Below are 55,127 nucleotides of genomic sequence, written 5' to 3' on the forward strand. Positions count from 1 at the left end.
CAGGTCGAACTGCTGCTGGGTCGGGCTCAGGGTCACCAGGTCGCTGACGCCATCCTCGCTGGTGGAGTACTGGCCGTACAGGCTCAGTTGCTCATTCACCGCGAACACCAGGCCGGCGCGCCAGTTACCGCCATTGAGGCTGCGGTCGCTGCGGGTGTCGTTGACCAGGTTGTTGCGGTCAATGTGGTTCTGGTCGCGACGAATGCCGGTGACCAGCGACCAGCGCTCCGACAACTGGGTGCGGTTCTCGGCGAACAGGGCGAAGGTGCGGGTGGTGCTGTCGGTTTGCGCGCGGGTCGGGCTGGCGCTGTGGAAGTAGCCCGGCGCCGGCTGCCACGGGTCGATGAAATCGCCGCCGATATCGTTGTACGGCGAGTTGCTGTCGATGCCGAAACGAATGCGGTTGTACTCGGCGCCGACCACGGTCTTGCTGGCCAGGCCAAACAGCGAGTGGTCGAAGGTGAAGCTCTGGCGATCGCCGAGCTGTTCCTGGTCGTGCTTGATCTCCAGGTAGCTGCCACGCTCAAGCTGGCCAACGCCGCTGTTCCAGCTGTAGTCCTCGGCGTTGCGCCAGTGCCGGCGGCTTTTGAGGTAGTAGAGCTGGTTGCTGGCGCTGATCGAGTCGCTGATGGTCCAGTCGGTGTTAAAGCGCGTCCACTCGTCGTGGTAGTGCTGGGCCGAATCCTTGAGGTTGTAGTTCTTCTTGCTCAGGCTGTCGCGGTAGTGGCCGTCGATCAGCGGCGTGCCGAAGTAGTTCATCGGCTCGGCGTCGCCGCGCTCGTGGGCCAGGGTGAAGCTCAGGTCGTCGCTGGCGTCGAAGCGCAGGGCGGCGCTCATGGCCAGGTTCTTCGAGTCGCCACGGTCGATCCAGCCGTTGCTTTGCTGGCGGTTGAGGGTCATCCGGTAGCTCAGCCGCTCGCTCAGCGAACCGCCGCTGTCCAGGCCCAGTTGCTGGCGGTCGTACGAGCCGTAGCCCAGGCGCAGGTGGTTGCGGATCTCGCCGGCAAAGGGCTTTTTCGGGATCACGTTGATCACCGCACCCGTGGCGCCTTCGCCATACAGCACCGAGGCCGGGCCGCGGATCACGTCGATGCGCTCGATCATCCACGGGTCGACCGGAAAGCTCTGGGTGCCGGCGCCGGTGTACATCCGCGCGCCGTCGAACAGGGTCATCACCGAACCGTGGCCACTGAAGCCACGGGCCGACAGCGCCGTGTTGCCGTTGCCCGGGGTGGCCACCGAGGTGATGCCCGGCGAGCGCGTCACGGCATCCTGCACGGTGAGGTTGTTGCGCCCGTCGATGGCCTCGCTGCCCAGGCTGCTGGTGCTGGCCGGGGTGTCCATGGCGCTGAGGTTCAGGCGCGAGCCGGCGGGCAGCGGGGTGGCCAGGCTGACGGATTGGTTGTCGCTGCTGCTGGTGATGGCCGTCGAGGGCAGGGCCAGCGCAGAGGGGCTGGGGTCATCGGCGAAAGCTGGCGCAGAGAAGGCCAGGCAGGGGGCCAGGGCATTGGCCGCCAGGGTGTGAAGCTTGGAAGTACGGGACATGTCGTTCCACAGTCAACAGGAAGAATGAATCCCGGAGGGAACAACGCATGGAGGCATGGCGCACGCGCAGGCGGACGCCAACCGGCCTGCGCCCGCCCACCGCGGGGTTGCCAAACAGAAGCTTCAGGCCGGTCTCCGGGCTTGCGAGGGTCATGAAGGCCTTCACCTTCCCATGCCAAGGCACAGTGGTGTTTCGAAGGCTTCGCTCGCTTACCGTTGCGGGGGCAGCGCCGGACTAGTCATTTGCATGACGCACCGGCTTCCCGTTTCACCCTGCGCACGGCGGCGCAGGACACCTGAAACTGGCGCGCATCTGAACACCGAAAACCTTTGCAGTCAACGGCTTGCGTATCTGAACAGATCAGTTTTTGGGTGGCGCTTCTAGGTCAACAGCATCGCCGGCAAGCCGGCTGCCACAGGGTTCGGTGTGCACCGTAGCTGTGGGAGCTGGCTTGCCAGCGATGAGTCCAGCTCAGACAGCGACGTCTCAACGCCCGCGCTTGCGCGACACCACCGCCTCGATGTTCTTGCGCCCGATCAGCATTGGCTGCTTCGGCTCCTCAAGCCACTTGTACATCACCAGGCTGTCCACCAGCCCCAGGCGCGCATGCCGGTAGGCGTTGGGCAAGCGCCCGACGATGGCAAAGCCGAGCTTCTGCCACAAGGCCACCGCCACCTCGTTGCTGGACACCACCGAGTTGAACTGCATGGCCAGGAAACCCAGTTGCCGCGCCAGGCGCTGCGAGTGTTCGCACATCAAGCGCGCCACGCCGCGGCCACGGGCGGCGTCGCAGACCATGTAGCCGCAATTGCTGACATGGTTGCCGGGGCCGGCGGCATTGGCCTTGAGAAAGTAGGAACCGAGCAGCACGCCATCTTCTTCGGCCACCAGGGTCTGCAACGGTGCGTCGAGCCACAGCTGGCGGGCTTGCTCCTGGCTCATGGCCGGGTCGAAGGCGTAGGTTTCGCGGGCGCTGACAATGGCCTGGAAGGTCGGCCAGAAGAGCTCGAAGTCAGCGGCGGTCATGGGGCGGATGTGAATCATGGGGGTGTCCTGGAAACGGTTCGCCCGCTAGCTTATGCGAAAACGCCAGGAAGTGGGTGAGGCGCGGCGCAGGCCGCGCACTCAGGGTCGGCCTTACTGCCCGGCCTTGCCCACGGCATCCAGTGCCCGCGCCGAGTACACCAGCGCCGCCCCGGCGTTCATGGCCACGGCCACGCCCAGGGCTTCGGCGATTTCCTCGCGGCTCGCGCCGTGCTTGACCGCCTGGGCCGAATGCACGGCGATGCAGCCGTCGCAGCGGGTGGTGACCGCCACGGCCAGCGAGATCAGCTCGCGGGTCTTGGCATCCAGGTGGTTGGTCTTGGCCCCGGCGCCACTGGCGGTCATGTAGCCGTTGACCGTGTCGGGAGAGAGTTGCTTGAGATCGCCGATGCCGGCCATCAACTGCTTACGGTAGGCATCCCAGTCCATCATGCTCATTGTCTTCACCTTGGTGTGGTTGGCAACTAGAACAGTGAAGCTAGTTTTTTTGCCGGCGGGGCGCCGTTGGTCGATGGTCGGGGAAAGGCAGGACTTTGGCAGGGGTGCCATCGCTGGCAAGCCCGCTCCTACAAGGAGCTGGCTTGCCAGCGACAGCGGTCTGAATCAGATGTAGATGAACACCAGCACCAAGGCCGCCACCACTGCCCATTTCTCCAGGTAGTAGCGGGTGCGGTTGCGTTTTTTCAGGGCCTTGCCGCGTTCGCGGATCTTGTAGATGCGGGTGAACAGGCGGTTGATGCCGCCGGTTTTGTCGCCGGCATCGTTCGGCGCCGCGGCGGCTGCCATCACGTTCTTGCTGAACCAGCGGTTGAACGCCGTGGCCCAGCGGTACTTGAGCGGGCGCTCGACGTCGCAGAAGAGGATGATGCGGTTGTGCTCGGTCTGGTTCGAGGCGTAGTGGATGTAGGTCTCGTCGAAAATCACCCCTTCACCATCGCGCCAGGCGTAGTTCTGGCCATCGACGCAGATGTAGCAGCCGTCGTCATTGGGCGTATCCAGGCCCAGGTGATAGCGATACGAGCCGGCATAGGGGTCGCGGTGGCGCACCAGCTTGGAGCCCGGCGGCAGGGTGGCGAACATCGCCGCCTTGACCGTGCCGATGCCCTGCAGCAGCTCGGTGGTGCGCGGGCACAGCTTCATTGCCGAAGGGTGGCTCTCGCCGTACCACTTCAGGTAGAAGCGCTTCCAGCCGCTTTTAAAGAACGAGTTGAAGCCGACGTCGTCGTAGTTCTGCGAACTCTTGATTTCGCCGACGTGCAGCAGCTGCTGGGCTTCGGCGCGAATTTCCTGCCAGTTGTCCTGCAGCGGCTTGAGCTCGGGGAATGACTCGACCGGCAGGTACGGTTTGGCCGGCAGCTTGGAGAACAGGTACAGAAAGACGTTGACCGGGGCCAGGAAGCTTGAGTGATCACCCAACTGGCGGGTGACTTTGTGCCTGACTTTGCCTCTGAAATGAACGTAGGCAATCGAGAAAACAAACAGTAAAACGAAGAAGATTTTCATGGGCGGATACTTGTCGATGTGGCGATGCGCCATGGCATAAGCCGGCCAGCATAAACAATCGTGATCACGGTTTGTAGTAATTGTTACCGGTTATGTGTCCGACCATAGTGCTAGGCGCAAGTGTTTGCGTGAACGATTCAGCGGGTGGCTAACGCAGATAAGTTCGTGAGAATTCCAGTCCTCGCCGCCATGGCGTAACTGGCGGTAGAGTCTCAACAGTCCCAAAACGCACAGGATGACGAGGCATGGACCCAGGCAATGGCGATACCGGTGAGCCGTTCAAGCGGCTGTTTTTTGCCCTCGATTGCGCACCGCAACAGCGCCGGGCGATTGCCCGCTGGCGCAGCGAGCTGGAACTGAAAAGCGCACGACCGGTGCCGTCGGCGAACTTTCACCTGACGTTGATGTTCGTCGGTGCGGCGGGCACTGCGCAGTTACCGGCGATTCTGGCCGGCGCAGCGGGCGTGAAGGTGGCGGGCGAACCCCTGACAGTGGTGCTCGACCGTTTGCAGGTGTGGCGCCCGGCCAAGGCGCTGGTGCTGGTGCCCAGCCAGACGCCGGCGGCGTTGCGCCAGCTGGCGTATGCCCTGCAGCAGGCGATGCTGGCGCTGGGTTTTACCGAGGACCCACGGGACTACCGCCCGCACCTGACACTGGCCCGCGACTACCGTGGCAGTGAGCCCGAAGCGCTGGTGCCGGCAGAATTTATCCTGCGCGCGCGGCACTTCAGCTTGTTCGAATCGCGCAAGGGGCAGTACTGGCCGCTGGCGCAGTGGCCGTTGTAGCGCTGTTGCCTGATTGATGCCCGCTCCCACAGAGATCACCTCAAACCTGTAGGAGCGGGCTTGACCCGCGATAGGGCCAGCACTGACAACCTAGAACTGCGGCGTGTACTTCACGCTGAAGGTGAAGTTGCGCGGGTCGCCGAAGTTGTTGTTGCCGTTGAGCTGGTTGTAGGCAGCGATGTAGTAGTGCTTGTCGAACAGGTTGTTGGCGTTCAGCGCCAGGCCCACTTCCGGCGTCAGCTGGTACGCCAGACGCGCGTTCCACACGGCGTAGCCGGGCACGTCGTAGGTGTGCTCGTAGCCCAGGGTATGGGTTTGCGCGGTAAAGCCCAGACCGGCGCTGGCCTTGCTCCAGTCACCCGGCAGCTGGTAGTTACCCCACATGCGCAACATGTGCTTGGGCGTCCAGGTGCTGAACACCTTGCCCTTGTTGTCCGGGTCGTCGAGGTAGGTGGTGGTGTTGTAGGTGTAGCCGGCAAACAGCTGCAGGCCGCTGAGCACTTCGCCACTGACTTCGGCCTCGATACCCTGGCTGCGCACTTTGCCGGCGGCGGTGGAGCAATACCAGTCATCGCAGGCAAAGCCTGAGGCAACGTCGGTGATCGCGCGGTTTTCCTGGTCGTAGCGGAACACCGCCAGCGAGGTGTTGACGCGGCCATCGAGCAGTTCGCCCTTGATGCCCATTTCATAGTTGCTGCCAATGATCGGCTTGAGCGCCGCGCCGCCGACTGCACGTTCGGTCTGGGGTACGAAGACGTCGGTGTAGCTGGCATACAGCGACCATTCGCGGCTCAGGTCGTAGATGATGCCGGCGTACGGGGTAACCTCGCCGCTTTCGGTCATGGTGCTGGTCGGGTTGACAGAGACGACACCGGTGCCGCCAAAGTAGTCGCTCGCATCATAGCGGTAGTCGAACCAGCTGACCCGCGAACCGAGTACCAGGGTCAACGGCTCTGCCAGCTTGACCCGCCAGGCGCCATACAGGCCTTTCTGGCGAATGTCGTAGGCGCCGGTCAGGCCCCGCCCGGTGCGTTGTGCCAGCAGGCTTTCGGTGCTGATTTCCGGGCGATGATGGTCGATACCGAAGATGCTGTCGCTGGTGGGATTGAAGGCGCGGGCAAAGCGGTCATCGGTGGTCAGTTTCGAGTAGTTGCCGCCCAGGGTCAGTTCCTGCTCGAAGTTGAAGGCGTCGAACTTGCCCACCAGGTTCATGTCGACACCGACCTTGGTGGAGTCGAAATCGGTGATCCAGTCGGCATAGGTGAGGCCGCTGCCGTCAAGGTTGATGCCGTCGCCGGTGCTTTGTACCCGCTGGTGGGTCGATTTGTTGGTCTCGCTCATGCGAATGGCGCCAACGTGGAATTTCCAGTCGTCGTTGAAGCGGTGCTCGAGGTCGGCGTACAGGGTGGTGACGTCGATCTCCAGGTGGTTCCAGCGCGAGCCGGTGAAGGTCGAGCGCGATACATCCAGACCGCTGCCATCGACATAGCGCGGCAGGCCGCGCAGCATCGGCCGCGACTCGGCATTGGACTGGCTGATCGCCAGGCCCAGGGTGGTGGCCTCGTTCAGGTCAAAGTCCAGCGCGCCGTACAGCGAGTGGGTCTTGCTCCATTCGTAGTCGACGAACGAATCGCTCTGGTCCTCGTCGGCAACGAAGCGCCCGCGCACGGTGCCGGCATCGTTCAACGGGCCGCCGGCGTCCAGTTGCAGGCCGTAGTGGTCCCAGCTGCCGGCCTTGCCGGTGACGGTCACGGTGGGCGCAGCCTGGCCGCGCTTGCGCACCAGGTTGACGGCGCCGCCCGGGCTGCCGGTGCCTTGCAGCAGGCCGGAGGAGCCGCGCAGTACTTCCATGCGGTCGAAGAAGATCAGGTCCTGGGTCGCCCAGTTGCCCAGCGAATAGTTGTTGCGCGGGATCGCCACGCCGTCGTATTGCCAGTCGTCGATCTGAAAACCGCGCGAGGTAATGATCAGGCCCGGGCCCACGCCCTGCAGGCCGACCAGGCCGGTGGTCTGGTTGACCGCGTCCTTGAGGTCGACGATGTTCTGGTCGTCCATCTGCTGGCGGGTCATGACCGTGACCGACTGCGGAATTTCCCGCAGGGTATGGCTGCCCTTGCCAATGGTCGTGGCCCGCGCCGCATAGGAGCCGGTGCCCTCGGTGGTGGCCGGGTCCAGACCGCTGCCGATACCGTTGATATTGGTCGCACCCAGCTCCAGGGCGTTGCCGGCGTCGATGCTCGGCAGCACGCTGAAGTTGCCCTGTTCGGTGACCAGCAACTGCAGGCCGCTGCCGGCCAGGGCCTTTTGCATGGCCTGCACGGCGCTCATCCGGCCGACGATCGCCGGTGCCTGCTTGCCTTGTACCAGCGCCGGGTCCAGGGACACGATGCGCCCGCTCTGGCTGGCGATGGCATTGACGGTGCTGGCCAGGGCGGCGGCGGGCAGGTTGAAGCTCAGGGCCTGTTCCTGGGCCTGGGCGGCGCTGGCCAGCGTGGCCAGGGCCACGGCGACAGGAAGGGCGTGGGACCAAGGGTTGAGCACGGAATTCTCCTGATTATGTTGGCGTGTCAGGAGATAGGTGCAATGAGAAATGAAAACCGGACACAAATACGAGTGATTTGCATAAATTATTTTTGCGCCGGGGTTTTCGCCCCAATCAACGTCAGCCACGGGCTGTAGTGATCGACCGTGAGCGGCAGGGTTTCAGCCAGTGCGGCGAAGGCCCGTTGCGGTTCATCCAGCGGGAACACCCCTTGCACGCGCAGCCCGCGCACCTCGGGTTCGACCCGGACAAAGCCGCGGTAGTAAGGGCGCAGCGCCTCGACCACCGACTCGAGGGAGTCATCCAGCACGTTCAGGCGCCCACTGAGCCAGTCGGCGCGCTGGCGCTCGCCGTTGCCCAGGGCTTCGATGCGTTCGCCGCCGAGCAGCGCGGCCTGGCCTTCCTGCACGTCCAGCTCGCTGCCGTTGAACAGCCGCGCGCGCACTGAGTGCTCAAGCACCACCAGGCGCGTGGCCTGGGCTTGCTGGCTGACCAGAAAGCGCGTGCCCAGGGCGCGCATTTCGCCCTGAGCGCTGCGCACCCGTAACGGCCGTAGCGGGTCGGCGGCGACCTGGATGATCAGCTCGCCACGGCGCAATATCACCAAGCGCTGCTGGCCATCGAACTGCAAGTCGACGGCGCTGCCGGCGTTCAGGCTCAGGCGGCTGCCATCGGCGAGGGTAAAGTCGCGGCGCTCGCCCTTGGCGGTGCGCAAATCGGCCAGCAGCTCTTGGCCGACCTCGCTGCGCGCGCCCAGCCACAGGCCGCCGCCGAGCACACCGATACCGACGAAGGCACGCAGCAGCTCGCGCCGCGAGCCGTTGGTTTGCAGCAGCAATTGGCGCGCCTCACCGGCCTGGCCTGGGGCACGCCGCTCGAAGTTGCGCACGGTCTGGCAGGCGCCACCCAGACGCTCCTGCAAGCGCGCCCAGGCCTGGGCGTGGGCCGGGTCGCTGCCCAGCCACTGGCTGAACTCACTGTGCACCTGGGCGTCGGTGTTGCCCGAACTCAGGCGCACCATCCAGTCGATAGCGGCTTCGGCGCTGGGCTCGAGGCGGCGCTGGCTCATGGCGCCAGCTCGCTGAGGTAGCACTGGCTCAGGGCTTGCTTCATGTAGCGGCTGACCGTGCGCTCGGAGATGTCGAGCTTGCGCGCGATATCGACGTAGCTCATGCCGTCGAGCTGGCTGTAGAGGAAGGTGGCCTTGACGATCATCGGCAGGCCGTCGAGCACCTGGTCGATGCTCACCAGCGCCTCGATCAGCAGCAGTTGCTCTTCGGGGGAGGGCGCCAGGGGCTCGGGCAGCGCCGACAAGCGTTCCAGGTAGGCCAGCTCCAGCTGGCGCCGACGATGGCGGTCGAAGATCAGCCGGCGGGCGATGGTCGACAGGTAGGCGCGCGGCTGCTGGATGCTGGCCGGGTCGACCTGGGCGGCGAGCATCTGGCAGAAGGTCTCGGCGGCGGTGTCTTCGGCGTCGGCGCGGTTGCGCAGGCGCTTATGGATATGCTGCAGGAGCCACCGGTGATGGTCGCTGAAAAAAAAGCCCAGCTTGCGGGTGGAAGAGGTTGGCACCGGTTGGCGTTCCCGAAGGTGTGAGTGTGAATCGTTCTCAATCTTACCTGTGCGGAGAGGCAAGGTGCAATCACCCGCGTCCGGCCCGCTTTACAATTTACCTACAGATTGTTCCTGGCCGCAGTAATAGGGTGGCGGCCAGACAAAAACCAAGAGAAATGCGCATGGACCTGTCGATCGCAGGCCAGCAGTTCAGCCTGCTGGAAAACTTCAAGGACGATACCCGGCTGCGCGCCAGCTTCAACGCCTTGACCCACCAGACCTTCGAATTTGATTTCGAACAGTGGTACCAGGACGGCTATTGGGGCGAAGGCTACCAGCCGTGGGCGTTGGCCCATGACGGGCGCATCGTGGCCAACATCTCGGTCAACCTGATGCATTTTGATGTGCTCGGCGAACCCAGGCGTGGCATCCAGTTGGGCACGGTGATGGTCGCACCGGAGTATCGCGGCCAGGGCCTGAGCCGCGTGTTGCTGGAGCGGGTGCTGGACAGATGGCAGGGCCAGTGCGAACTGGTCTACCTGTTTGCCAACGACACGGTGCTGGATTACTACCCGAAATTCGGTTTTGCGCGGGTGCTCGAACATGAATACAGCGCGGCGCTAACCCCAGCGGACAGGCCTTGCAGCTTCCACCGGGTCGACATGGACGACCTGCTCGAGCGCCAGCGCTTCATCAGCGCGGTTGACAGTGCCGTGCCCGTTGCACGCCTGGCGATGCGCAGCAACCCTGACCAGACGATGTTCTATTGCACGTCGTTTTTCAAAGACTGCGTTCACTACTCGCCAGCGCTGCAGGCCTATGTGGTGATGGAAATCGTCGACGGGGTGATGACGCTCTATGAGGTGTTCGCAAGGCGTGCGCTCGACCTGCAGGCACTGATTGCAGAACTGAGCACACCCCAGACCACCCGGGTGGTGCTGGGGTTTGCGCCGCTGGATAGCAGCGGCTTCGAGGCGCAGCCGCTGGTGTCGGATGACAGCCTGTTCGTGCTCGGCCGGGCCGGCCAATTCATCGAAGACGCCCAACTGATGTTCCCGTTGCTGTCACACGCCTGAGCCGTTCAGGCCACAACCGGAATCAGCGGATCGGCCGCCGCCAGGGCAACCGCCCGATCGGCCGCCGGCGGGTAGATCCACACCGAGTTGATCTGCTGCTTGAGGGCTTTGGCTTCCTCCTTGATCAGCTTCACCTCACGCTCCCAGCCCTCGGTGTACACCGCGCCCCAGGCCCCCAGGTCCAGGCAGGTGACGTACTTGGGCTGGCGGTATGGCGTCGGCTCGACGCCAAGCAGGTCGGCGGCGACGTTGTTGCCCGAGTGGCGGCCCAGGGCGATGGCGTGCTGGCAGGTCATCAAGGCGTGGTTGCCCAGGTCGTCGGTGGCGGCGTAGGCGACGTCACCGGTGGCGAATACATGCGCTTGGCCAATGACCTTGAGGTTGTCATCGACATGCAGGCGGCCATGGCCATCGCGTTGCCCCGGGACTTGTGCGGTGAGGGCGCTGGCGCGCACGCCGACGGTCCAGACCACGGTGGCGGCCTCGATGCGCTGGCCATCGGCGAGGGTCACGCCATCGGCATCGACGCCAGCCACCGAGGCATTCAGGCGCCACTCCACCCCCAGCGCCGTGCAGGCTTCGATGATTGCCGGGCTGATGCCTTCGCCCAGGGCGGCGCCGATCTTGTTGCCGCGATCGACGATGATCACCTGCACCTGGGCATCTTCGCCGAGCACCGCACGCAGGCGGGCGGGCATTTCGGTGGCGGTCTCGATGCCGGTGAAGCCGCCGCCGGCCACTACCACGGTATTGCGCGCCTTTGATGCAGGCCGCAGGGCTAGGGCTTCGATGTGCTGCTCCAGGCGGCTGGCCGATTCGATCTGGTCGACGTCGAAGGCGTACTGCTCAAGCCCGGCCAGCGCTGGGCGGACCACACCGCTGCCGCTGGCCATGACCAACCGATCGTAGCCCAGCACCTGCGGGCGGCCCTGGCCGTCGCGGTAGCCGACGCGCTTTTCGGCCACATCGATCTGGTCCACAGCGCCCTGGATGAAGTTCACCCCCACCGCGGCAAACAGCTCGGCCAGCGGCGCTTTCAACTGCTGCACAGCGGTTTCGTAGAAGCGCGGGCGGATGCGCAGTTCGGCTTGCGGTGCGAGCACGCTGACAGTGACATCGTTGCGCCCGTGCTGGTCCAGCAGGCGGCTGGCGCTGAGGGCGCTCCACATACCGCCGAAGCCGGCGCCGATGATCAGGATGTGCTGTTTCATGTTCTGCTCCGAGAAAAAAGGGCTGTTGTTTGCCGGACGCAGGGTGTTGTTGCCCGCACCGGATAACTACGACTGTATTGGTCGTAGTTAAATGACGCAAGCATTTTCTTAACGCCTATGCGTTAAGCCTTGGATTTGCTGGTGGTCAGGATGAACTGCTAGTATTGGCGACAAATCAAGTCGGAGATGGTCATGTCCCTGTATAGCGCCGGCGTCGAGTACGGCTTGCACTGCCTGCTGTTTCTGGTCGACGACCTGGGCGAAAGCCGGGAAGCCAGTGTGCGTGACCTGGCCGAGCTGCAGGGGGTGCCCCATGAATACCTGGCCAAGGTCTTTACCAAGCTGGCCAAGGCCAGGCTGGTGGTGGCCACCGAGGGTGTGCGGGGTGGCTTCCGGCTGGCCCGGCCGGCGGATGAAATCACCGTGCTGGATATCGTCACGGCCATCGACGGGCACAAGGCGATCTTTGATTGTCGCGACGTGCGTGACCGCTGCACCTTGTTCGACGGCGCGCCGCCGGCCTGGGCCATCGATGGCACCTGCGCCATTCACGCGGTGATGCTCACCGCACAAAAACGCATGGAAGAAGCCCTGGCCCAGCAGACTATCCTCGACCTGTCGCGGCGCCTGGGGCGCAAGGCACCGGCGGAGTTTTCCACCCAGGTGGTGAAGTGGATCAACGAGCGCCGCGACAGCAAGTAAGGCGCTTCAGGCGGGTTCGGCGACCTCGGCGAACAATCTGCGGCCGTGCTCGAACATGCGCTGCAGGTGGGCGCCGGGGTCGGCGCTTTCCGATTCCAGCAGCAGGGTCGAGCTCACCACGCGGGCGCCGCAATAATCGAAGATGCCGTGATCGATCTGGGTCTTCATCGCCTGCCCGTAGCCATGCTTGCTGAAGGTTGCCGCATCGGCGCCGCCAACGCCCACCAGGTGCACGTTCAAGCGGCCCAGCATTTTTACCATCGGCGCTTCGGTGCTGAAGTCGAACGCCCAGCCATTGCTGAATACCCGGTCGATCCAGCCTTTGAGCAGCGCCGGCATTGACCACCAATACACCGGAAACACCAGCACCAGCGCATCGCTGCGGTCGATGCGCGCCTGCTCGGCCAGCACATCGGCGCCAGGTGCTGCGGTGCGGTGATGAACCGCGTGGTCGGCGGCGGCGAACACCGGGTTGAAACCTTCGGCGAACAGGTCGGCGAGCTCGGCGCTATGGCCGTTTTGTGCCAGGCCTTCGACCACCTTGGCGGCCAGGCTGTGGGTGAGTGACTGCGGGTCATGATGAGCGACAACAACAAGCGCGTGCATGGCAAGGGCTCCTGCGGATTGCGGGGAAAGGATAAGGCTTGTAAACTGAGCACAAGTTACCTTTGGTAAGTTACTTTTGGTAGGTAAGCATGTCAAGCGATGCGCAACCTCGTCGGCGTCTGTCGCGCGAAGACCGTCAGCAACAACTGCTTGAGGTGGCTTGGCGCCTGGTCCGCGAAGAGGGTACCGAGGCGCTGACCCTGGGCCGACTGGCGGAATTGGCCGGGGTTACAAAGCCGGTGGTGTATGACCATTTTGGTACCCGCTCAGGCTTGCTGGCGGCGTTATACCAGTGTTACGACGAGCGCCAGACTGCGGTGATGGACGCCGCCCTGGCCGCCTGCGAGCCGACGCTTGAGAGCAGCGCTGCAGTGCTTGCCAATTGCTACGTCGACTGCGTGTTGACCCAGGGCCGGGAGATACCCGGAGTGATTGCTGCGCTGGCCAGCTCGCCAGAGCTTGAACAGATCAAGCGCGAGTACGAGGCAGTGTTCATGGAAAAATGCCGGGCGCTGCTGGCGCCGTTCAGTGCCAGTGGCGCGATTGGCGTGGCCGGATTGCGGGCGATGATCGGCGCGGCAGAGGCGTTGTCTCATTCTGCGGCGAACCGTGAGATTACGGCGGAGCAGGCGCAGCAGGAGTTGTTCGAAACCATCAAGGCGATGGTGCTGCGCAGTTAAATTGCATCGCGGGGCAAGCCCGCTCCCACAGGCTGCTCACCCCCCTGTAGGAGCGGGCTTGACCCGCGATAGGGCATTATTAAGCGGACGAGAAATATGGACATTCAAGAAATCAAACAACGCCTGGCCAAACCCGCCATGCGCTTTTTCGCCGGCGGCTTTCGCCCGACCAACAGCGATGAAGAAAGCTGGCTCGGCCGGGTGTTCCTCTACGGCCCCGACGAGGGCGTACCGACCAACGCCGCTGGCGAGCCGCTGTTGCCCGTGGCCCAGTTCCACCTGCCGAGCCTGCCGTTCAGCAGCCCGCTGCTCAAGGACATCCGCGTTCTCACCCTGTTCGTCGGTTACCCGTTCCCGGATGAATTCGAGCCCATGGGCAACAACTGGCTGATCCGCGAATACCGCGCCGACGACGAGCTGGTGCGCAAGGACCTGCCGGTCGCCAACTCCTTTCTCAAGGCCTTCCCGCTGCGCGCTGAAAAACTCGCCGAGGACTATCCGCTGTGGGACGGCGGCGGTGTTCCGGATGAATTGGTCACCGAGATCGTCAAGCTCGAACAGGCAGGGGACATCGAGTGCTACTACGAGGTCATCACCCACGCCTACGAGCACAAGATTGGCGGCTATCCGTCGTTCTGTCAGTCGGGCGTGGACCCGGGCGACGGCTTTGAGTTCGTCTTCCAGGTCTCATCCGATGCCAAGATCAACCTCAACGTGATCGACAGCGGCAGCCTGATGTTCTTCAAGCACCGCGACAGCGGCGAGTGGACGATCTACTACGACTTCTATTGAGCTAGTGCGACTCGCCGTTGCGCGGCTTGTAGAACAGAAACTCGCTGGTCTCGGCTGTTCGGGCAAAGGTCTTCGACCAGTCGGGGCGCACATGGCGGTCGTGAAAGTACAGGGCGCCACCGGTGCGATCCGGCAGTTGTTTGTTTAGTGCCTTGCGTGCGATTTCCTTGGCCAGGGTGTAGCGCACCTCTTCCTGGACAGCGTCCGAGCGCCCATCGCACCACCAGGAGAACTGGCAGGCGCCGGTCTCCGAGCCCTGCTTGACCACGCCGCAGACCGAATCGGGAAAGCCCGCGTGGCCAACCCGGTTCATCACCACATTGGCCACCGCCTCCATGTCGGCTGATTCGCCGCCCTTGGACTCCCAGTAGATGCTGCGCGCAAGACAGGTGATGGCATCATCCAGCGCGGCTGCACCAGCCGGGTCGACGGCCTGGACTTCGGTCTTGGTGATGGCTTGGGATTTGGGCGCGGGTGGGGCATCGGGGTGGCTGGCAGCTTTTTGCTCCAGCACCTGGGCTTTTTCTTCGGCCACCTGGGCCTTGGAGTCGGCCGCCAATGTCAGGGCGCTGGAAAACGTCAGTACCAGGCAAGTTGCAAGTGTTAGCAGGCGCATGCTCGAACCTTTGATTGGCCTGGGAGTGGAACTTCCCGTTACAGGATCGACCGCGCCGCGCTCAAAACATTCCCGCTGTCAGACGACGGGCAACTTCGGGCATCATCTACGCAGTCCGTTCAAGGGAGATTTCCATGCGCGTCACTTCACCTGTTGCACCGCTGGCGTTGTTGTCGCTGGGCCTGGCGTTTAGCGTGACCGCCCAGGCCAGCGACGAGTCGCAGCTGATCGAGTCGATCAACGCCTACCGCAGCCAGGCCCAGCGTTGCGCAGGCCAGGGGTCGATGGAGCTGCCGCCGCTGGCCAGCGACCCGCGCCTGATGCTGCCGGCCAACAGCATGGGCGACCTGCGCGAGGCTTTGGCGCAAAACAGCTACCCGATGGTCAACGTCCAGGCCATCAGCCTGTCCGGGCCGCGCGATGCGCCGGCGGCGATGCAGGCGGTGCGCGAAAGCTTCTGCCAGGTGGTACTCGACCCGCAGTTCGTTGATGTCGGCGTCAGCCGCGAGGGCCGCGACTGGCGCATCGTGCTGGCGCGGCCGCTGCTGGCCGGGCGCCTGGGCGACTGGCAGGCCGAAGGGCAGAAGGTCCTGGAGATGATCAACACAGCGCGTAGCCAGGCCCGCCAGTGCGGCGGCCAAGCGTTCAATGCGACCACGGCGCTGGCCTGGAACACTACCCTGGCCGGCGCCGCCGAAAGCCACACGCGGGCCATGGCCAACAACAACTTCTTCGATCACAAGGACCGCGACGGTCGCACTCCGGGGGATCGCGCCGAGCTTGCCGGGTATGCCGGCCAGCAGGTCGGCGAGAACATCGCCGCCGGCCAGGACACCCCGCGCAAGGTGGTCGATGGCTGGCTGGCCAGCCCCGGCCACTGCGCCAACCTGATGAACCCGCAGTTCAGCGAGCTGGGCGCAGCTTATGCGGTCGACCCCAAAAGCGACGCCGGGATCTACTGGACAGCGATGTTCGGCGCGCCGTAAACCGCCCTAGTGCTCAAGCCCGGCGCGCTTGAGCAATTGCTTGCAGCGTTCGGACAGGTGCACCACGCGCAGGTGCTTGCCGTTGTTGCTATAGCGCTCGCGCAGGGTCTTGAGCGCGGCGATCGCCGAGTAGTCGACAACGTTCAGGTGACGGCAGTCGAGGGTCACCTGAGGCGGGTCATTGGCCGGGTCGAACTGGTTGAGGAACGGCGTGGTCGAGGCGAAGAACAGGGTGCCGTGGACCTTGTACAGTTTGCTGTCGTCGCTTTCGTCGTGGCTGTCGGCATACAGCTCACGGGCCTGTTGCCAGGCAAAATTGAGCGCGGCGATGACGATGCCGCACAGCACCGCAGTGGCAAGGTCGGTAAACACTGTGACCAGGGTCACAGCGATGATCGCCAGCACATCGTTGACCGGCACCTTGTGCAGCACCCGCAACGACGCCCACGAGAAGGTCTGCTGGGCCACCACGAACATCACCCCGACCAGCGCTGCCAGCGGAATGCGCTCGATCAGCGGAGACAGGAACAGCACGAACATCAGGATCATCACCCCGGCAACCACTCCCGACAGCCGCCCTCGGCCGCCGGAGCTCAGGTTGATGGCGGTCTGGCCGATCATCGCGCAACCGCCCATGCCGCCGAACAGCCCGCTGGTCATGTTGGCCACGCCCAGGGCTACGCATTCGCGGTCGGGGTGGCCGCGGGTCTCGGTGATTTCATCGGTGAGGTTCAGGGTCAGCAGGGTTTCCAGCAGGCCGACCAGGGCCATGAGCAGTGCGTAGGGGGCGATGACCTGCAGGGTTTCGAGGTTCCACGGCACCTGCGGCCAGCTCCAGGCCGGCAGGCCGCCGGCGATGTGGGCAAGATCGCCGAGGGTGCGGGTCGGCAGGTCGAGCAGGTAGACGCCGGCACCGACGCCGAGAATGGCGATTAACGCCGGCGGCACGCTGCGGGTCAGGCGCGGCAACAGGTAGACAATCGCCATGGTCAGGGCCACTAGCCCCAGCATCAGGTACAGCGGTGCACCGCTGAGCCAGGCGCCATCGGCCTTGAAGTGCTCAAGCTGGGCCAGGGCAATGATGATCGCCAGGCCGTTGACGAAGCCGAGCATCACCGAATACGGCACCATGCGCACCAGTTTGCCCAGGCGCAGCAGGCCGAAGGCGATCATGATCAGCCCGCCGAGCAGCACCGTCGCCAGCAGGTACTGCACGCCGTGGGTGACCACCAGGGCGACGATGACCACGGCCATGGACCCGGCCGCGCCGGAAATCATCCCCGGGCGCCCGCCGAGCAGGGCGGTCAGGGTGCAGATGATGAAGGCGCCATACAGGCCCATCAACGGGTTGAGGTGCGCCACCAGGGCGAAGGCGATGCACTCGGGCACCAGGGCGAAGGCTGTGGTGAGTCCTGCCAGGACATCGGCGCGTAGCGGGGTTGTTCTCATGACTTACCTGAAGAGCGGCCCGGCAGCGGGGTGCTGCCGGGGCAAAAAGCGCAGGATGCTACGTAATTTGCCGATCGCAAGCCAGCGCCCTGGCGAGGAATCCCGCCGTGTGGCTGTCCTTGCACGCCGCCACCTGCGCTGGCGGCCCGCTGACCACCACCTTGCCGCCGGCGCTACCGGCCCCGGGGCCGATATCGATCACCCAGTCGCTCTGGGCCACCACGCGCATGTCGTGCTCGACCACGATCACCGTGTGCCCGGCCTCGACCAGGCGCTGCAGTTGCACCAGCAAACGGTCGATGTCCTGCGGGTGCAGGCCGGTGGTGGGTTCGTCCAGCACGTAGAGGGTGGCGCCGCGGGCCAGGCGTTGCAGCTCGGTGGCCAGCTTGATGCGCTGGGCTTCGCCGCCCGACAGCTCGGTGGCCGGCTGGCCCAGGCGCAAATAACCCAGGCCGATGTCTTGCAGCACCCGCAGGGCGCGGCTGATCGCTGGCTGTTCGGCAAAGCGCTGGCTGGCCTGGTCGACGGTCAGTTGCAGTACCTGGGCGATGTTCAAGTCTTGCCAGGTGATGGCCAGGGTCTGGGGGTTGTAGCGGTCGCCATGGCAGGTCGGGCAGGGCGCATAGACACTGGGCATGAACAATAGCTCGACGCTGACAAAGCCTTCGCCTTCGCAGGTCTCGCAGCGGCCCTTGGCGACGTTGAACGAGAACTGCCCGGCATCGAAACCTTGGGCTTGTGCATCGGGCGTTGCCGCAAACAGCTTGCGCACGTGATCGAACAGGCCGGTGTAGGTCGCCAGGTTCGAGCGCGGCGTGCGGCCGATGGGCTTCTGGTCCACCGGCACCAGGCGGCGGATATGCTCAAGGCCGGCGCTGATCCAGCCGTCGCTGGTTTGTTCGGGTGGGTCTTCCAGGCTCTGTTCTGCGACATCCTCCTGACTGCGGGCCTGGCCCAGGTGCTCGCCGAGCAGGTCGAGCAGCGCCTGGCTGACCAGGCTCGATTTGCCTGAGCCGGAAATCCCGGTGACCGCGCTGAAGCAGCCGAGCGGGAAGGCCACCGCCAGTTGCTCGAGGTTGTTGCGGGTGACGCCTTCAAGTTGCAGCCATGCCTGGGGCGTGCGCGGCGGGCGAACCTGGGGGGGATTTTCGTTGAACAGGTAAGTGCGGGTGCGCGAGGCCTCGACCTTGGCCAGGCCTGCCGGCGGGCCGCTGTACAGCACCTGGCCGCCGTGCTCGCCGGCGTCCGGGCCGACGTCCACCAGCCAGTCGGCGCGGCGCATGGTGTCCAGGTCATGCTCGACCACATACACCGAGTTGCCCGCCTGCTTGAGCCGCTGCAAGGCCGTGAACAGCGCTTCGCTATCAGCCGGATGCAGCCCGGCCGAGGGCTCGTCGAGCACGTAGATCACCCCGAACAGCTGCGAGTTGAGCTGGGTGGCCAGGCGCAGGCGTTGCAGCTCGCCCGACGACAAGGTCGGTGTGCTGCGTTCCAGGTCCAGGTAGCCCAGGCCCAGGTCGATCAGGGTGCTGATGCGCTCCAGCAACTCGGCGGCGATGCGCTGCGCAGCCAGGCGTTTTTCCACCGACAGGTTGGGCGTGTGGCGCACATCCGCACCGCCTTCATGGGGGTTGTCGCCGCGGGCGGCGCGTTGCTCGCGGGCCTGGCGGGTTTGCGCGTGGCTGAGCACAGCGCCGGCTTCTTCAGGCTGCTTGAGGTAATCGGTATTGGCGACGGTCTTGAGCAGTTCGGCCAGGTCAAGCAGTGGCAGGCGCGACAGCTCAGTAATGTCCTTGCCGGCAAAGGTCACCGTCAGCGCCTCGGCTTTCAGACGCTTGCCGGCGCAGGCCGGGCAGGGGCTGGCGCGCATGAAGGCGGACACGCGCTTGCGCATCAGCGCACTTTGCGAATGGGTGAAGGTGTGCAGCACGTAGCGCCGGGCACCGCTGAAGGTGCCCTGGTAGCTGGGTTCGAGTTTGCGCTTGAGCGCCTGGCGGGTTTGCGCCGGGGTCAGGCCGGCGTACACCGGCACCGTCGGGGTTTCTTCGGTGAAGAGAATCCAGTCGCGCTGCGCCTGGGGCAGGTCGCGCCAGGGGATGTCGACGTCATAGCCGAGGGTCACGAGGATGTCGCGCAGGTTCTGCCCCTGCCAGGCCATGGGCCAGGACGCCACCGCCCGTTCACGAATGGTCAGCGACGGGTCGGGCACCATCGACGCCTCGCTGACATCGAACACCCGGCCCAGGCCATGGCATTCGGCGCAGGCGCCTTGCGGGGTATTGGCCGAGAAGTCTTCGGCGAACAGCATCGGCTGCTCGGCCGGGTAGCTGCCGGCGCGCGAGTAGAGCATGCGGATCAGGCTCGACAGGGTGGTGACGCTGCCGACCGACGAGCGCGCGCTGGGCGTGCCGCGTTGCTGCTGCAGGGCCACCGCCGGCGGCAGGCCTTCGATGGAATCCACTGCCGGCACCCCGACCTGATCGATCAAGCGCCGCGCGTAGGGCGCCACCGATTCGAAATAGCGGCGCTGGGCTTCGGCATACAAGGTGGAGAACGCCAGCGACGACTTGCCCGAGCCCGACACCCCGGTGAACACCACCAGCGCGTCGCGGGGAATGTCGACGTCGACATTCTTCAGGTTGTGCTCACGGGCGCCGCGCACCCGCACACAACCGGCGGGGTTGGCACTGACTACTGGTTTTGCACACATGACGATATTCTTCCCTGCTGAGCGATCCGCGTAAGTGGCAGACCGCTGAGCATGGCGCCAGTGCCGTCGATTTTCAAACAAATGAGGGGCCGCTTCGCGCTCCATCGCCGGCAAGGCCGGCTTCCACAATAGTCCTGTGTGCACCAGACCTGTGGGAACTGGCCTAGCAGCCCCGTTACTCAGCCCATCGCCGCCAGCATCAGTTCCAGGTTCTGCACCGCCGCCCCCGACGCACCTTTGCCGAGGTTGTCGAACACCGCCGTCAGCAATACCTGGCCGTGCTCTTCATTGGCAAACACCGCCAGGCGCAGGTCGTTGCTGTCGTTGACTGCTTGCGGGTCCAGTTGTACTGCCGAGGCGCCCAACTGCAGCGGCGCCACCTGTACATACCGGGCGCCGTGGTAATGCTCGGCCAGGCACGCCTGCAACCGCTCGGCGCTCACGCCCGCCGGCAGCAACCGGGTCTGCAGGGCGATGGTCAGGACGATGCCCTGGCGGTAGCTGCCATAGCTGGGCACAAACACCGGCCGCTGCGACAAACCGGCATGCTGCTGGATCTCCGGCACATGCTTGTGGTCCAGGTGCAAGCCATACACCAGCACGCCCTGGGCTGTGTGTGCATCGGGCCCTTCATGACGTTCGACCGCCGCCCGGCCGCCACCGGAATAGCCCGATACCGCGTTCACCGTCAGCGGATAGTCCGCTGGCACCAGGCCTGCGCCAATCAATGGCCGCAACAAGGCAATGGCGCCGGTCGGGTAGCAGCCTGGGTTGCTGACCCGCTTGGCCTGGGCAATGCGCTCGGCCTGCTCTTCATCCAGCTCCGGCAAGCCATACACCCAACCCGGGGTGGTGCGGTGCGCGGAGCTGGCGTCGATCACCCGCACCTGCGGGTTGACGATGGCCGCCACCGCTTCACGGGCGGCGTCATCGGGCAGGCACAGGATCGCCACGTCGGCGCTGTTGATGGCTTCGGCGCGCAGGTGCAGGTTCTTGCGCTCGCCCGCCGGCAGGGTCAGCAGACGCAGGTCGTTGCGAGCGTTGAGGCGGGCGTGGATCTGCAGGCCGGTGGTGCCTTGGTCGCCGTCGATAAAAACCAGGGGCTGGTGCATGGGGGCTCTCGTGCATAGGTGACAAATGTGCAGCCATCTTCACCTGCGGCTGGACGAAAGAAAATTTGAATATCATGATGCTCAACTTCATCTTTTCTGAACGATACAACCATGCGCGAGATCAGCCTCGACCGTCTGCGTACCCTGGTGGTGATCGCTGACCTCGGCTCCTTTGCCCAGGCGGCGCGGGCGCTCAACCTGGCGCCGCCGACGGTCAGCCTGCACATTGCCGACCTCGAGGCGCGCATTGGTGCGCCGCTGCTGTCGCGCAAGCGCGGGCAGATCCGCCCCACGGCCATCGGTGAAACCCTGCTCGAACGCGCACGGCGCCTGCTGGCCGATGCCGAGCAGGCGCTGGATGATGTGCAGCGACAGGTCAAGGGCCTGGCCGGGCGGGTACGCCTGGGCGCTTCCACCGGTGCCATCGCCCATTTGCTGCCGCAGGCGCTGGATATCCTCGGCGTGCAGCACCCTGGCATCGATGTGCAGGTGCAGGTGCTGACCTCCAGCGAGTCGCTGGCGCGCCTGCACGACGGCAGCCTCGACATCGGCCTGGTGGCGCTGCCGCAGGCGGCGATCAAGGGCCTGCAGATCCGCCCGTGGCGACGCGATCCGATCATGGCCTTCATCCCCGCCAGCTGGTCGCCACCGGCGCGGATCAGCCCGGCGTGGCTGGCCAGCCGGGCGCTGATCCTCAACGACAGCAGTACCCAGTTGTCGCGGGTGACCAGCGAATGGTTTGCCAGCGCCGGCCTGCAGCCGCCGGCGCGTATCCAGCTCAACTACAACGACGCGGTAAAAAGCCTGGTGGCCGCGGGCTATGGCGCGACCTTGCTGCCCCATGAGTCGGCAGCGCCGGAGCATGATCCGCGGATCTGCATGCGCCCGTTGCGCCCGGGCCTCTGGCGGCACCTGGGCATCGCCTGCCGCCAGGGCGAGGTGGAGCAGGGTACCGGCTTGGTGCTGCAGGTGCTGATGAGCCAGGCGGTGAAAAACTAGACCAGCCGCAGCCCGCGCCCGCCGTCCAGCCACGGCCCTTGACCCAGGCGCTCGAGGGCCAGGGCCCGAGCTTTGCGGCTGAGCTGGTCGAGGTGGCGATCGCGCTGCTTTTCGGCATCGACCATCGCCCGCTTGCCGTGTTGCTTGAGCAGGTAGCTGTGGATCTGCTGCACCTCCAGGGTGCGGTAGATCGGCGCTACGTCGAGCACCGCCGCCATGCCGGCGCTGGGCTCGGCGTGGGTGTTCAGCAACACCTGCGGGCCGCGCGCACCGGTAACCTGAAAGCCCAGGGCCTCGAACACCGGCACCTTGCTGGCGACGCAGCCGAGCTCGGCCTGCGGGTAGCGCGCGGTCATCTGTGCCAGCATGGCCCGGGCAATCCCCTGGCGGCGGTGGCTGGCGTGTACGGCCAGGTAGGCCACAGAACAGGCCTGCGGGTCATCCTTGAGCGGCAGGTACAGCAAAAAGCCCACCACCTGCTCCGGGTCGTCGAGGTCCAGGGCCACGATCAGTTCGACCGGGATGCCGCGCGAACCGTCCATGGCCTGCAGGTACAGGTGCACTTCGAAGCCGATGCCGTACTGGTACAGGCTGTACAGCGGGTTGCTCGGCGCCAGGGCGACGCTGCTGATGTCGGTCAGGTAGTCGACCACCATCTGCAGGATCTGGCTTTTGATCGGCTCGGCGGGCGGCGCGACGAAGTGGTGGAGGGCGGGCATCGGCAGGGGTGACTCCAGGCAAAAACGGCAATGGCGCGATTCTACCGCGCCGGCCTGCCATCCGTCCCTTTGCCGCGCAGATGATCTGAACTTCAGTTGCGGCGCACCGCTCCCTTGCATAGAGGGCACTTCTCGCCCGACTGCCGAAGGCTGCCGCCATGACCGTGATGACCGCCGCACCCGTGCTTGACCCGCATGTCATCGATAGCCGAGCAGGCCATGCAGCGCGTTATCACGCCCTGTTGCAGGGCGAGCTGAGCGACAGCGCCGCCTGGCTCGGCGAGCAATTGCAACAGGCTGAGGCCTTGCCTGATGAACTGCCGGCCAACCCCGTCGAACTTGGCCAATGGACTGCCGAACGTGCTGCTGCCGTGGCCGGGCAATACGCCCAGTACCTGGCCGAGCGCAAAGCCGGCGCTGCCCGGCGTTACTTCAGCAACCGCGCCCATGCGCTGTATTTTCTCCAGCACGTCGCCCCGACCAAGGCGGTGGATGGTGCCTGGCTGTTCGGCATGCTCAAGCACTGGGCCGACCCGCGCTACCACGGCCTGATCCGCATCTACCTGGAAGAGCTCGGTGATGGCGACCCGGCCTGCAACCATGTGCTGATCTACCGGCGCCTGCTCAGCGAACTGGGCTGCCATGAGCAGCTGCCGCTGGGCGACGACCGCTACCTGCAAGGTGCGCTGCAACTGGCGCTGGGCTTCAACACCGAGGCGTTCCTGCCCGAAGTGATCGGCTACAACCTGGGCTATGAGCAACTGCCCCTGCATTTGCTGATCAGCGCTTACGAGCTGGACGAGCTGGGCATCGACCCGCAGTACTTTCGCCTGCACGTGACCATCGACAATGCCAGCAGCGGCCACGCCTGCAAGGCGGTGCAGGCACTGATGCAACTGTGGCCGGCGCAGGGTGCCAGCGAGTTCTATCGGCGGGTGGCGCGAGGCTATCGGCTCAACGACCTGGGCCCGGGCTCAGCGACAATCATTGCCGAGTTTGACCTCGAAGCCGAGCTGCTGGTCGCCTTCGAGCGCAAGCGCAGTTTTGGCCAGCACATGCATTCCGATTACTGCCGTATCGAAGGACGCACGGTCAACCAGTGGCTGGCCGAGCCCGGCAGCATTGCGGGGTTTCTCGCCGCCCTGCAGGAAAAGGGCTGGATCAAACGCGGCCAGGACCCGGCCGACAGCCGTTTCTGGCAACTGATCGACGGCCCGGCAGCAGCGATGTTCGGCGTCTTCAGCCCCTATGAAAAACAGCTGCTGCATGACTGGATCGCGCTCAGCTGGCAGCCGCGCCGCCCTCGTCACGGGCCGGCCAAGGCCGAGGTGTCGATGCACGACGAGGCGCTGGTGAGCGCGCTTGAGCGCGAGCTCCATGACCTGCCGCCGCAGGCGCGGATCGCCTACCTGATCAGCGAAATGGCCGGGGCTCGTCACGCCTTGCCCCAGGGCCTGGCGGCGACGCGCAAATACGCGCAGATGACTGGGCTCAATCAGTAACGGAGGCTGACCATGCAATTGACCGAGGCGCAACGCCAGGCCGATCAGGCCTTGCTGCAACTGGGGCGGCGGCTGCTGGCCGATGGCTATCGCTTTACCAGCGTCACGCCCTTGACCCAGTGGCGCAATAACCAGCGCGAGGGTGCAGAACAGTCTCATACCCTGCGCGATATTTTCGGCTGGAACCGGCCCTTTGCGCCCGCGCTGCTGTCAGCGGACGAGCTGGCGCAGCTGCAACGGGCGCAGATCCTCGACGAGCATGAACAGCTGCTGCGCAGCCGGGTACGCTGGTCGAGCCTGCATGATCTGCTGTTCGTTCACTCCGGTTTTCCCACCGACAGTACGGACGCGGTGTTCTTCGGCCCGGACAGCTACCGCTTCGCCCAATTGATCGAAGCGCACCTGCAGCAAAGTTTCGCCAGCATCAACCACGCCGTGGATATCGGTTGCGGTGCCGGGGTCGGCGCGGTGCTGATCGCCCGTGCCCGCCGGCATGCGCAGGTCAGCGCCGTGGACATCAACCCGCAGGCCCTGCGCCTGACCGCTATCAACGTCGCCCTGGCGGAGCTGGCCAACGTCTCGGTCGAGCACAGCGATGTGCTCCAGGGCATCAGCGGCAGATTCGACCTGATTGTCGCCAACCCGCCGTACATGCTCGACGCCAGTGAGCGCGCCTATCGGCATGGTGGCGGCGCCCTGGGCGCCGGGCTGTCGTTGCGGATCGTTGAACAAGCACTGCCACGCCTGGCGCCGGGCGGCACCTTGCTACTGTACACCGGGGTGGCCATGGTTGATGGTCGCGACCCGTTCCTGGCAGCTTTGCAAGCGCCTTTGGCGTCCGCCGACTGGGCCTGGCATTACCATGAACTGGACCCCGACGTGTTCGGCGAACAACTGCTCGAGCCCGGTTACCAGCAGGTCGAACGCATCGCTGCGGTGGCCTTGAGCGTTACACGTCGATGAACAGCCCTTGCGGCTTTGGCATCGAGGAAGAATACCTGCTGGTCGAGCTCGCCAGCGGGCGCATGCTCGCCGCGCCGTCGGCGGCGCAGATCGACCTGTGCCGCCAGGTACTTGGTGCACACTTTGCCCAGGAGATGTTCAAGGGCCAGATCGAGGTGGCATCTCCGGTGTTCAGCAGCTTGGCCCAGGCGCGGGAATTTCTCGCCGGCAGTCGCACGCAACTGGCACAGGTACTGGCCGAAGAAGGCATCGGCCTGTTGAGCGCCGGCAGTCACCCCATGGGCGGCTGGCGCAAGCAGCAGCCTGCTGACGACGAACACTTTCGCCAGTTGTTCGACGACTACCAGCAGGTGGCCCGGCGCAGCCTGTTGTGCGGCCTGCATGTGCACGTCGGGGTACCGCCCGGACACGACCGCATCCAGCTGATCAACCAGTTGCTACCCTGGTTGCCGCTGGTGTTGCTGCTCAGTACTTCATCGCCGTTCTGGGAAGGCCAGCCGACCGGCTACATGAGCTATCGCCAGGTGGCCTGCGGGGAATGGCCGCACATGGGCCTGCCGGAGCGCTTGAATGACTGGCAGGCCTTCGAGCGCTACCTGGCCCTGCTGCGGCGCACCGGGTCGTTGCGCGAAGGGTTTGACTGCTGGTGGGCGATCCGCCCGTCGCGGCGTTTCCCCACGGTGGAGCTGCGCATCGCCGATGCCTGCCCGAACCTTGACGATGCATTGTGCATTGCCGGGTTGTTCCGCTGTATGGTCGAGCATTATCTGGCGCAACCACGTACCACCGTGCACCTGAGCCGCGAAGCCCACTGGATTGCCCAGGAGAACTACTGGCGGGCCATGCGCCATGGCCGCCATGGGCAGTTCATTTGCCTGGAGGACGAAGGGCAGGGCAGCGCCGGGCAGTGGCTGGCGCGGGCGCAAGCGCTGTTTGCCGATGCTGCGCAGGGGGTTGACGTTGATCGCAGCTTTGCCCGGGCGCAGGTGATTGTTGCCCAGGGGAGCAGTGCCGACCGGCAATTGGCGATGGCGCAGCAGGGGATGTTGGCGGTGGTGCAGGGGTTGTTGCAAGAGGTCAAATCGTGTTGACGCCATCGCGGCTCAAGTCGAGGCGTCGCACCGCCGCTCGGCCGTTCATTTTGCTCTACCCCCACGCCCGGCATGTGCCGCTGCGGGTGCGGGCCTTTATTGATTTCCTGATTCAGGATGCAGCTGGCTGAAACGCTAGCCCTTGGCTTTTTTCAGGCTTTTCATCCGCTGCTTGGCGCGCTGCACGGCAGCCATTTTTTCCGGGCGTTTCATGCGCTTCCATTTGCGGATGTCGTCCTTGCTGCGGCCGCAGCTCAGGCACAGGTCGCCGCTCAACTGGCACACGGCGATGCAGGGGTTTTCGATGTCCTTGGCCATGTGTCAGCCGCGCTGTTCGATGTCGAACTGCACGTGAGGTGCGAGCGGATGCAATTCGACGTCGGCTTCTTGCAAAGCCAAGGCCGTCAGCTCGATCATCCGCTCACCTTGTCCGCTGGCCAGGGCGTGTTCCTTGGCAGCCCGGGTTTCGAAAACCCAGATCACCTGCAAACTGGAAGGGAAGCGTGTGTAATCGACCAGGTGGGTGAGCCAGGCAAAACCGACGATTTCGGCCTTGGCGGTCTCGCAGGCTTCGGTCAGGGTGGCGACCAGACGGCGGTCAAGCTGCGCCTGTTGGCGTTTGCTCAGTGGCATGGCGGTAAGGGTCTTTGCGGGAGGAGAGGCGATCATACGCTATCTGAGCGCGCCACCCGGAACTGGGCGCAGCGGTGCCGGGTCTTGCGCCAATCCTGTGGGAGCGGGCTTGCCCCGCGATCGAGCGCGAAGCGGTCGTGGTTCAGGCACGCTCCTACACCGGTGGCTGCGGGGCTTACTGAACGTTGTGCAGCTTGACCACATCACCCGAGACACGGGTGGTGTAGCCGGTCAGTACCCAGGCCCAGAACCAGTTTTCCTGGACCTGGGTGTTGATCATCGCGTCGCCGCCCTTGGCCTTGATCGCGGCATTCTGGGCGCGCACGAAGCGGCTGTTCTGACGCACTGGAATGACGCCCAGTACCAGCAGACCGGTGGCGCTGGCTTCGCTGTGGCCGATCACGGTGTACTGGTCGGCGTTGTAGTGCTGGGTTTTCATCGGGGTGCCGGTGCAACCTGCCAGGGCCAGGACGAACAGGCCGCAGGCGACAACTTTGCTCAGGTTTTTCACTGCATAACTCCATGACAATTGGCCCGGGATCCATCTCTCGAGCGGCGCATACTTTACCGGATCAGCCAGGATCACGCTCGTCTGCCGGCGCTCGGCCTACCGCTACCCGGCGTAAAATACTGGGTTGCGACCCTCCCGCGGAGCAGCAGCCATGAAAATCGTCGTGATCGGTGGTACCGGCCTGATCGGCACCCAGTTGTGCAACAACCTGCGCGCCAACGGCCACAAGGTGCTCGCCGCCTCGCCCAAGACTGGCGTCGATACCCTCACCGGCGAAGGCCTGGAGCAAGCGCTGCAGGGCACCGATGTAGTGGTCGATGTGGCCAACTCGCCGTCCTTTGACGACGCTGCCGTGCTGGCGTTTTTCCAGAGCTCCGGGCGCAACCTGCTGGCCGCCGAGCAAAAGGCCGAGGTCCGGCACCACATCGCCCTCTCGGTGGTGGGCACCGAGCGCATGCAGGACAGTGGCTACTTTCGCGCCAAGCTGGCCCAGGAAGAGCTGATCAAGGCCTCAGGCAGGCCCTATACCATCCTGCGCGCTACGCAATTTTTCGAGTTCATGGGCGCCATCGCTTATTCCGGTGCCGACGGCAACCGCGTGCGCCTGACCAACGCCGCGTTGCAGCCGGTGGCCTCATCCGACGTGGCCCTGGCCCTGGCCAACCTTGCCGAGCAGGCGCCGGCCAACCGCACTCTCGAAATCGCCGGCCCTGATCGCCTGCCGCTGGCTGATTTCGTGCGCAGCTACCTGCAGCACAATCAAGATGCCCGCGAGGTGATAGCCGACCCCGAGGCCACCTATTTCGGGGCGCCGATCGACGACCGCTCACTGACCCCGGATGAAGGTGCGATCCTTGGCTTGCTGCACTTTCAGACCTGGTTGAAAACCACCGCCGTGCAACGCTGAGCCGTTGCACAGGGACCTGACTTCTTTACCTGCGCCACACCGGCCACAGGTCGCTGCCCAGCGCCCAATGCCCTTGCCCGGGCAGCAGGGGCACACCACCGACCCAGCGCTCGGGGGCCTGCTGCTCAAGCCAGTTGGCCTGGCCCGCCAGCACCTGCTCGCCCAGCGGGGTGAGGCTCAGGGGCCGGCGCGGCCAGTCCAGCTCAGCCTGCGCCTGGATGAGCAGCGGCGTCGGCGAATCGATCAGCGGGCGCAGCAGGGCATGGAACATCATGTCGCCCAGGTAGGGCAGTGGCTCGCGCTTGCCCATCAGTTCGGCAAACACCCGGCCGAACGGCACCTCGCCGAACTCGTTGATGATCTGCAGCGCCAGGCGTTCGCTCAGCGACAGACCGTCGTCCACGCCCGGCAGCTCCTGCAACTGGCGTAGCAGCGCTGGGGCGAGCAAGGGCAGGGCCAGGTCCTGGCGATGGGCCAACTGTGCCCAGGCCAGTGGCGAGGGGGCGCAATACGCTGCCCAGGCCTCGCGCGCCAGTTGCAGCATGGGCCCATCCACTGCCCGGCGCTGCGGCCACAACCAGGCCAATACGTCCGGGGCCAACTGGCCGATGCCGATAAACCGCTCGACCCCGGGCATTCTGTCAATCTCGATCAGCTCCAGGCGCTGCGGCGGCTTGGCCAAGCCGGCCAGCACGCGGATCAAAAACAGCTGGTCATAGGCATCCGCCTCGCACCAGAGCACCGCGCTGGGGCAGCCGTCGAGGCGGGCCAGGTCGGCGTATTCGGTGTCCATCTTGCGCTGTACTTCGGCGAGCTCCAGGCCATAGGCCTGGCTGATGTAGTCGCTGCGCAGGGCGCGGTAAGGCACTGTCGGCACGTCGCGCACCGGGCCCATCACCAGCGGGTCGCTGAGCATCTGAAAGGCGCCGGTGAAGCCGGCCAGGCGCAGGCTGTGGCTGATGTCGTTGCCGCAGCGCCAATGCTGGGTGGCGGCTTCGTCATCGGCAGTAAATTGCGGGTGGCGGGCGGCAAACTCGATGGCCTCGACATGCGCCTTGAGCTTGGGCCAGCTGGCAAAGCCCAGATCGCGGGCAATCAGCCACTGGGCATCGGCCAGGCGCGGTGAGGCAGGGCCGAGTAGCGCCAGTTGCTCGGGCGCGGTACCGCTGCGCAGGCGCTGCAGCAACTCCTTGGCGCGTTTGCGTTGTTGTTCAAGATTGATGCGCCCGTCATGGGACGGCGACGACAGTCGAGCAGGCATACGAACTCCTTGTGCGAGCCTTGTCCGCTGTCAGGCCGGGAGTCGTAGACAAAAATGTGGGGTGTACAGCCTGGGCGCAGCCCTTTCCGCGGACGGGTGGCGTGGTTGACGCCGGCTGCGACTATAGGCCCGGCGCCCGGCAAAAGGCAATCGTCAGCTCCAGGCGCGCGGCCAGCACTCCTGCAGCAGGTCGCTGAACACCTTCAGGCGCGGCGAGTGCTGGCGCGACGGCGGGTAGACCAATGCCAGTTCACGCCAGCGCCCGGAAAACGGCTCCAGCACCGGCACCAGACGCCCGTCGGCCAGGGCCTGGCGGGCGACGAAATCCATCACCTGGACAATGCCGAACCCCTGCAGCGCGGCATCGATCAGCGGGTCGCCGACATCGAACAGCAGCTGCCCGCTGACCTGCACGTCGACCCGCTTGCCGTCCTGGACGAACTGCCAGTCGACCCGGCGCCCGAGGTAGGGGTTATGCACCACCAGGCAGTTGTGCCGGGCCAGGTCTTCGAGGGTCTGCGGCATGCCGTGGCGGGCCAGGTAGGCGGGGGAGGCGACGGTCACCCAGTGCATCGGCGCCAGCGGCCGGGCCACCAGGCGCACATCGCTGAGCGGGCCGATGCGCACCGCGGCGTCGAAGCCTTCTTCGGCGAGGTCGACCAGGCGATCGGTCATGGTCGCATCCACCACCAGTTGGGGATGGCGTTGGGTCAGTTCGCCCAGCAGCGGCAGGATGACGATCCGGCCAAAGGCCGAGGGCAGGCTCAGGCGCAGGGTGCCGCTGGGTTCGCAGCGGCGGTCGAGCAGCAGTTGCTCGGCTTCCTCGAAGCCGGCCAGCAAGGGGGCGCAACGCTCGCGCAGTAGCAGGCCGTCGGCGCTCAGGCTGACGCTGCGGGTGTTGCGGTGCAGCAGCTTGACCCCCAGTTGCTCTTCCAGGCGGCGGATTGCCCGCGACAAGCCTGACTGGGTCAAGCCGGTGCTGGCGGCCGCGGCGGTAAAACTGCGCAGCTCGGCGACCTTGAGCAGCAGGGCAACGGTGTTCAGATCCATGATTAAAGTCATTACTGAAAGAACTGGCAGCGTATTTATCATGCCTGGCGCATGAAAGACACTGGCGCCTTCTTGCCAAGGATGCCCCGCATGTCGACTCCCACCCCGCGCCACCCTGCATTGATGCTGCTGTTGCTGGCGTGCGCCCAACTGATCATTGCCCTGGACTACACCATTGTTTTCGTCGCCTTGCCGACCATTGGCGAGCACCTGGCCATCGGCCCGCGCCAGTTGCAATGGATCATCAGCGCCTTCGGCGTGGCCTTTGGCGGCTGCCTGCTGCTTGGCGGACGCGCCGCCGACCTGCTCGGCCGCAGGCGCCTGTATCGGCTTGGCCAGGGCTTGTTCGCCATCGCCTCGCTGGCCGGCGGTCTGACCCATCAGGCCGAGATCCTGGTGCTGGCGCGGGCGCTGCAGGGGTTGGCGGGTGCCTTGCTGTTCCCCGCGACCCTGGCGCTGATCAACAGCCAGTACGCCGAAGGTGCGCCGCGCACTCGCGCCCTGGCGATCTGGAGCGCCGCTTCGGCCGCGGGCCTGGCCCTCGGCGCCTTGCTCGGCGGCATCCTCACCCAGTGGTTGGGCTGGCAGGCGGTATTTCTGGTCAATGTGCCGCTGGCGGGGGCTTGCGCCTGGGCCGCCGGCTACTGGATTCCGATCGACCCGCCACGGGCCCAGGGGCGCTCGTTTGATCTGGCCGGTGCCCTGACCATCACCCTCGGCGGCAGCCTGCTGGTGCTGGCGCTGATCGAAGGGCCGAGCTGGGGCTGGCAACGGCCGCTGTTCTGGACCGTGCTGGCGGCCGCACTCATCTGCCTGGCGGTGTTTGTGGTGATCGAAACCCGCAGCCGCGACCCGTTGATGCCGCTGCGCCTGCTGCGCACCCCGGGCCTGCGCGCGGCCATGGGCCTGACCGCAGTGTTCATGGCCAGCTTCAGCGTGCAGTACTACTTCCTGGCCTTGTACTTCCAGCAGGTCTACGGCTACAGCGTGCTTGCCAGCGGCCTGGCGTTTTTGCCGGCGACCCTGGTGTGCACCCTGGGCATCGGCATTGCCGAACGGGCGCTGGCCCGCCTGGGTTTGCGCAGCACCTTGATTATCGGCTTGCTGGCCGGCGGCCTGGGTATCCTCTGGCTCGGCTGGATGTTGCCCGGGGATGGCGCTTTTGCCCGCCTGCTGGCGCCGATTGCCTTGCTCAGCATCGGCCAGGGCATGACCTGGACGGCCATGTGGGTGTGCGCCGGGCAGGGGGTTGAGGCGGCCGAGCAGGGCGTGGCGTCAGGGATGGCGTCTACCGTCCAGCAGATTGGCGGGGCGTTGGGCCTGGCGCTGCTGGTGGGGTTGGCCAACCAGGGGCTCGACGGCTTGAGCGGCGCAGCCTGGCAGCAAGGTTACGCGCTGGGCTTGCAGCGTGCAGTACTGGTCAGCGGCGGGATCGCGCTATTGGGTGTGCTGATCGCCCTGGCGTTGCCTGGCAAGGTTCGCAGCACTTCAACAGAGGCTCAAGGCTGTTAGCCGGCTTTGACACACGGCACACTGGCGTCCCGACCCTGACTCACGGAACGAGCCGATGCCCCTGCACATTCGCCCCGCCACGCCCGCCGACGCCAGCGCCATCAGCGCGGTGATCATCCAGTCCTTGCAGCAGACCAACGCCGCCGATTATTCGGCGGCGCTGATCGCCCAGGTCGAGCAGAGCTTTACTGCAGAGCGAATACTGGCCTTGCTTGAGCAGCGCCAGGTGCTGGTGGCGCTGCTCGACCAGCAGTTGGTTGCCACTGCCAGCCTGCACGGCAATGTGCTGCGCAGCGTGTTTGTGGCGCCAGGGGTGCAGGGCACCGGCGTGGGTCGTGCGCTGATGCAGGCGCTTGAAAACCTGGCCCGGCAAGCGGGGCAGATGGTGCTGCGGGTGCCGTCATCAATCACTGCAGAGGGGTTTTATGCCCGGCTCGGCTACGCCAAAGTCCGCGAGGTGATGGAGGGGGAGGAGCGGATCATCGTCATGGAGCGCGTTATAGGTCATTGAAATTCATGGCGCAATAGCGGTACTCGCCGCCGTTTGCACCCCTCTTTGCGCGCGGGGTACCTGGCATTTATGTCAGGTGACGCTGTTGTTCTCGATCGATAGCATCAACGGGGCCGAGGTGTTTGGTTGCAGGCAGTCAGCGAAGGTTTCAGGCACCGGGCAACAACCACCCTGTAAATCGAATTTGTGCAGGAGCACAAGCTGATGAATACATCCAGAAAAGCAGTGTTGGTCTGCGGGTTGATCTTGATGGCGTCGCCGCTGGCAGGCTGGGCCGAGACTGAAAAGTACATTTGTGAATACAGCAAGATGGAGGACAACCAGAAAAAGGATTTTGGATACGACTCTTATAAAGCATCCAGTGTCCAGGATGCCGAGAAGCAATCGCGGGCGGATCCATCCAACAAGGAAAAACAATCTGAAGACATCAAGCTTGAATGCAAGGTGTACGAAGAAGAGTAAGTGCCGTACCCACGCCGTACCCACGCCGGCTTTCAACGAAGGCGTTGTGGGCGCGGCGCTTTTGGAGGCGGTCAGCTCTGTCAAGCGTATGTTGTAACTGGTCGCTATCAATTCGCGATCAGCCTGCGCTGGTTGACCCTGAGATCGATACATGAAGCTGATCGCCACCTGCCTGCACGCAATACTCGCCAGCGCGTGCAGCGTTGGCAACAGGCGCTGGAGCAGATGCGGGCTGACGGTCGGTTGCAGCAGCGCTGGCCGAGTGACCTGGCGACGCCGCCGACACCACGATAATCATTACCCGAGCCTGACAGATGCCCTGCCCCTAACCGTCAGGGCGTTTCGTCGTTGTCGCTGATATCATTTGACATATTTGATTTGTGATCACATATTCGTATCACAAGAACGACAACACAGGCTTTTTCCATGACCGACCGTCCCGTCCTGTTGCCGGCCCTGCGCCAGGTGTCCCGCGATACCCTGCAAGACCAGGTCTACCGGCAGATCCGCGAAGCGCTGATGAGCGGGCGTTTTCAGCCCGGGCAGAAGCTGACCATCCGTGGCCTGGCCGAAGCGCTGGGTTCCAGCCCCATGCCGGTGCGTGAAGCACTGCAGCGCCTGAGCGCCGAAAATGCCTTTGAAGTCACTGAAACCTCGCGCCTGCGGGTACGGGTGATGACCACTGAACGCCTGCGCGAAATCCGCGATGCGCGGGTGGCCCTCGAAGGCTTGCTGGCCGAGAAGGCCGTGGCCCATCTGGGCGATGCCGACCTGGCTGAAATCACCGAGCTCTGCGTGCAGATGCAGGCCGCCGCCGACAAGGTCGACGTGCCGGCTTACCTGTGGGGCAACTTTGCCTTTCACCGGCGCATTTATGCCGTGGCCCAGGCTGAACTGACCGTCGCCGCGGTGGAGAATTTCTGGCTGCACATGGGCCCGTGCTTTGCCCTGGTCGCCCCGGACAAAGCCCACCTGCAGCGCTCGATGCAAGCCCACGACCGCATCGTCGCCGCCCTGGCCGACCGCGATGCGGCGGCGGCGCGGGCGGCGGTGACCGACGACATCATGCAGGCCGCCGACTCCCTGGCGCGCCTGCTGGTCAACAACGACCGCGCGCGGTCTGTTTCTGGAGTGAAAAAAGCATGAGCGTTCTCAAGCGTCTGACGCCGTATCCGGGCCTGCGGGTGTTGATTTCCGGCGGCGCCGCCGGTATCGGTGAAGTGCTGGCGGCGGCCTATATCGAAGCCGGGGCCAGGGTGCATGTCTGTGATGTCAGCGAGGCGGCCCTGGCGGCGTTTCGCGACCGCTACCCAGGCAGCGTCGCCACCCGCGCCGACGTCGGCGATGCGGCGCAGATAGAGGCGCTGTTCAAGGTTCAGCGCGAGCAGTTCGGCGGCCTCGATGTGCTGGTCAACAACGCCGGCATCGCCGGGCCTACCGCCGGTATCGATGCCATCAGCGACGACGACTGGCAGCGCACCATCGACATCAACCTGACCGCGCAATACCGCTTCGCCCACCACGCAGTGCCGCTGCTCAAGGACTCGCCCAACGCCCACCTGCTGCACATCGCCTCGGTGGCCGGGCGCCTCGGTTACGCCTGGCGCACGCCGTATGCGGCGACCAAATGGGCCATCGTCGGCCTGATGAAATCCCTGGCTTCGGAGCTTGGCGACAGCGATATCCGCGTCAATGCCTTGCTGCCCGGCATCGTCGAAGGGCCGCGCATGGACGGGGTGATTCGCGCCCGTGCCGCGCAAGTGGGGGTATCCGAGGCGCTGATGCGCGAGGAGTACCTGAAGAAGATTTCCCTCAAGCGCATGGTCACTGCCGAAGACGTCGCCGCCACCGCCTTGTTCCTCTGCTCGCCAGCTGCCCGCAACATCACCGGGCAAGCCATCAGCGTCGATGGCAACGTCGAATACCTCTGAGCTGTACCTGCGCTTTTACCGCACTGCTTTCTCGCCAAGAATAAAAACGGAGAACACGCATGTCCAAGAAACGCCCGGTCATCATCACCTGCGCCGTCACCGGTGCCATCCATACGCCGTCGATGTCGCCGCACCTGCCGATCACCCCGCAACAAATCGCCGACGCCGCCATCGGTGCCGCCGAGGCGGGTGCTTCAATCGTTCACCTGCACGCCCGTGATCCGTTCGACGGCAAGCCCAGCCAGGACGTCGAGCTGTTTCGCCAGTTCCTGCCGCAGATCAAGGCGCAGAGCGATGTGGTGATCAACATCACCACCGGCGGCGCGCCGACCATGGGCGTTGAAGAGCGCCTGCAGCCGGTGGCCCAGCTCAAGCCGGAGCTGGCCTCGCTGAACATGGGCTCGATGAATTTCGGCCTGTACGAAATGCTCGAGCGCTTCACCGAGTTCAAGCACGACTGGGAGCGGCCGTACCTGGAAGAGAGCGACGACCGCATCTTTCGCAACACCTTCCGCGACATCACCTACATCCTCAACGCTTGCGCCGAGAACCGCACACGCTTCGAAATCGAGTGCTACGACATCGGTCACCTGTACACCGCCGCGCATTTCCTCCAGCGCGGGTTGCTCAAGGCGCCGTTGTTCATCCAGTCGGTGTTCGGCCTGCGCGGCGGCATCGGTGGCCACCCCGAAGACCTAGCGCACATGCGCCGCACCGCCGACCGCCTGTTTGGCGACAACTATGAGTGGTCGATCCTCGGCGCCGGGCGCAACCAGATCCCCCTGGGCACCATGGGCCTGGCCATGGGCAGCAACGTGCGCGTGGGCCTTGAGGACTCGCTGTGGGACGGCCCGGGCAAGCTGGCGGCGTCCAATGCCGAGCAGGTCAAGCGCATCCGCACGGTGATCGAAGCCCTCGGCGGGCGTGTCGCCAGCCCCGACGAGGCGCGAGAAATGCTCAGCCTCAAAGGCCGCTACGCAGTCGATTTCTAGCTTGCCTGCATGCCCCGGCCGAGCCTGGCCGGGGATGTTCCCATCGCTGTCGTCACACTAGAGATTCGTGCCATGACAATTACAAGATCGCCCGAAGAACTGACTGTGCCCCGTGATCCTGCAACCCTCAACCGGTTGCTGTTCGTCAAACTCATGCCGTTGCTGATCGCCGCCTATGTGCTGAGCTTTCTCGACCGCACCAACATCGCCCTGGCCAAGCATCAACTGGATGTCGACCTGGGCATTTCCGCGGCCGCCTACGGATTGGGCGCCGGGTTGTTTTTCCTTACCTATGCGCTGTCGGAAGTGCCCAGCAACCTGATCATGCACAGGGTCGGCGCACGCTTCTGGATTGCCCGGATCATGGTGACCTGGGGCCTGATTTCCGCCGCCATGGCCTTCGTCCAGGGCGAGACTTCGTTCTACGTGCTGCGCCTGTTGCTGGGCATCGCCGAGGCCGGCTTGTTCCCCGGGGTGATGCTCTACCTGACCTACTGGTTCGGCCGCGAACAGCGCGCCCGCGCTACCGGCTACTTCCTGCTCGGGGTGTGTTTTGCCAACATCATCGGCGGGCCGTTGGGCGCGGCGTTGATGCAGATGGACGGCCTGATGGGCTGGCATGGCTGGCAGTGGATGTTCATGCTCGAAGGCTTGCCGGCGGTGTTCTTCGCCTACGTAGTGTGGAAGAAGCTGCCCGACCGGCCGAGCAAGGCGCCGTGGCTGAGTAGCGCTGAAGCCGAGCAGATCGAACGCCAACTGGCCAGCGAGGCCGAGGAGGGCGCCGGCCACAGCGGGCACTCGCTCAAGCAGTGCCTGACGCCGCAGATCCTGTTGGCGATCTTTGTCTATTTCTGCCACCAGATCACCATCTACACGGTGATCTTTTTCCTGCCGGGGATTATCGGCAAGTACGGCGACCTGAGCGTGCTGCAGATCGGTTTTCTCACCTCCTTGCCGTGGCTGGCGGCAGCGGCCGGGGCGATCGTCCTGCCGCGGTTTGCCAGCACGGCGCAACGGGCGCGACGGATCCTGGTCAGCGGTTTGCTGACCATGGCCTTGGGCCTGGCCATCGCCTCCCAGGCGGGGCCGGTACTCAGCCTCTTGGGCTTTTGCCTGTCGGCGCTGATGTTCTTTGTGGTCCAGTCGATCATCTTCCTGTATCCGGCCTCGCGCCTCAAAGGTGCGGCGCTGGCGGGTGGCCTGGGCTTCGTCAACTCCTGCGGCTTGCTTGGCGGCTTCTTCGGGCCGTCGCTGATGGGCATGATCGAGCAAAGCACCGGCAATGCCGTGAACGGTTTGAAGTTCATCGCTGTAGTGCTGGTGGTGGCGGCCCTGGCGGCGCTGCGCTTGCGCCAGGGGCATGAGCGTAACAGCGCGAAGGGGGGAGCGCTCAACGACGCGCAGCGCCAATCTGCCTGAGGTTTTCACCGATACATTTGTGGGCGCTGGCTTGCCAGCGATGAGGCCAGTGCAGTCAGCACATGAAGTGTTGACTGGATTACGACCGCTGCGCGCTCGATCGCGGGCAAGACCCGCTCCCACAGGATGGGCGCAGTACCTGTAGGAGCGGCGGTGCGGCGACCCGACTTGACCCGCGATGAGGCCGTCCCAGACAACACAGCGCTTGACAGCCCACCCCCATCTCGTTTCCAATCCGCCCCCTCAGATCCACCACCCCTCATTATTTAGGTGAAGCCAGTGCCCCACGCCAACCAACACGCCTGATGCCGACGACGGACGTTTAAGCCTGTTGGTGCCTGCCTGCGCACGCACTTTCACCTGCCCGCTGTCGTCGGTTTTCGCCCTTTTGGAGAAGACCCATGACACTCGATATCCGCGAGCTCGCGCAGCTCGACCTGTTTAAGTACCCGCGCACCCCACACCTGCAAAGTTCTCGCCTGCAATCGGGCGATAGCGACCATGACCAACTGCCTTACAGCGAACTGAAGGGCCAGTACCTGGTGGTCGAGGAAAAGCTCGACGGCGCCAATGCCGCGATCAGTTTTTCTGCCGCCGGCGAGCTGTTGCTGCAGTCCCGTGGCCATTACCTGGCCGGCGGTAGCCGCGAGCGCCAGTTCAACCAGTTCAAGCAATGGGCGGCCTGCCATGAACACTGGCTGCTCGAGCACCTGGAAGACCGCTACGTGCTGTTCGGCGAGGTGATGAGCAAGCGCCACAGCGTGTTCTACGACCAGCTCCCGCACCTGTTCTTCGAGTTCGATATCTGGGACCGGGAGGCGCAGGTGTTCCTCTCCACCGCACGGCGCCAGCAGTTGCTTGCCGGCGGCCCGGTGTTGTCGGTACCGGTGCTGTTCCAAGGCATTGCACCGCCTCGGCTGAACGACCTGCTTGCCCTGGTCGGCCATTCCCAGGCCAAGTCGCAACGCTGGAAAGACGCGTTTGCCGAGGTCATCGCCCGTCAGCAACTGGACTTTGCCAAGGCCTGGAACCAGGGCGACCGCTCCGACCTGATGGAGGGCCTGTACCTGAAAATCGAAACCGCCGAGCACACCACCGGGCGGATCAAATGGGTGCGCCACGACTTTGTCCAGGCCATCCTCGAAGCCGATGAGCACCACCTGCGCCAGCCCTACATCCCCAACCTGCTGGCCGCCGGTGTCGACCTGTATGCGCCCGAGCCCCAGGTTACCTGGGCCAGCCTGCAGGCCGCCGAACAAGGAGTTGAATGATATGGACATGAACACATTGCGAGCGCTGATGCCCGGCCCCGGGCGCGCGGTCGACTACCCGGCGCTGCTCGAGGCGATCCCGTCTCTGCGCGCCTTGGCGGCAACCCCGCAGGACCCGGTCTACCACCAGGAGGGCGACGTCTGGACCCACACCATGATGGTGGTCGATGCCTTGCTCGCCGACCCTGCCTATCAGCGCGCCACCCCAGATCAGCAGTTCGTGCTGTTCTACGCTGCAGTGCTGCACGACATCGCCAAGCCGTCGTGCACGGTGATCGATGAAGTCACCGGCAAGATCGGCCAGCCCGGGCATTCGCGCCGCGGCGCGGTGGATGCGCGCATCTTGTTGTGGCAGGCCGCGGTGCCGTTTGAGCTGCGCGAAAGCATCTGCCGGATCATCAGCGTGCACCAGTTGCCGTTCTTTGCCCTGGCCGGGGACAAGAGCGGGCGTTCGGCCGAACAGATCCTCCATCGCCTGTCGTGGGAGTTGCCGGTGTGGATGCTCTGCGCCGTGGCCAGCGCCGACATGCAGGGCCGCGGCTTTGCCGGCAAGCAGGGGCTGCTCGATGACATCGAAGTATTTCGCCTGCTGGCCGAAGACGAAGGCTGCCTGGATCGACCCAAGGCCTTTGCCGACGATTACACCCGGCGCTGCTACTTTCGCGGTGCCTCGGTGCTGCCGCAGTACAGCCTGTACCGCGAGGTGCAGGGCTCGCAGGTGATCATGCTGGCGGGGCTGCCGGCCAGCGGCAAGGACACCTGGGTCAACCAGCACGCAGCGGATCTGGCCGTGGTGTCGTTCGACGATGCCCGCCAGGAGCTGGGCCTGAGCCATGGTGACAAAGGCCCGGTAGCGCAGTACGCGATCGACAAGGCCAAGACCTTGCTACGGCGCCGTGAGCCCTTCGTGTGGAACAGCACGCACTTGTCGCAACAGATGCGCAAGAAGACCCTCGACCTGCTCTACAGCTATGACGCCGACGTGCGCCTGGTGTACCTGGAGCAGAGCGAGCGCGAGCTGATGCGCCGCAACGCCCGTCGCGACACCACGCTGCGCAACAAGGATATCGAGCGCATGTACTTTCGCTGGGAAGTGCCGACGCCGGTGGAGGCGGATCGGCTTGAGTACCAGGTGTGAGGCCATGCAGGTTATGTGGGGCTGCAGGCAGCCATCCATGACCCTTCAAGGCATCCCGGAAATCCGCTTCAGATACTGGACTCTGGCTTGCGTCTGCTTCAACAGGCAATGGGTATGGATGGTGGCGTAGCCGCTGCCGCCAACCGACTCATACGTCTCCAGTTCACAGCTGGCATCACGAAAGGCAATCCAGGCGCGCTGGGCTTTTTTCAGCGCCACGTCCTGGGTCGGGCGCCCGGGTGACGCGCCTTCTTCCTTGAAACGTGTGACCAGCTCCTGATAGAGCTGATTCAATTGCCGATCGGATTTTTTCAGCGAGCGCTGCATGCATTCGAGCATCTGCACTTCGGTGTTGGCGCCGGGGCACAGGCTGCTTGCCTGGGCCGGGGTAGCCAACACCATCAGCACGCTGAAACCGGCATAAATCAAGCGATACATGGGGGCGTCCTTGCGTTGAAGTTATTTCAGTCTATTGGTGTTGCGGCCAGGTATCGCCAATCACCAGCCAGCAGGCCTTGGACTGTACATGCACATGTTTTTGCCGGGCAGGCTCGAACGGCGTATCCAGGGTGCCCAGCGCAACGCTGATCCAGTCCGGATACTCGCCACTGGCGTTGGCCCAGAACAGGCTCGCGCCGCAGCCTGAACAAAAACTGCGACTCACCGTGGGTGATGACTTGAACACCTGCAACATGCCCTGCGGATCGTTGCAGCTCAGGGCCGCAGCCGGCACGCTGGCGTACGTGGCGAAGGCTGCGCCATGGGCTTTGCGGCACTGGCTGCAGTGGCAGTGGCTGACGGCTTTTAGCGGGGTGTTGATGCGGTAGCTGACGGCGCCGCACAGGCAGCTGCCGTGAAAATCGCTGGTTGTCGGCGCAGATTTGTCGTTGTTCATCCCTGGAGCCCGGTAGAATTTCGCCCGCGATCATAAACCAAGGACAGGAACACCACGATGCGTGAACGTAAATCAGCCCGGCTGTTAGTCATCAGCCCCTCCCGCAGCGTGTTGCTGTTTCGCTTCGTCCATCGCAACGGCGCGCTGGCCGGTGACGATTACTGGGCAACGCCCGGAGGCGGTGTGGAGGAGGGCGAAAACTTCGAACAGGCCGCCATTCGCGAGCTGCGCGAAGAAACCGGCATCGAGGTCGACGCCGTGGGCGCGCACTTGAGCGAGCGGCGCTTTACCATGCAGCTACCCAGCGGCGAGTGGGTCACGTCGGTCGAGCAGTATTACCTGATCCAGGCGCAAAACCAGCAGCTGTGCCGCCAGGGCTGGACGGCTTCGGAGGCCGAGGTGATGGCCGATCATCGCTGGTGGTCGGCCGAGGAACTGCGGCAAACCACCGACATAGTGTGGCCCGAGCGGCTGATTGAAACCCTTGAGTCGGCCGGGGTGTTCAGCGCCGCGCCAGCGCATGGCTGACGCATTGCTCGTAGTAGGTCTGCTGGATGGCTGCGGGCTTGAGGCGTGACTGGCTGTTGTAGGTCTGTTCGGTGATGCCCATGGCGGTCATGCGCATCCACGGCTTGTTGAACTTACGCACCTGCAGGCGCTTGCGCGCGGCGTACAGGGTCACCCCGGACAGCTTCGACTGCTGCGCGCCGGCGGCAATCTGCGAACCCCAACTGCACATGTAGCGGTCATTGTTGCCCAGGGCCTTGGCCTGGGCACCGAGCGGGAGGGCGAGCAGAAAAAACGCTGCCAGGGTTAATCCATAAGCCCGCATAGCACCTACCTAACTTGCTGAAAAGAAAGCGAGTTTGCCAACGAAGCGGCTAGCAGGGGGCCAGCAATTTGCCTTATTTGCGCCTGAATTTCACAGCAGTTGCGCTTGTGGCTGACGGCCCAGCAGCAGGCTTTCTGCAGCAACGACAAAGGTGCTGCCCAGCAGCCAGAAGGCATCGTGAACCTGGCTCATGAGGTAGCAGGCGCCCTGGCTGTCGACAAACAGCGCGCCATGGCCGTGGTGGACATCGCCGATGCACACCAGGGTGGTGTTGAGCTTGTGTTGCATCCTCACGATGACTTTGTCGTCGTGCAGGGCGGGCTTGGCCCTGAACTCGATGTCGCCGGCAGCGCATTCTTCACCGGCGCCACAGTGGCCGACGCACAGGCCGTTGAGGCTCAGCAGCAGCGTGGCCGCCGGATGGTTCGCCGGCACACTGGCCGGTAGCGGGTTGTTGGCCGGCCATCCGGCGGCAATGAACAGTGGGCGTAGGGTGTCAGGTAGGTCGATTGGCATGTCTGCTCTCTGGTCGAATCCGTGCGAGGGGCCAGATTAACACGCCAGTCATCATTGCCCCCTGCGCAGCGCTGGCAACATCAGGCTTGACCTCTACTTAAGTCGAGGTTTGATACTCGCCGCTCCCATCATTCGGAGCAGCACCATGACCGCAGCTTTCCACCTGTCCAACCCCGAAGGCCTCTATGATCCCAGCGCCAATGCCTACTCCCATGTGGCTGAAGTCGCCGCCAATGCCCGGCTGCTGTACATCGCCGGGCAGGGTGGTGAAGACCCTGAGGGCCGCTTGTCGAATGACTTTGCCGAGCAGGCACGCCAGGCCCTGGGCAATCTGCAGATCGCCCTGGCATCCAGAGGCGCAAGCCTGGCCGATGTGTTCAAGCTGACCCTGCTGATCGTCGACCACGACGAGGCCAGGCTGCGTATCTGGGGTAGCGAGGCCCAGCGGGCCTGGGGCAGCAACATGACCCCGACCTGCACGCTGATCCCGGTGCCGCGCCTGGCGCTCGACGGCATGATGATCGAAATCGACGCGGTCGCCGCGCTAGCTGCCGGGTGACATGTTTTAGCGATGGCATTGGCCCCGGCTTTTGTAAACAATAGCGCCCGCAAAACGCGCTGTTCGTTCACTTATCGAGATACCAATGCCGTCGATTCTTCCGCTGTATGAGGTCCAGCCATGAGCGACCTTACTGTCGAGCTCCTGCAAACCGGCCCCGAGCAGATCGAGCTGATCCGCAACCTCTACCAGTTTTACGCCTACGAGTCGTCGGACTGGGAACAGGAAGACGTTGAGGTCGATGGCCGTTTCTATGTGCATGACGAGCACCTGCAACGCTACTGGCAAGAGCTGCAGTGGAGCGCCAACCTGATCCTGGTCGATGGCTACATCGCCGGCTTCCTGCTGATCGAGCGCAGCGAACTGCCCGGCCTAGACGCCCTGGAGCTGGCCGACCTGTTCATCCTCAAGCGCTACCGGCGCAAGGGCATCGCCAGCGCCCTGGCCAGCCAGGTGCTGGCGAGCGGGCAGAACCAGTGGCTGGTACGCTACTACGACCAGGACGAAACCGCCCATGCCTTCTGGCGCGCGGTGCTCGACAAGCTGCCGCGCCCGGTACGCTCGATCGAACTGGACGACGAGCCGGAACTGGTGAACTTCCTCGTGACCCGGGCCTTGCACTGAGCGGGCACGATCGCCAGCATCTGCGCCGCCCTCAGGCTGAAGCTCACACCGACCGTTGTTGCCAGCGCCTGTCCAGGCCTGCCAGCGGATTGCCGAGCCGTTGCGGGGTCTCGCCGGTCAACTGGCACAGCAGCTCGATCAGTGTTTCGCCGTCCAGTACGCCTTGCTCGCGCAGCCGTTCGGCGAGCACCCGCAGCACCGGCCAGTAAGCGCGTAGCAGGCTGTGACAGCGAACCAGGGCCACGGGCCCGGCCTGCGCAACCTGGCGCGCCGGCAGCAGGGCGATCAGTTCATGGGCCCGGCGCAGGTCGCTGGCGCCACTGGTGGTGAGAAAGCGATCATCGGCGCTGTGACGGTAAATTGCCTCGGCCACGGGGCCGGCGAAGCAGTTGAGCAGGTCGCGTTCGATCAGCTCGATCATCGACGGCAGGTGTTCGGCGATGCCTGGCGGCTCGAAGGCGGGCAGGGGCACCAGGTAGTCCGCCTCGACCAGGCCCTTCACTGCCTGCAGGTTGCCGCGCAAATCCACCATCGGCCCGATCAGCGCTTCTGCCCGGGTGCGCACGGTTACCCGCCTGATCGCCAGGCCGTTCCACCAGAAGGCCAGGGCATGGCCGGCTTCGTGGTAGGCGGTGCGACGCGGACGGCTGTTCATGGTCATGACCTCAGGTGAGGCGGCTATCGCTACGATCTGCTCCTTCCCTGGGGTTGGTATAAGAGATTATGGCTATCGGCGGGCAATACTGCGTCTATTTGCTGACTGCCGGGGCCGGGACTAGCCTTGATGATGCGCTGGCGGGTGCCGGCCGGACCTGATGTGGAGATAACTAAAACGCTGGATACAAAGGTAGCTCACCCATGTCTACTGAATCGAAATGCCCGTTCAGTCATGCCGCTGGCGGTGGTACGACGAACCGCGACTGGTGGCCGAACCAACTGAACCTGAAGATCCTTCACCAGCACTCGCCGCAGTCCGATCCCCAAGGCGATGGCTTCAACTATGCCGAGGCCTTCAAGAGCCTGGACTTTCAAGCCCTGAAACAAGACCTGCATGCGCTGATGACCGATTCCCAGGACTGGTGGCCAGCGGATTTCGGTCATTACGGGCCGCTGTTCATCCGCATGGCCTGGCACAGCGCCGGCACCTACCGCACTGGTGATGGCCGTGGCGGCGCAGGCTCCGGACAACAACGCTTCGCGCCGCTCAACAGCTGGCCTGACAACGTCAGCCTGGACAAGGCCCGGCGCCTGCTGTGGCCGATCAAGCAGAAGTATGGCCGGAGCATCTCCTGGGCCGACCTGATCGTGCTCACCGGCAACGTTGCCCTGGAATCCATGGGCTTCAAGACTTTTGGTTTTTCTGGCGGCCGCGCGGATGTCTGGGAGCCGGATGAAGACGTCTACTGGGGCTCGGAAAACAAGTGGCTGGGTGGCGATACCCGCTACGGCAAGGGCCCGCAGCCGATGCAGGAGCCTGGTGAGGGTACCCTGGTCGCCGAGCCCGAGCAGCACGGCAACGAAGAAAGCCGCACCGACCAGGGCCGCAACCTGGAAAACCCCCTGGCCGCGGTGCAAATGGGCCTGATCTACGTCAACCCGGAAGGCCCGGAAGGCAACCCCGACCCGGTCGCCGCCGCCAAGGACATCCGCGAAACCTTTGCACGCATGGCCATGAACGATGAAGAAACCGTGGCCCTGATCGCCGGCGGCCATGCCTTCGGTAAAACCCACGGCGCCGGCCCTGCCGATAACGTCGGCCCGGAACCGGAAGCCGCCGGTCTTGAAGAACAGGGCCTGGGCTGGCGCAACAGCTTTGGCACGGGCAAGGGCGCCGACACCATCACCAGCGGCCTGGAAGTGACCTGGACCACCACGCCAACGCGCTGGAGCAACAACTACCTGGAAAACCTCTTCGGCTTCGAGTGGGAACTGACCAAGAGCCCGGCCGGGGCCAACCAGTGGACGCCAAAAAACGGCGCCGGTGCGGGGATCATCCCCGATGCCCACGACCCGAACAAACGGCGCAACCCGACCATGCTCACCACCGACCTGTCGCTGCGCTTCGACCCGATCTACGAGCCGATCTCGCGGCGCTTTCTGGCCAATCCCGAGCAATTGAGCGATGCCTTTGCCCGTGCCTGGTACAAGCTGATCCACCGCGACATGGGCCCGCTGTCGCGTTACCTGGGCCCGGAACTGCCCAGCGAAGAGCTGCTCTGGCAAGACCCGATCCCGGCGCTCGACCATGCCCTGGTCGATGACAGCGACGTGACCGCACTGAAGGCCAGGCTGTTGGCGTCGGGGCTGTCGGTGGCCGAACGGGTGTCCACGGCCTGGGCGGCGGCCTCGACCTTCCGCGGCTCCGACAAGCGCGGCGGGGCCAATGGCGGGCGCCTGCGCCTGGCGCCGCAGAAGTTCTGGCAGGCCAACCAGCCTGAGCAACTGGCCAAGGTGCTGAGCGTGCTGGAAGGCATCCAGAACGACTTCAACAGTGCCCAGGCCGGTGGCAAGAAAATCTCCCTGGCCGACCTGATCGTGCTGGCAGGCAGCGCCGCCGTCGAGCAGGCGGCAAAAAACGCCGGGGTCGATATCCGCGTGGCGTTTGCCCCGGGGCGCATGGATGCCTCGCAGGAGCAGACCGACGTCGAGTCGTTCGGTTTTCTTGAGCCCAATGCCGATGGTTTTCGCAACTACCTGAAGAACAGCTACCGGGTGCCGGCTGAGGCCTTGCTGATCGACAAAGCGCAACTGCTGACCTTGAGCGCGCCGGAAATGACCGTGCTGGTGGGCGGCCTGCGGGTGCTGGGGGTCAATGCCGGGCAAAGCAAGCACGGCGTCTTCACTCAGCAGCCGGGTACACTGAGCAACGACTTTTTCGTCAACCTGCTGGACATGGGCGTGGAGTGGAAGCCGGTGTCGGCGGCCAACGAAACGTTCGAAGGGCGTGACCGCAAGACTGGCGCGGTGAAATGGACCGGCACCCGGGTCGACCTGGTGTTTGGTTCCAACTCGCAACTGCGGGCGCTGGCGGAGTTCTATGCCAGTCGCGACGCCAAGGAGCAATTCATCAAGGACTTCGTCGCGGCCTGGACGAAAGTGATGAACCTGGACCGGTTCGATCTCAAGTAAGCCTCATCGCGGGTCAATTCCGCTCCCCTGTGGGAGCGGGACTTGCCCGCGATCGAGCGCAAAGCGGTCGTAATGCACCACAGAGCCAATCAGCGCTGCGCCAGCCAGTAGTCATGCAGCGCCCGCGCCGCCGGGGCAATCGCCACCACCCGCTGACGATGCAAGGCTACGTCCAGGTTCGCCGGCAGCTCGAATTCATCCTGCTCGGCCCAGCCGGTAATCACCTGCAAGGCCTGCATTTGCGCTTCAGGCAGCACCGGCCAGTTGGCAATGGCGATACCGCGCAAATAACCAAAGCACCATTCCTCTGCCAATGGCAGCGGCTGGCCCTGGTGTTCGGTCTGCTCAAGGCGCGGGGCAAATGCCTGCGGCGCTTCAACCAGCTGGGTGGCCAGGCTGTTCAGGTGACGGGCACACAGCTCGACGAAGCGCTGGCAGTCAGCAGCGTTTTGCCATTCCGGCATCTGCCCGCCCCAGATCGCCGGGAACCACTCGCTGATGTCCACCTGCACCGGGCTCGACACCAGCGCAGTGAAGTAGCCGTCGAGCTCCGAGGCGTTGAGCACCGAGTGGTCATCGCCGTACTGCTGCAAAGTGGCGTCGAGGAACGCGAAGTCGGCAGCGGCGAGTGGCTGGTCGTGCATGGGTAACTCCTTGGCCGGTCAGGCAGGCGGGCAAAAGGCCGGGAGGATGCCGTTTTGCACCGCTTTTATCCAGCCCCCGTACCTCAGGCTACCGGAATCATCGGATCAGCGGCGGCCAGGGCGGTAGCGCGATCCGCCACCGGCGGGTAGATCCACAGGGTATTGATCTGGGTCTTGAGGGCCTTGGCTTCTTCCTTCACCAACTTCAGCTGACGCTCCCAGCCTTCGGTGAACACCGCACCCCAGGCCCCAAGGTCGAGGCAGGTCACGTACTTGGGTTGGCGGTAGGGCAGCGGGGCGACGCCAAGCAGGTCGGCGGCGACATTGTTGCCGGCGTGACGGCCAAGGGCGATGGCGTGCTGGCAGGACATCAGCGAGTAATTGCCCAGCTCATCGGTGGCGGCGCAAGCGACATCACCTGCGGCATACACATGCTCCTGGCCGATGACCTTGAGGTTGGCATCGACTTGCAGGCGCCCCTGGCCGTTGCGCTCGCCAGGCACTTGCGCGGTTAGCGGGTTGGCGCGAAAACCGACGGTCCAGATCACCGTGCTGGCCTCGATGCGCCGGCCATCGGCGAGGGTCACGCCGTGGGCATCGACCGACTCCACCATGGCATCGAGCAGCCACTCGACGCCCAGTTGTGCGCTGGCCTCGACAATCGCCGGGGCGATGGCCTCGCCCATGGCTGCGGCCACCTTGCTGCCGCGGTCGACAATGATCACCCGCACCTCGCTGTCGTCACCCAGCGCCGCGCGCAAGCGTGCGGGCATTTCAGTGGCGGTTTCGATGCCGGTAAAGCCGCCGCCGGCGACCACCACGGTGTTGCGCGCAAGGCTCGAGGGCTGGGACTTGAGGCGCTTGAGGTGCTGCTCAAGGCGCACTGCCGATTCGATTTCATCGACATCGAAGGCGTACTGGTGCATGCCGGCCAGGTTCGGGCGCATCAGTTGGCTGCCGGCCGCCAGCACCAGGCGGTCGTAGCGCAGTTGCTGCAGGGCGCCGCTTGCGTTGCGGTAGCCGACGGTCCTGGCCTGGGTGTCGATGGCTGTTGCCGAACCCTGGACAAAGCGCACGCCAACCGCCTCGAACAACGCCCCCAGCGGGGCGAACAGGGTATGCGCGTCAGCTTCGTAGAAGCGCGGGCGCATGCGCAGTTCGGCTTGCGGGGCGAGTACCGAAATGGTGACGTCCTGCCGGTCTTGCAGGTCCAGCTGCCGTGCTGCGCTCAAGGCGCTCCAGACGCCGGCAAAACCTGCGCCGATAACCACAATGTGCTGTTGCATGGGAGAGCTCCTGACGACGAGTGACCACGGGGCAGGTTGACTGCCGATGGCATGATCGTAAGGGCAGGGCGGCGGCGGCCCCAGGCCAAATACCCCTGAGTTTCAGCCAGGTTGTTCAGACCGTAGCGCTGAAGCGGCTGCGGTAGTCGCGCGGCGAGATCGACAGGTGACGCTGGAAGGTGTTGCGCATGCGTTCTTCATCGGCAAAACCGCACTGGCGGGCGATCTGTTCGATATTGCGGGTCGAGCTTTCCAGCAGCCGCCGGGCGGCTTCCAGGCGGAACAGTTCGATGGCCTTGGACGGCGTGCGGCCGGTCTTGAGCTTGTACAGGCGGGTGAAATTGCGCGGGCTCATGCACGCCTGTTCGGCCAGGCGCTCGACATTCAGGCGCGGGTCGCCGAGGTTTTCGCCGAGCCACAGGTGCAGTTGCTCGAACGCGGCGGCGTCCTGGCTTTGTGATTGCAGCAGGGTGCTGTACTGGGCCTGGCCGCCGGGGCGCTTGAGGTACACCACCAGTTCACGGGCGACGGCCATGCTCACCTCGCGCCCACAGTCGGCTTCTACCAGGGCCAGGGCCAGGTCGATGCCGGCACTGACCCCGGCCGAGGTCCACACCGTGCCGTGCTGGATGAAGATCGCATCGGCGTCCACCTCGATGGCCGGGAATGTCTGCCTGAGGCTGTCGCACATGGCCCAATGAGTGGCGGCGCGGCGACCGTCGAGCAGGCCGGCCTTGGCCAGCAGAAAGGCCCCGCTGCACACCGAGGCGATGCGCCGGGCGCGAGCGGCATTGGCCTGCAGCCAGGTGGTGAGCGCGCCGTAGTCGCCCAGGGTCTGGCAGATCGCCGGGGCGCCGGGGACGATGAAGGTATCAACGGCTGCTGCGGCCAGTTGCTCCAGGCGCGAGGTATCCACGGCCAGGCCTTCGGCACTGGCCATCAGGCCGCCTTCAAGGCTGGCGGTATGCAGTTGGTAGCCGGGCAGGCCACGCGCCTGCATGGCCCTGGACGCCGCCCAGAACACCGTTTGCGCACCGGTCAGGTCAAGCAGGCCCATCTGCGGGTAGGCGACGAACACAATGAGGCGAGGCTGGTTCAGGGGCTTCATCGCGATTGTTCTTGGTTGTTAATAGCGGTGGGCAAACTTTACCAGAATGGCGGCTTCAGCCCATGGGCGTCAGCTGGCTCAACTGCTCGGCGCTGGGAAAGCCGAGGGTGCGAAAGCGTGGCGGATAGAGCTCGCCGTCTTTAGCCAGCAGCTCGCCCAGCAGCGTCTCGACCTCGTGCCAGGCCACCACCTGGGTCTGGGCCGAGCCGTCTGCCTGGGGCTGGACCAGGATCACCCGGTCGGTTTGCGGCAACGAGGTGAACACGCCCTCGGTCCAGGCCGCGATCGAAAAGCTGCTATTGCCGTTTTCGGCGTCGCTGTAAAGCCTGTGGGTGGCGACGAAGATGTCCTCGGGATGGGCTTCGTGAATCTTGTCGAGAAACTCTTTTTGCGTGCTATAGATGCCGTGGCGCAGCAGCCGCTGCAGGTCGCCCAGGCGCGCTTGCAGGTGCGCGTCCTGCACCTGGAAGGGCACGATGCGGCGGTCGTGATAGGTATAGATCTGGCTCGACTGCGCGCGGCCGTGCTCCAGCGCCTGGAAGCTCAGCTCGACCATCTGCCGCAGGTTGTCGGCGTCCTTGTCGCCGGTGACCATCAGCACATCGCGGCTGGGCATCATGAACACCGGCTGGCCCTTGAGCGCCAAGCGCTGCAGCACGTCGGGCAGCAGCACGCGGCTGGTGTCGTAGCCGTCCTTCCAGGCGCCCTGGTACAAACCGGGCAGGATCGCCTCGAAGGCATCGGGACTGGCGTCGCGCAGGTTGTCCAGGGCAATCGCCAGCGCCTGCTCCAGGCTGATGCCCCAGTCCTGTTGCGGGCCGGCGGTCTGGGTCGAGGTGGTGTCGGGGTAGTCGATGGCCAGCAAGGTCACGCAGTCTTCGCAGAACGGCTGCCAGGCCATGGGGCAGGGCGAGTCCCAGCCGTGATGACGGACCTGATGCAGGCGGATCTCTTCGAGCATGGCCAGGTTGCGGATCACCGGCCGCAGCAGCGGCCGAACCTGCTCCAGGGGCTGCACCGCGGTGCTGTTGCGGCTGTCGATCAGGCCGCGCAGGTAGCTGTTGAGTACCTCGGTTTTGCGGCCCTTGTCGGCGTTCAGGTAGTCACGGTAGGCGTTGTGCAGGTTGAAGTAACTGCCGGCGCCGTAGCGCAGGCGAAAGTCGTCGGCCTGATAGTCCAGTGGCTCGGCATAACCGCCGGCGCGCGCGGCCTTGATGAAGGTACGGGCAAAGCCTTCCTCGGTAGGCGTGCGCTTGAACAGCGTGTCGAAAAGTGCCCTGAACATGTGCGAAATCCTCCGTGAACGCGAAGTGCGCATGATGCTCGTGGTGGTGGGAGGGGTAAAGCTGAATATCTGCGCCTCGCCCAGGCCTGGCGGCCGATTTTGCACCTTCGCACGCGGCTGAATGCACCGCTGCCCGCTGGCTCCCCGTTCCGCTGTGGGCAATTTTGGTGCTAAATAGGCCGCTCAGGTAATTCGTCCAGACCCTGCAGCGTCATGCCGTGCAATGAGAACAACTATGCGAACCCATCTTCAAAGCCGTGAAATCCCCGTGCTCCAGACCCCGTGTGGTGCAAGCCTTAACCCAGTCAGCCATCAACCCTCGGCGGTAGCAGCATGATCGAAGTCACAGAGGTTTCCATTGCCCAGCTGCGCGCTGCGCTCGAGTCCGGCCAGACCACCGCGGTGGAGCTGGTCAAGGCCTACCTGGCGCGCATCGACGCCTACGATGGCGCGAACACTGCCACCAAGCTCAATGCTGTAGTGGTGCACAACCCCGAAGCGCTGAACGAAGCGCAGGCTTCTGACGAACGCCGCGCCCAGGGCCAGACCCTCGGCCCGCTCGACGGCATCCCGTATACCGCCAAGGACAGCTACCTGGTCAAGGGCCTGACCGCCGCCTCCGGCAGCCCGGCCTTCGCTGACCTGGTGGCCTATCGCGACGCCTTCACCATCGAGCGCCTGCGCGCTGCCGGCGCCATTTGCCTGGGCAAGACCAATATGCCGCCGATGGCCAACGGCGGCATGCAGCGCGGCGTTTATGGCCGCGCCGAAAGCCCGTACAACGCCGACTACCTGACCGCACCGTTTGCCTCCGGCTCCTCCAACGGCGCCGGTACCGCCACGGCGGCCAGCTTTGCCGCCTTCGGCCTGGCCGAAGAAACCTGGTCCAGTGGTCGCGGCCCGGCCTCGAACAACGGCCTGTGCGCCTACACGCCCTCGCGCGGGGTGATCTCGGTGCGTGGCAACTGGCCGCTGACGCCGACCATGGACGTGGTGGTGCCCTTTGCCCGGACCATGGCCGACCTGCTCGAAGTGCTCGACATCGTCGTCGCCGAAGACCCGGACAAACGCGGCGATCTGTGGCGCCTGCAGCCCTGGGTGCCGATCCCCAGCGTCGACTCGGTGCGCCCGGCCTCCTACCACGAGCTTGCAGCCGATGCCGCAGCGCTCAAGGGCAAGCGTTTCGGCGTGCCGCGCATGTACATCAATGCCGACCCAGAGGCCGGTACCAGCGAAGCCCCGGGCATCGGTGGCCCGACCGGCCAGCGGATCAACACCCGGCCATCGGTGATCGCTCTCTGGGAGCAGGCGCGCAAGGCCCTGGAAGCGGCCGGCGCCGACGTCATCGAAGTCGATTTCCCGCTGGTGTCCAACTGCGAAGGCGATCGCCCGGGGGCGCCGACCGTGTTCAATCGCGGCCTGGTGTCCAAGGAGTTCCTCCACCACGAGCTGTGGGATCTGACTGCCTGGGCTTTCGATGATTTCCTCCAGGCCAACGGCGACCCCAAGCTCAACCGCCTGGTTGACGTCGACGGGCCGAAGATTTTCCCGCATGATCCGGGCACGCTGCCCAACCGCGAAGGCGACCTGGCCGCTGGCATGGACGAATACGTGCGCATGGCCGAGCGCGGCATCACCCCGTGGGACCAGATCAGCACCGTGCCGGACGGCCTGCGCGGCCTGGAACAGACCCGGCGCATCGACCTTGAAGACTGGATGGACGCGCTCAAGCTTGACGTGGTGATCTTCCCGACTGTCGCTGATGTTGGCCCGGCCAACGCTGATGTCGACCCGGCGTCGGCTGACATCGCCTGGAGCAACGGCGTGTGGGTGGCCAACGGCAACCTGGCGATCCGTCACCTGGGCGTGCCGACGGTGACCGTGCCGATGGGCGTGATGGCCGATATCGGCATGCCGGTGGGCTTGACCTTTGCCGGTCGCGCCTACGACGATTCGTCATTGCTGCGCCTGGCGGCTGCCTTCGAGTCGACCGGCTCCAGGCGCCTGGTGCCACCGCGCACGCCGGCGCTGGCCGGCGGCAAGTAAGCAGAAGGGGCGGGTAACCGCCCTTTTTTATTCCCCAGACACGAGATACCCATGGCTAACCAAGACATCACTTTCATCCCCGACCCGGACGCCGAGTCGATCTCTTCTGACGTCGCCGGTTTCGGCGGCATCCTGGTCTCGACCCAGATCCCCACCCGTGCCGACGGCAGCCTGGAACTGGGCGATATCACCGCCCAGAGCGAATGTACCCTGCAAGCGCTGAAAGTCGCTCTGGAGCGTGCTGGCAGCTCCATGGACCGGGTGTTGCACCTGACCATCTACCTCACCGACATGGCCGAGCGTGCGGCGTTCAACGAGGTCTACCAGCGCTTCTTCGCCAAGCCCTGGCCGGTACGCGCCGCCGTCGGCGTGGCGTCGCTGGCGGTGGAAGGCATGCGTGTGGAAGTGACTGCGATGGCGGCCAAGGCCTGAGTTGTTGCGGCGGCTGCACTGGCCTCATCGCTGGCAAGCCAGCTCCCACTGGTCTTGCGCTAATCCTGGGAACAGCGCCGAACCTGTGGGAGCTGGCTTGCCAGCGATAGACCTACACAGGCCACCGGGCAGGCTACGGGTGCCGTTCAGGCGTTTCGCCGCTACAATGCGCGCCTCGACCGTGACAGCCTGACTAAAAAAACATGTCCCTGCCCAAGCATCACCTGGAATTGCTCAGCCCCGCCCGCGATGTCGCCATCGCCCGCGAGGCCATTCTGCATGGCGCCGATGCCGTGTACCTCGGCGGCCCGAGCTTCGGTGCGCGCCACAATGCCTGCAACGAAGTCAGCGATATCGCCCAGCTGGTGGAATTTGCCCGCCGCTACCACGCGCGGGTGTTCACCACCATCAACACCATTCTCCACGACAACGAGCTGGAGCCGGCGCGCAAGCTGATCCACGAACTGTACGATGCCGGCGTCGACGCGCTGATCGTCCAGGACCTGGGGGTGATGGAGCTGGACATCCCGCCGATCGAGCTGCACGCCAGTACCCAGACCGACATCCGCACCCTGGCCCGGGCCAAGTTCCTCGACCAGGCCGGCTTCTCCCAGCTGGTGCTGGCCCGCGAGCTGAACCTGCAGGAAATCCGCGCCATCGCCGACGAGACCGACGCGGCGATCGAGTTCTTCATCCACGGTGCGCTGTGCGTGGCCTTCTCCGGCCAGTGCAACATCTCCCACGCCCAGACCGGGCGCAGCGCCAACCGTGGCGACTGCTCCCAGGCCTGCCGCCTGCCGTACACCCTCAAGGACGAAAAGGGCGGGGTGATCGCCTACGAGAAGCACCTGCTGTCGATGAAGGACAACAACCAGAGCGCCAACATCCGCGCCCTGGTCGAGGCCGGCGTGCGCTCGTTCAAGATCGAAGGGCGCTACAAGGACATGGGCTATGTGAAGAACATCACCGCCTACTACCGCCAGCGCCTGGACGCCGTGCTCGAAGACCGCCCGGACCTCGCCCGCGCCTCCAGCGGCCGTACCGCGCACTTCTTCCTGCCCGACCCGGACAAAACCTTCCACCGCGGCAGCACCGACTACTTCGTCAGCGAGCGTAAGATCGACATCGGCGCCTTCGACTCGCCGACCTTCACCGGCCTGCCGGTGGGCGTGGTCGAGAAAGTCGGCAAGCGCGACCTGCAGGTGCTCACCCACGAGCCGCTGTCCAACGGCGACGGCCTCAACGTGCTGGTCAAGCGCGAAGTGGTGGGCTTTCGCGCCAACATCGCCGAGCCGAAAGGCGAGTTCGATGAAGACGGCGAAAAACGCTACCGCTACCGCGTCGAGCCCAACGAGATGCCCAAGGGCATGCACCAGCTGCGGCCCAACCACCCGCTGAGCCGCAACCTCGACCACAACTGGCAGCAGGCTTTGCAAAAGACCTCGGCCGAGCGCCGTATCGGCCTGGCCTGGGTGGCCAAGCTTGATGAACAGCGCCTGGCCCTGACCGCCACCAGCGAAGAGGGCATCAGTGCCAGCGTCGCCCTGGACGGCCCGTTCGGCCTGGCCAACAAGCCGGAGCAGGCGCTGGAGCAACTGCGCGACCTGCTCGGCCAGCTGGGCACCACCGAGTACCATGCCACCGCCGTTCAGCTCGATGCGCCGCAGGCGTACTTCATTCCCAATTCGCAGCTCAAGGCCCTGCGCCGCGAGGTCATCGAAGCGCTGACCGCCGCGCGCATCCAGGCCCACCCGCGCGGTGGCCGCAAGGCCGAAACCAACCCGCCGCCGGTGTACCCGGAGTCGCACCTGTCGTTTTTGGCCAACGTCTACAACCAGAAGGCCCGCGACTTCTATCACCGTCACGGGGTCAAGCTGATCGACGCCGCCTACGAGGCCCACGAAGAGGCGGGCGAAGTGCCGGTGATGATCACCAAGCACTGCCTGCGTTTCTCCTTCAACCTGTGCCCCAAGCAGGCCAAGGGC

55 protein-coding genes, 1 pseudogene and 1 riboswitch (2 of these 57 cut by a window edge) are annotated in these 55,127 nt (G+C 64.8%); of the genes and pseudogenes, 28 read left to right on the forward strand and 28 right to left on the reverse strand.

The features are described 5' to 3' along the window. From UB48_RS23015 to lpxO, 4 genes are all read right to left on the reverse strand, one after another. Positions 1-1,545: the 5' portion of a TonB-dependent siderophore receptor gene (locus UB48_RS23015; RefSeq protein WP_045201256.1), read on the reverse strand. It extends 597 nt beyond the left edge of the window; only the first 1,545 of its 2,142 coding nucleotides appear in the window; the start codon lies at positions 1,543-1,545; the stop codon falls past the left edge of the window. A 108-nt stretch (positions 1,546-1,653) separates the two neighbouring features. Continuing rightward, positions 1,654-1,860, reverse strand: a riboswitch (cobalamin riboswitch). Between the two features lie 172 nt (positions 1,861-2,032). After that, the gene (locus UB48_RS23020; protein WP_045201257.1) at positions 2,033-2,590 is read right to left on the reverse strand and encodes a GNAT family N-acetyltransferase; all 558 of its coding nucleotides are present in this window, start codon (positions 2,588-2,590) and stop codon (positions 2,033-2,035) included. A gap of 93 nt (positions 2,591-2,683) precedes the next feature. After that, complete coding sequence (locus UB48_RS23025) at positions 2,684-3,028, reverse strand: carboxymuconolactone decarboxylase family protein (RefSeq protein WP_045201258.1); 345 nt, start codon at positions 3,026-3,028, stop codon at positions 2,684-2,686. 165 nt (positions 3,029-3,193) lie between these two features. Then, positions 3,194-4,093, reverse strand: coding sequence for a lipid A hydroxylase LpxO (gene lpxO, locus UB48_RS23030; protein ID WP_045201333.1), 900 nt, complete (start codon positions 4,091-4,093; stop codon positions 3,194-3,196). A gap of 245 nt (positions 4,094-4,338) precedes the next feature. Between lpxO and thpR the strand changes: the two genes are divergently transcribed. Further along, on the forward strand, positions 4,339-4,878 hold the full coding sequence (thpR, locus tag UB48_RS23035; RefSeq protein ID WP_045201259.1) for an RNA 2',3'-cyclic phosphodiesterase: 540 nt from the start codon (positions 4,339-4,341) through the stop codon (positions 4,876-4,878). Positions 4,879-4,968: 90 nt separating this feature from the next. Here thpR and UB48_RS23040 read toward each other — a convergent pair whose 3' ends face one another. From UB48_RS23040 to UB48_RS23050, 3 genes are all read right to left on the reverse strand, one after another. Then, the gene (locus UB48_RS23040) at positions 4,969-7,419 is read right to left on the reverse strand and encodes a TonB-dependent receptor (protein ID WP_045201260.1); all 2,451 of its coding nucleotides are present in this window, start codon (positions 7,417-7,419) and stop codon (positions 4,969-4,971) included. A gap of 86 nt (positions 7,420-7,505) precedes the next feature. Further along, positions 7,506-8,489 carry a FecR domain-containing protein gene (locus UB48_RS23045; protein WP_045201261.1) on the reverse strand — a complete coding sequence of 328 codons (984 nt, stop codon included), beginning with the start codon at positions 8,487-8,489 and terminating at the stop codon, positions 7,506-7,508. Next, positions 8,486-8,992 (reverse strand): sigma-70 family RNA polymerase sigma factor, encoded by a 507-nt coding sequence (locus UB48_RS23050; protein ID WP_045201262.1) that lies wholly within the window; start codon positions 8,990-8,992, stop codon positions 8,486-8,488. Before UB48_RS23050 ends, UB48_RS23045 begins: the two co-directional genes overlap by 4 nt. Positions 8,993-9,156: 164 nt before the next feature. Between UB48_RS23050 and UB48_RS23055 the strand changes: the two genes are divergently transcribed. Next, positions 9,157-10,050 carry a GNAT family N-acetyltransferase gene (locus tag UB48_RS23055; RefSeq protein WP_052676558.1) on the forward strand — a complete coding sequence of 298 codons (894 nt, stop codon included), beginning with the start codon at positions 9,157-9,159 and terminating at the stop codon, positions 10,048-10,050. A gap of 5 nt (positions 10,051-10,055) precedes the next feature. On the opposite strand, the gene UB48_RS23060 is transcribed toward UB48_RS23055, so the two are convergent. Beyond that, a complete protein-coding gene (locus UB48_RS23060) occupies positions 10,056-11,261 on the reverse strand; it encodes an NAD(P)/FAD-dependent oxidoreductase (RefSeq protein ID WP_045201264.1) in 1,206 nt (401 codons plus the stop codon). A 192-nt stretch (positions 11,262-11,453) separates the two neighbouring features. On the opposite strand from UB48_RS23060, the gene UB48_RS23065 reads away from it, so the two are divergent. Further along, positions 11,454-11,963 (forward strand): Rrf2 family transcriptional regulator, encoded by a 510-nt coding sequence (locus UB48_RS23065; protein ID WP_045201334.1) that lies wholly within the window; start codon positions 11,454-11,456, stop codon positions 11,961-11,963. Positions 11,964-11,969: 6 nt separating this feature from the next. On the opposite strand, the gene UB48_RS23070 is transcribed toward UB48_RS23065, so the two are convergent. After that, positions 11,970-12,569 (reverse strand): NAD(P)H-dependent oxidoreductase, encoded by a 600-nt coding sequence (locus tag UB48_RS23070; RefSeq protein ID WP_045201265.1) that lies wholly within the window; start codon positions 12,567-12,569, stop codon positions 11,970-11,972. 89 nt (positions 12,570-12,658) lie between these two features. Between UB48_RS23070 and UB48_RS23075 the strand changes: the two genes are divergently transcribed. Continuing rightward, complete coding sequence (locus UB48_RS23075; protein ID WP_045201266.1) at positions 12,659-13,249, forward strand: TetR/AcrR family transcriptional regulator; 591 nt, start codon at positions 12,659-12,661, stop codon at positions 13,247-13,249. Between the two features lie 96 nt (positions 13,250-13,345). Further along, positions 13,346-14,041 carry a DUF1963 domain-containing protein gene (locus tag UB48_RS23080; protein ID WP_045201267.1) on the forward strand — a complete coding sequence of 232 codons (696 nt, stop codon included), beginning with the start codon at positions 13,346-13,348 and terminating at the stop codon, positions 14,039-14,041. A 1-nt stretch (position 14,042) separates the two neighbouring features. Here the strand turns inward: UB48_RS23080 and UB48_RS23085 are convergent, their stop codons facing one another. Continuing rightward, complete coding sequence (locus UB48_RS23085; protein ID WP_045201268.1) at positions 14,043-14,657, reverse strand: cell wall hydrolase; 615 nt, start codon at positions 14,655-14,657, stop codon at positions 14,043-14,045. Positions 14,658-14,791: 134 nt separating this feature from the next. Here UB48_RS23085 and UB48_RS23090 point away from each other — a divergent pair, with 134 nt between their 5' ends. Beyond that, a complete protein-coding gene (locus tag UB48_RS23090) occupies positions 14,792-15,643 on the forward strand; it encodes a CAP domain-containing protein (RefSeq protein WP_045201269.1) in 852 nt (283 codons plus the stop codon). Positions 15,644-15,649: 6 nt separating this feature from the next. On the opposite strand, the gene UB48_RS23095 is transcribed toward UB48_RS23090, so the two are convergent. The 3 genes from UB48_RS23095 to argC form a co-directional block, all read right to left on the reverse strand. Beyond that, positions 15,650-17,092 (reverse strand): SulP family inorganic anion transporter, encoded by a 1,443-nt coding sequence (locus UB48_RS23095; protein WP_045201270.1) that lies wholly within the window; start codon positions 17,090-17,092, stop codon positions 15,650-15,652. Between the two features lie 58 nt (positions 17,093-17,150). After that, entirely contained in the window at positions 17,151-19,802 is a 2,652-nt protein-coding gene (locus UB48_RS23100) for an excinuclease ABC subunit UvrA (RefSeq protein WP_045201271.1), read from the reverse strand. A 179-nt stretch (positions 19,803-19,981) separates the two neighbouring features. Beyond that, a complete protein-coding gene (argC, locus tag UB48_RS23105; RefSeq protein WP_045201272.1) occupies positions 19,982-20,914 on the reverse strand; it encodes an N-acetyl-gamma-glutamyl-phosphate reductase in 933 nt (310 codons plus the stop codon). Positions 20,915-21,025: 111 nt separating this feature from the next. Here argC and UB48_RS23110 point away from each other — a divergent pair, with 111 nt between their 5' ends. Continuing rightward, positions 21,026-21,913 (forward strand): LysR family transcriptional regulator, encoded by an 888-nt coding sequence (locus UB48_RS23110; protein ID WP_045201273.1) that lies wholly within the window; start codon positions 21,026-21,028, stop codon positions 21,911-21,913. On the opposite strand, the gene UB48_RS23115 is transcribed toward UB48_RS23110, so the two are convergent. Then, positions 21,910-22,632, reverse strand: a complete 723-nt coding sequence (locus UB48_RS23115) for a GNAT family N-acetyltransferase (protein ID WP_045201274.1) — start codon at positions 22,630-22,632, stop codon at positions 21,910-21,912. The two genes, UB48_RS23110 and UB48_RS23115, sit on opposite strands and share 4 nt — an antisense overlap. Before the next feature lie 167 nt (positions 22,633-22,799). On the opposite strand from UB48_RS23115, the gene UB48_RS23120 reads away from it, so the two are divergent. From UB48_RS23120 to UB48_RS28240, 4 genes and pseudogenes are all read left to right on the forward strand, one after another. After that, entirely contained in the window at positions 22,800-24,134 is a 1,335-nt protein-coding gene (locus UB48_RS23120) for an iron-containing redox enzyme family protein (RefSeq protein WP_045201335.1), read from the forward strand. A 12-nt stretch (positions 24,135-24,146) separates the two neighbouring features. Next, on the forward strand, positions 24,147-25,097 hold the full coding sequence (locus UB48_RS23125; protein ID WP_045201275.1) for a class I SAM-dependent methyltransferase: 951 nt from the start codon (positions 24,147-24,149) through the stop codon (positions 25,095-25,097). Further along, the gene (locus UB48_RS23130) at positions 25,094-26,188 is read left to right on the forward strand and encodes a carboxylate-amine ligase (protein ID WP_045201276.1); all 1,095 of its coding nucleotides are present in this window, start codon (positions 25,094-25,096) and stop codon (positions 26,186-26,188) included. The genes UB48_RS23125 and UB48_RS23130 overlap by 4 nt, the downstream gene beginning before the upstream one ends. Before the next feature lie 35 nt (positions 26,189-26,223). Beyond that, positions 26,224-26,319 (forward strand): annotated as a pseudogene (locus tag UB48_RS28240) (LysR family transcriptional regulator); the annotation flags it as partial. A 4-nt stretch (positions 26,320-26,323) separates the two neighbouring features. On the opposite strand, the gene UB48_RS23135 reads toward UB48_RS28240, so the two are convergent. From UB48_RS23135 to UB48_RS23145, 3 genes are all read right to left on the reverse strand, one after another. Next, positions 26,324-26,506 carry a DUF1289 domain-containing protein gene (locus UB48_RS23135; protein WP_045201277.1) on the reverse strand — a complete coding sequence of 61 codons (183 nt, stop codon included), beginning with the start codon at positions 26,504-26,506 and terminating at the stop codon, positions 26,324-26,326. A gap of 3 nt (positions 26,507-26,509) precedes the next feature. Continuing rightward, positions 26,510-26,821 (reverse strand): hypothetical protein, encoded by a 312-nt coding sequence (locus UB48_RS23140; protein ID WP_045201278.1) that lies wholly within the window; start codon positions 26,819-26,821, stop codon positions 26,510-26,512. A 175-nt stretch (positions 26,822-26,996) separates the two neighbouring features. Further along, positions 26,997-27,332: a hypothetical protein gene (locus tag UB48_RS23145; protein WP_038994655.1), complete on the reverse strand. Its 336-nt coding sequence runs from the start codon at positions 27,330-27,332 to the stop codon at positions 26,997-26,999. A 151-nt stretch (positions 27,333-27,483) separates the two neighbouring features. Between UB48_RS23145 and UB48_RS23150 the strand changes: the two genes are divergently transcribed. Next, a complete protein-coding gene (locus UB48_RS23150) occupies positions 27,484-28,239 on the forward strand; it encodes an SDR family oxidoreductase (protein ID WP_045201279.1) in 756 nt (251 codons plus the stop codon). Between the two features lie 25 nt (positions 28,240-28,264). Here UB48_RS23150 and UB48_RS23155 read toward each other — a convergent pair whose 3' ends face one another. Beyond that, positions 28,265-29,500 carry a DUF1835 domain-containing protein gene (locus UB48_RS23155; RefSeq protein WP_045201280.1) on the reverse strand — a complete coding sequence of 412 codons (1,236 nt, stop codon included), beginning with the start codon at positions 29,498-29,500 and terminating at the stop codon, positions 28,265-28,267. A 153-nt stretch (positions 29,501-29,653) separates the two neighbouring features. Further along, entirely contained in the window at positions 29,654-30,550 is an 897-nt protein-coding gene (locus tag UB48_RS23160) for a LysR family transcriptional regulator (RefSeq protein WP_045201281.1), read from the reverse strand. A gap of 81 nt (positions 30,551-30,631) precedes the next feature. Between UB48_RS23160 and UB48_RS23165 the strand changes: the two genes are divergently transcribed. The 9 genes from UB48_RS23165 (at position 30,632) to UB48_RS23205 (ending at position 39,786) form a co-directional block, all read left to right on the forward strand. After that, a complete protein-coding gene (locus tag UB48_RS23165) occupies positions 30,632-32,062 on the forward strand; it encodes an MFS transporter (RefSeq protein ID WP_045201282.1) in 1,431 nt (476 codons plus the stop codon). Positions 32,063-32,117: 55 nt separating this feature from the next. Beyond that, positions 32,118-32,573 (forward strand): GNAT family N-acetyltransferase, encoded by a 456-nt coding sequence (locus UB48_RS23170; protein WP_045201283.1) that lies wholly within the window; start codon positions 32,118-32,120, stop codon positions 32,571-32,573. A gap of 204 nt (positions 32,574-32,777) precedes the next feature. After that, on the forward strand, positions 32,778-33,035 hold the full coding sequence (locus UB48_RS23175) for a hypothetical protein (protein WP_045201284.1): 258 nt from the start codon (positions 32,778-32,780) through the stop codon (positions 33,033-33,035). Between the two features lie 426 nt (positions 33,036-33,461). Next, entirely contained in the window at positions 33,462-34,181 is a 720-nt protein-coding gene (locus UB48_RS23180) for a GntR family transcriptional regulator (RefSeq protein ID WP_045201285.1), read from the forward strand. Next, entirely contained in the window at positions 34,178-34,966 is a 789-nt protein-coding gene (locus tag UB48_RS23185) for an SDR family oxidoreductase (protein WP_045201286.1), read from the forward strand. The genes UB48_RS23180 and UB48_RS23185 overlap by 4 nt, the downstream gene beginning before the upstream one ends. Before the next feature lie 59 nt (positions 34,967-35,025). Further along, on the forward strand, positions 35,026-35,958 hold the full coding sequence (locus UB48_RS23190) for a 3-keto-5-aminohexanoate cleavage protein (protein WP_045201287.1): 933 nt from the start codon (positions 35,026-35,028) through the stop codon (positions 35,956-35,958). Between the two features lie 72 nt (positions 35,959-36,030). Continuing rightward, positions 36,031-37,377: an MFS transporter gene (locus UB48_RS23195; RefSeq protein WP_045201288.1), complete on the forward strand. Its 1,347-nt coding sequence runs from the start codon at positions 36,031-36,033 to the stop codon at positions 37,375-37,377. Between the two features lie 401 nt (positions 37,378-37,778). Beyond that, positions 37,779-38,648, forward strand: a complete 870-nt coding sequence (locus tag UB48_RS23200) for an RNA ligase family protein (protein WP_045201289.1) — start codon at positions 37,779-37,781, stop codon at positions 38,646-38,648. A 1-nt stretch (position 38,649) separates the two neighbouring features. Continuing rightward, positions 38,650-39,786 (forward strand): AAA family ATPase, encoded by a 1,137-nt coding sequence (locus UB48_RS23205; protein WP_045201290.1) that lies wholly within the window; start codon positions 38,650-38,652, stop codon positions 39,784-39,786. Between the two features lie 45 nt (positions 39,787-39,831). On the opposite strand, the gene UB48_RS23210 is transcribed toward UB48_RS23205, so the two are convergent. Both UB48_RS23210 and UB48_RS23215 read right to left on the reverse strand, forming a co-directional pair. Beyond that, positions 39,832-40,224, reverse strand: a complete 393-nt coding sequence (locus UB48_RS23210; protein ID WP_045201291.1) for a lysozyme inhibitor LprI family protein — start codon at positions 40,222-40,224, stop codon at positions 39,832-39,834. A 31-nt stretch (positions 40,225-40,255) separates the two neighbouring features. Then, positions 40,256-40,681: a GFA family protein gene (locus UB48_RS23215; RefSeq protein ID WP_045201292.1), complete on the reverse strand. Its 426-nt coding sequence runs from the start codon at positions 40,679-40,681 to the stop codon at positions 40,256-40,258. Positions 40,682-40,738: 57 nt separating this feature from the next. Here UB48_RS23215 and UB48_RS23220 point away from each other — a divergent pair, with 57 nt between their 5' ends. Next, positions 40,739-41,209 (forward strand): NUDIX hydrolase, encoded by a 471-nt coding sequence (locus UB48_RS23220; protein WP_045201293.1) that lies wholly within the window; start codon positions 40,739-40,741, stop codon positions 41,207-41,209. On the opposite strand, the gene UB48_RS23225 is transcribed toward UB48_RS23220, so the two are convergent. Further along, positions 41,184-41,513 (reverse strand): hypothetical protein, encoded by a 330-nt coding sequence (locus UB48_RS23225; RefSeq protein ID WP_045201294.1) that lies wholly within the window; start codon positions 41,511-41,513, stop codon positions 41,184-41,186. The genes UB48_RS23220 and UB48_RS23225 overlap by 26 nt on opposite strands. A gap of 90 nt (positions 41,514-41,603) precedes the next feature. Further along, complete coding sequence (locus UB48_RS23230; RefSeq protein ID WP_045201295.1) at positions 41,604-42,029, reverse strand: SUKH-3 domain-containing protein; 426 nt, start codon at positions 42,027-42,029, stop codon at positions 41,604-41,606. Positions 42,030-42,174: 145 nt separating this feature from the next. Here UB48_RS23230 and UB48_RS23235 point away from each other — a divergent pair, with 145 nt between their 5' ends. Beyond that, positions 42,175-42,588 (forward strand): RidA family protein, encoded by a 414-nt coding sequence (locus UB48_RS23235; RefSeq protein ID WP_045201296.1) that lies wholly within the window; start codon positions 42,175-42,177, stop codon positions 42,586-42,588. Between the two features lie 120 nt (positions 42,589-42,708). Next, positions 42,709-43,212, forward strand: coding sequence for a GNAT family N-acetyltransferase (locus UB48_RS23240; RefSeq protein WP_045201297.1), 504 nt, complete (start codon positions 42,709-42,711; stop codon positions 43,210-43,212). A gap of 43 nt (positions 43,213-43,255) precedes the next feature. On the opposite strand, the gene UB48_RS23245 is transcribed toward UB48_RS23240, so the two are convergent. After that, positions 43,256-43,867, reverse strand: a complete 612-nt coding sequence (locus tag UB48_RS23245) for a hypothetical protein (protein WP_045201336.1) — start codon at positions 43,865-43,867, stop codon at positions 43,256-43,258. Between the two features lie 203 nt (positions 43,868-44,070). On the opposite strand from UB48_RS23245, the gene katG reads away from it, so the two are divergent. After that, entirely contained in the window at positions 44,071-46,341 is a 2,271-nt protein-coding gene (gene katG / locus UB48_RS23250; RefSeq protein WP_045201298.1) for a catalase/peroxidase HPI, read from the forward strand. Between the two features lie 89 nt (positions 46,342-46,430). Here katG and UB48_RS23255 read toward each other — a convergent pair whose 3' ends face one another. From UB48_RS23255 to UB48_RS23270, 4 genes are all read right to left on the reverse strand, one after another. Beyond that, positions 46,431-46,985, reverse strand: a complete 555-nt coding sequence (locus tag UB48_RS23255) for a UPF0149 family protein (protein ID WP_045201299.1) — start codon at positions 46,983-46,985, stop codon at positions 46,431-46,433. 83 nt (positions 46,986-47,068) lie between these two features. Continuing rightward, positions 47,069-48,271, reverse strand: a complete 1,203-nt coding sequence (locus UB48_RS23260) for an NAD(P)/FAD-dependent oxidoreductase (protein WP_045201300.1) — start codon at positions 48,269-48,271, stop codon at positions 47,069-47,071. A gap of 115 nt (positions 48,272-48,386) precedes the next feature. Beyond that, on the reverse strand, positions 48,387-49,379 hold the full coding sequence (locus UB48_RS23265; RefSeq protein WP_045201301.1) for a GlxA family transcriptional regulator: 993 nt from the start codon (positions 49,377-49,379) through the stop codon (positions 48,387-48,389). A gap of 55 nt (positions 49,380-49,434) precedes the next feature. Further along, on the reverse strand, positions 49,435-50,664 hold the full coding sequence (locus UB48_RS23270) for a hypothetical protein (protein WP_045201302.1): 1,230 nt from the start codon (positions 50,662-50,664) through the stop codon (positions 49,435-49,437). Positions 50,665-50,997: 333 nt separating this feature from the next. Here UB48_RS23270 and UB48_RS23275 point away from each other — a divergent pair, with 333 nt between their 5' ends. The 3 genes from UB48_RS23275 to UB48_RS23285 all read left to right on the forward strand — a co-directional run. Beyond that, on the forward strand, positions 50,998-52,710 hold the full coding sequence (locus UB48_RS23275; RefSeq protein ID WP_045201303.1) for an amidase: 1,713 nt from the start codon (positions 50,998-51,000) through the stop codon (positions 52,708-52,710). A gap of 51 nt (positions 52,711-52,761) precedes the next feature. Continuing rightward, positions 52,762-53,142, forward strand: coding sequence for a RidA family protein (locus UB48_RS23280; protein ID WP_045201304.1), 381 nt, complete (start codon positions 52,762-52,764; stop codon positions 53,140-53,142). Positions 53,143-53,345: 203 nt separating this feature from the next. Then, positions 53,346-55,127, forward strand: partial view of a U32 family peptidase gene (locus UB48_RS23285; protein WP_045201305.1) — the 5' portion only. The gene runs 216 nt beyond the window's last position; the window shows 1,782 of its 1,998 coding nt (coding positions 1-1,782); it begins with the start codon at positions 53,346-53,348; its stop codon lies off the right edge, out of view.

The organism is Pseudomonas sp. 2(2015) (assembly GCF_000955865.1).
Classification (GTDB): domain Bacteria; phylum Pseudomonadota; class Gammaproteobacteria; order Pseudomonadales; family Pseudomonadaceae; genus Aquipseudomonas.

Coding starts and splice junctions, on each gene's coding strand:
- UB48_RS23220 (WP_045201293.1), top strand. CDS start 40,739: ATGCGTGAACGTAAATCAGCCCGGCTGTTAGTCATCAGCCCCTCCCGC.
- UB48_RS23170 (WP_045201283.1), top strand. CDS start 32,118: ATGCCCCTGCACATTCGCCCCGCCACGCCCGCCGACGCCAGCGCCATC.
- UB48_RS23175 (WP_045201284.1), top strand. CDS start 32,778: ATGAATACATCCAGAAAAGCAGTGTTGGTCTGCGGGTTGATCTTGATG.
- UB48_RS23225 (WP_045201294.1), bottom strand. CDS start 41,513: ATGCGGGCTTATGGATTAACCCTGGCAGCGTTTTTTCTGCTCGCCCTC.
- UB48_RS23075 (WP_045201266.1), top strand. CDS start 12,659: ATGTCAAGCGATGCGCAACCTCGTCGGCGTCTGTCGCGCGAAGACCGT.
- thpR (WP_045201259.1), top strand. CDS start 4,339: ATGGACCCAGGCAATGGCGATACCGGTGAGCCGTTCAAGCGGCTGTTT.
- UB48_RS23090 (WP_045201269.1), top strand. CDS start 14,792: ATGCGCGTCACTTCACCTGTTGCACCGCTGGCGTTGTTGTCGCTGGGC.
- UB48_RS23045 (WP_045201261.1), bottom strand. CDS start 8,489: ATGAGCCAGCGCCGCCTCGAGCCCAGCGCCGAAGCCGCTATCGACTGG.
- UB48_RS23085 (WP_045201268.1), bottom strand. CDS start 14,657: ATGCGCCTGCTAACACTTGCAACTTGCCTGGTACTGACGTTTTCCAGC.
- UB48_RS23185 (WP_045201286.1), top strand. CDS start 34,178: ATGAGCGTTCTCAAGCGTCTGACGCCGTATCCGGGCCTGCGGGTGTTG.
- UB48_RS23060 (WP_045201264.1), bottom strand. CDS start 11,261: ATGAAACAGCACATCCTGATCATCGGCGCCGGCTTCGGCGGTATGTGG.
- UB48_RS23115 (WP_045201274.1), bottom strand. CDS start 22,632: ATGCCCGCCCTCCACCACTTCGTCGCGCCGCCCGCCGAGCCGATCAAA.
- UB48_RS23135 (WP_045201277.1), bottom strand. CDS start 26,506: ATGGCCAAGGACATCGAAAACCCCTGCATCGCCGTGTGCCAGTTGAGC.
- UB48_RS23070 (WP_045201265.1), bottom strand. CDS start 12,569: ATGCACGCGCTTGTTGTTGTCGCTCATCATGACCCGCAGTCACTCACC.
- UB48_RS23065 (WP_045201334.1), top strand. CDS start 11,454: ATGTCCCTGTATAGCGCCGGCGTCGAGTACGGCTTGCACTGCCTGCTG.
- katG (WP_045201298.1), top strand. CDS start 44,071: ATGTCTACTGAATCGAAATGCCCGTTCAGTCATGCCGCTGGCGGTGGT.
- UB48_RS23080 (WP_045201267.1), top strand. CDS start 13,346: ATGGACATTCAAGAAATCAAACAACGCCTGGCCAAACCCGCCATGCGC.
- UB48_RS23160 (WP_045201281.1), bottom strand. CDS start 30,550: ATGGATCTGAACACCGTTGCCCTGCTGCTCAAGGTCGCCGAGCTGCGC.
- UB48_RS23110 (WP_045201273.1), top strand. CDS start 21,026: ATGCGCGAGATCAGCCTCGACCGTCTGCGTACCCTGGTGGTGATCGCT.
- UB48_RS23265 (WP_045201301.1), bottom strand. CDS start 49,379: ATGAAGCCCCTGAACCAGCCTCGCCTCATTGTGTTCGTCGCCTACCCG.
- UB48_RS23245 (WP_045201336.1), bottom strand. CDS start 43,867: ATGAACAGCCGTCCGCGTCGCACCGCCTACCACGAAGCCGGCCATGCC.
- argC (WP_045201272.1), bottom strand. CDS start 20,914: ATGCACCAGCCCCTGGTTTTTATCGACGGCGACCAAGGCACCACCGGC.
- UB48_RS23210 (WP_045201291.1), bottom strand. CDS start 40,224: ATGTATCGCTTGATTTATGCCGGTTTCAGCGTGCTGATGGTGTTGGCT.
- UB48_RS23100 (WP_045201271.1), bottom strand. CDS start 19,802: ATGTGTGCAAAACCAGTAGTCAGTGCCAACCCCGCCGGTTGTGTGCGG.
- UB48_RS23190 (WP_045201287.1), top strand. CDS start 35,026: ATGTCCAAGAAACGCCCGGTCATCATCACCTGCGCCGTCACCGGTGCC.
- UB48_RS23055 (WP_052676558.1), top strand. CDS start 9,157: ATGGACCTGTCGATCGCAGGCCAGCAGTTCAGCCTGCTGGAAAACTTC.
- UB48_RS23025 (WP_045201258.1), bottom strand. CDS start 3,028: ATGAGCATGATGGACTGGGATGCCTACCGTAAGCAGTTGATGGCCGGC.
- UB48_RS23095 (WP_045201270.1), bottom strand. CDS start 17,092: ATGAGAACAACCCCGCTACGCGCCGATGTCCTGGCAGGACTCACCACA.
- UB48_RS23270 (WP_045201302.1), bottom strand. CDS start 50,664: ATGTTCAGGGCACTTTTCGACACGCTGTTCAAGCGCACGCCTACCGAG.
- UB48_RS23140 (WP_045201278.1), bottom strand. CDS start 26,821: ATGCCACTGAGCAAACGCCAACAGGCGCAGCTTGACCGCCGTCTGGTC.
- UB48_RS23120 (WP_045201335.1), top strand. CDS start 22,800: ATGACCGCCGCACCCGTGCTTGACCCGCATGTCATCGATAGCCGAGCA.
- UB48_RS23180 (WP_045201285.1), top strand. CDS start 33,462: ATGACCGACCGTCCCGTCCTGTTGCCGGCCCTGCGCCAGGTGTCCCGC.
- UB48_RS23275 (WP_045201303.1), top strand. CDS start 50,998: ATGATCGAAGTCACAGAGGTTTCCATTGCCCAGCTGCGCGCTGCGCTC.
- UB48_RS23240 (WP_045201297.1), top strand. CDS start 42,709: ATGAGCGACCTTACTGTCGAGCTCCTGCAAACCGGCCCCGAGCAGATC.
- UB48_RS23130 (WP_045201276.1), top strand. CDS start 25,094: ATGAACAGCCCTTGCGGCTTTGGCATCGAGGAAGAATACCTGCTGGTC.
- UB48_RS23125 (WP_045201275.1), top strand. CDS start 24,147: ATGCAATTGACCGAGGCGCAACGCCAGGCCGATCAGGCCTTGCTGCAA.
- UB48_RS23235 (WP_045201296.1), top strand. CDS start 42,175: ATGACCGCAGCTTTCCACCTGTCCAACCCCGAAGGCCTCTATGATCCC.
- UB48_RS23205 (WP_045201290.1), top strand. CDS start 38,650: ATGGACATGAACACATTGCGAGCGCTGATGCCCGGCCCCGGGCGCGCG.
- UB48_RS23260 (WP_045201300.1), bottom strand. CDS start 48,271: ATGCAACAGCACATTGTGGTTATCGGCGCAGGTTTTGCCGGCGTCTGG.
- UB48_RS23215 (WP_045201292.1), bottom strand. CDS start 40,681: ATGAACAACGACAAATCTGCGCCGACAACCAGCGATTTTCACGGCAGC.
- UB48_RS23230 (WP_045201295.1), bottom strand. CDS start 42,029: ATGCCAATCGACCTACCTGACACCCTACGCCCACTGTTCATTGCCGCC.
- UB48_RS23200 (WP_045201289.1), top strand. CDS start 37,779: ATGACACTCGATATCCGCGAGCTCGCGCAGCTCGACCTGTTTAAGTAC.
- UB48_RS23280 (WP_045201304.1), top strand. CDS start 52,762: ATGGCTAACCAAGACATCACTTTCATCCCCGACCCGGACGCCGAGTCG.
- UB48_RS23020 (WP_045201257.1), bottom strand. CDS start 2,590: ATGATTCACATCCGCCCCATGACCGCCGCTGACTTCGAGCTCTTCTGG.
- UB48_RS23195 (WP_045201288.1), top strand. CDS start 36,031: ATGACAATTACAAGATCGCCCGAAGAACTGACTGTGCCCCGTGATCCT.
- UB48_RS23155 (WP_045201280.1), bottom strand. CDS start 29,500: ATGCCTGCTCGACTGTCGTCGCCGTCCCATGACGGGCGCATCAATCTT.
- lpxO (WP_045201333.1), bottom strand. CDS start 4,093: ATGAAAATCTTCTTCGTTTTACTGTTTGTTTTCTCGATTGCCTACGTT.
- UB48_RS23255 (WP_045201299.1), bottom strand. CDS start 46,985: ATGCACGACCAGCCACTCGCCGCTGCCGACTTCGCGTTCCTCGACGCC.
- UB48_RS23150 (WP_045201279.1), top strand. CDS start 27,484: ATGAAAATCGTCGTGATCGGTGGTACCGGCCTGATCGGCACCCAGTTG.
- UB48_RS23165 (WP_045201282.1), top strand. CDS start 30,632: ATGCCCCGCATGTCGACTCCCACCCCGCGCCACCCTGCATTGATGCTG.